58 protein-coding genes (1 of these 58 only partly in view) are annotated in these 54,432 nt (G+C 68.0%); 24 read left to right on the top strand and 34 right to left on the bottom strand.

Annotation, left to right across the window (positions count from 1 at the left end):
* Positions 1 to 381: the start of an Mrp/NBP35 family ATP-binding protein gene (locus Q5H91_RS13790; RefSeq protein WP_305174009.1), read on the bottom strand. Its footprint begins 555 nt before the window's first position; the window shows 381 of its 936 coding nt (coding positions 1–381); the start codon lies at positions 379 to 381; its stop codon lies beyond the left edge, outside the window.
* Between the two features lie 71 nt (positions 382 to 452).
* Between Q5H91_RS13790 and hflK the strand changes: the two genes are divergently transcribed.
* The 5 genes from hflK to Q5H91_RS13765 all read left to right on the top strand — a co-directional run bounded on the left by hflK (position 453) and on the right by Q5H91_RS13765 (position 7,116).
* Positions 453 to 1,583: a protease modulator HflK gene (hflK, locus tag Q5H91_RS13785; RefSeq protein ID WP_305174008.1), complete on the top strand. Its 1,131-nt coding sequence runs from the start codon at positions 453 to 455 to the stop codon at positions 1,581 to 1,583.
* On the top strand, positions 1,580 to 2,446 hold the full coding sequence (gene hflC / locus Q5H91_RS13780; RefSeq protein WP_305174007.1) for a protease modulator HflC: 867 nt from the start codon (positions 1,580 to 1,582) through the stop codon (positions 2,444 to 2,446). Before hflK ends, hflC begins: the two co-directional genes overlap by 4 nt.
* Before the next feature lie 97 nt (positions 2,447 to 2,543).
* Entirely contained in the window at positions 2,544 to 4,079 is a 1,536-nt protein-coding gene (locus tag Q5H91_RS13775; RefSeq protein WP_305174006.1) for a Do family serine endopeptidase, read from the top strand.
* Between the two features lie 88 nt (positions 4,080 to 4,167).
* Complete coding sequence (locus Q5H91_RS13770; RefSeq protein ID WP_305174005.1) at positions 4,168 to 5,805, top strand: helicase HerA-like domain-containing protein; 1,638 nt, start codon at positions 4,168 to 4,170, stop codon at positions 5,803 to 5,805.
* Between the two features lie 75 nt (positions 5,806 to 5,880).
* A complete protein-coding gene (locus Q5H91_RS13765; RefSeq protein ID WP_305174003.1) occupies positions 5,881 to 7,116 on the top strand; it encodes a M20 metallopeptidase family protein in 1,236 nt (411 codons plus the stop codon).
* Positions 7,117 to 7,164: 48 nt separating this feature from the next.
* On the opposite strand, the gene Q5H91_RS13760 is transcribed toward Q5H91_RS13765, so the two are convergent.
* Complete coding sequence (locus tag Q5H91_RS13760) at positions 7,165 to 8,133, bottom strand: isopenicillin N synthase family dioxygenase (RefSeq protein WP_305174002.1); 969 nt, start codon at positions 8,131 to 8,133, stop codon at positions 7,165 to 7,167.
* 95 nt (positions 8,134 to 8,228) lie between these two features.
* Here Q5H91_RS13760 and Q5H91_RS13755 point away from each other — a divergent pair, with 95 nt between their 5' ends.
* The 5 genes from Q5H91_RS13755 (at position 8,229) to Q5H91_RS13735 (ending at position 12,089) form a co-directional block, all read left to right on the top strand.
* Positions 8,229 to 9,458, top strand: a complete 1,230-nt coding sequence (locus Q5H91_RS13755; protein ID WP_305174001.1) for a multidrug effflux MFS transporter — start codon at positions 8,229 to 8,231, stop codon at positions 9,456 to 9,458.
* 227 nt (positions 9,459 to 9,685) lie between these two features.
* A complete protein-coding gene (locus Q5H91_RS13750) occupies positions 9,686 to 10,027 on the top strand; it encodes a DNA primase (protein ID WP_305174000.1) in 342 nt (113 codons plus the stop codon).
* Positions 10,024 to 10,773, top strand: coding sequence for an MliC family protein (locus Q5H91_RS13745; protein ID WP_305173999.1), 750 nt, complete (start codon positions 10,024 to 10,026; stop codon positions 10,771 to 10,773). Before Q5H91_RS13750 ends, Q5H91_RS13745 begins: the two co-directional genes overlap by 4 nt.
* Before the next feature lie 216 nt (positions 10,774 to 10,989).
* Complete coding sequence (locus tag Q5H91_RS13740) at positions 10,990 to 11,625, top strand: opacity protein (RefSeq protein WP_305173998.1); 636 nt, start codon at positions 10,990 to 10,992, stop codon at positions 11,623 to 11,625.
* A 125-nt stretch (positions 11,626 to 11,750) separates the two neighbouring features.
* Positions 11,751 to 12,089, top strand: coding sequence for an HNH endonuclease family protein (locus tag Q5H91_RS13735; protein ID WP_305173997.1), 339 nt, complete (start codon positions 11,751 to 11,753; stop codon positions 12,087 to 12,089).
* Between the two features lie 18 nt (positions 12,090 to 12,107).
* Here the strand turns inward: Q5H91_RS13735 and Q5H91_RS13730 are convergent, their stop codons facing one another.
* The 4 genes from Q5H91_RS13730 to Q5H91_RS13715 are packed head-to-tail and all read right to left on the bottom strand — an operon-like array spanning position 12,108 to position 15,535.
* A complete protein-coding gene (locus tag Q5H91_RS13730) occupies positions 12,108 to 13,142 on the bottom strand; it encodes a hypothetical protein (protein ID WP_305173996.1) in 1,035 nt (344 codons plus the stop codon).
* Entirely contained in the window at positions 13,139 to 14,203 is a 1,065-nt protein-coding gene (locus tag Q5H91_RS13725; RefSeq protein ID WP_305173995.1) for a ribonucleotide-diphosphate reductase subunit beta, read from the bottom strand. Before Q5H91_RS13725 ends, Q5H91_RS13730 begins: the two co-directional genes overlap by 4 nt.
* 22 nt (positions 14,204 to 14,225) lie before the next feature.
* Positions 14,226 to 15,329 carry an acyltransferase family protein gene (locus Q5H91_RS13720; RefSeq protein WP_305173994.1) on the bottom strand — a complete coding sequence of 368 codons (1,104 nt, stop codon included), beginning with the start codon at positions 15,327 to 15,329 and terminating at the stop codon, positions 14,226 to 14,228.
* Positions 15,330 to 15,331: 2 nt separating this feature from the next.
* Complete coding sequence (locus Q5H91_RS13715) at positions 15,332 to 15,535, bottom strand: hypothetical protein (RefSeq protein WP_305173993.1); 204 nt, start codon at positions 15,533 to 15,535, stop codon at positions 15,332 to 15,334.
* 53 nt (positions 15,536 to 15,588) lie between these two features.
* Between Q5H91_RS13715 and Q5H91_RS13710 the strand changes: the two genes are divergently transcribed.
* Positions 15,589 to 15,840: a DUF2171 domain-containing protein gene (locus Q5H91_RS13710; protein ID WP_305173992.1), complete on the top strand. Its 252-nt coding sequence runs from the start codon at positions 15,589 to 15,591 to the stop codon at positions 15,838 to 15,840.
* Between the two features lie 308 nt (positions 15,841 to 16,148).
* On the opposite strand, the gene Q5H91_RS13705 is transcribed toward Q5H91_RS13710, so the two are convergent.
* Both Q5H91_RS13705 and Q5H91_RS13700 read right to left on the bottom strand, forming a co-directional pair.
* On the bottom strand, positions 16,149 to 18,050 hold the full coding sequence (locus tag Q5H91_RS13705) for a ribonucleoside-diphosphate reductase subunit alpha (protein ID WP_370655268.1): 1,902 nt from the start codon (positions 18,048 to 18,050) through the stop codon (positions 16,149 to 16,151).
* Between the two features lie 376 nt (positions 18,051 to 18,426).
* Positions 18,427 to 21,045 (bottom strand): EAL domain-containing protein, encoded by a 2,619-nt coding sequence (locus Q5H91_RS13700; protein ID WP_305173990.1) that lies wholly within the window; start codon positions 21,043 to 21,045, stop codon positions 18,427 to 18,429.
* A 142-nt stretch (positions 21,046 to 21,187) separates the two neighbouring features.
* Between Q5H91_RS13700 and Q5H91_RS13695 the strand changes: the two genes are divergently transcribed.
* Positions 21,188 to 22,708: a fumarate hydratase gene (locus tag Q5H91_RS13695; protein WP_305173989.1), complete on the top strand. Its 1,521-nt coding sequence runs from the start codon at positions 21,188 to 21,190 to the stop codon at positions 22,706 to 22,708.
* 66 nt (positions 22,709 to 22,774) lie between these two features.
* Here the strand turns inward: Q5H91_RS13695 and Q5H91_RS13690 are convergent, their stop codons facing one another.
* Together Q5H91_RS13690 and Q5H91_RS13685 are read right to left on the bottom strand one after the other, a co-directional pair.
* Complete coding sequence (locus Q5H91_RS13690) at positions 22,775 to 23,986, bottom strand: ABC transporter permease (protein ID WP_305173988.1); 1,212 nt, start codon at positions 23,984 to 23,986, stop codon at positions 22,775 to 22,777.
* 427 nt (positions 23,987 to 24,413) lie between these two features.
* Complete coding sequence (locus Q5H91_RS13685; protein ID WP_305173987.1) at positions 24,414 to 24,971, bottom strand: hypothetical protein; 558 nt, start codon at positions 24,969 to 24,971, stop codon at positions 24,414 to 24,416.
* A 100-nt stretch (positions 24,972 to 25,071) separates the two neighbouring features.
* Here Q5H91_RS13685 and Q5H91_RS13680 point away from each other — a divergent pair, with 100 nt between their 5' ends.
* Both Q5H91_RS13680 and Q5H91_RS13675 read left to right on the top strand, forming a co-directional pair.
* On the top strand, positions 25,072 to 25,443 hold the full coding sequence (locus Q5H91_RS13680) for a PRC-barrel domain-containing protein (RefSeq protein WP_305173986.1): 372 nt from the start codon (positions 25,072 to 25,074) through the stop codon (positions 25,441 to 25,443).
* Between the two features lie 21 nt (positions 25,444 to 25,464).
* Positions 25,465 to 25,914: a DUF3597 domain-containing protein gene (locus Q5H91_RS13675; RefSeq protein WP_305173985.1), complete on the top strand. Its 450-nt coding sequence runs from the start codon at positions 25,465 to 25,467 to the stop codon at positions 25,912 to 25,914.
* 24 nt (positions 25,915 to 25,938) lie between these two features.
* Here the strand turns inward: Q5H91_RS13675 and Q5H91_RS13670 are convergent, their stop codons facing one another.
* Both Q5H91_RS13670 and uvrB read right to left on the bottom strand, forming a co-directional pair.
* Positions 25,939 to 26,238: a hypothetical protein gene (locus tag Q5H91_RS13670; protein WP_305173984.1), complete on the bottom strand. Its 300-nt coding sequence runs from the start codon at positions 26,236 to 26,238 to the stop codon at positions 25,939 to 25,941.
* A gap of 77 nt (positions 26,239 to 26,315) precedes the next feature.
* Positions 26,316 to 28,514: an excinuclease ABC subunit UvrB gene (uvrB, locus tag Q5H91_RS13665; RefSeq protein ID WP_305173983.1), complete on the bottom strand. Its 2,199-nt coding sequence runs from the start codon at positions 28,512 to 28,514 to the stop codon at positions 26,316 to 26,318.
* Between the two features lie 136 nt (positions 28,515 to 28,650).
* Here uvrB and Q5H91_RS13660 point away from each other — a divergent pair, with 136 nt between their 5' ends.
* Entirely contained in the window at positions 28,651 to 29,469 is an 819-nt protein-coding gene (locus Q5H91_RS13660; protein ID WP_305173982.1) for a ferredoxin--NADP reductase, read from the top strand.
* 56 nt (positions 29,470 to 29,525) lie between these two features.
* Positions 29,526 to 29,915, top strand: coding sequence for a VOC family protein (locus Q5H91_RS13655; protein ID WP_370655267.1), 390 nt, complete (start codon positions 29,526 to 29,528; stop codon positions 29,913 to 29,915).
* 7 nt (positions 29,916 to 29,922) lie between these two features.
* On the opposite strand, the gene Q5H91_RS13650 is transcribed toward Q5H91_RS13655, so the two are convergent.
* From Q5H91_RS13650 to trmB, 4 genes are read right to left on the bottom strand one after another with little or no spacing between them, the layout of a single operon-like run.
* The gene (locus tag Q5H91_RS13650) at positions 29,923 to 31,173 is read right to left on the bottom strand and encodes an MBL fold metallo-hydrolase (protein WP_305174092.1); all 1,251 of its coding nucleotides are present in this window, start codon (positions 31,171 to 31,173) and stop codon (positions 29,923 to 29,925) included.
* A 47-nt stretch (positions 31,174 to 31,220) separates the two neighbouring features.
* Positions 31,221 to 31,628 carry a DUF4345 domain-containing protein gene (locus tag Q5H91_RS13645; protein WP_305173981.1) on the bottom strand — a complete coding sequence of 136 codons (408 nt, stop codon included), beginning with the start codon at positions 31,626 to 31,628 and terminating at the stop codon, positions 31,221 to 31,223.
* Positions 31,625 to 32,077: a DUF2721 domain-containing protein gene (locus Q5H91_RS13640; RefSeq protein ID WP_305173980.1), complete on the bottom strand. Its 453-nt coding sequence runs from the start codon at positions 32,075 to 32,077 to the stop codon at positions 31,625 to 31,627. The genes Q5H91_RS13645 and Q5H91_RS13640 overlap by 4 nt, the downstream gene beginning before the upstream one ends.
* Before the next feature lie 10 nt (positions 32,078 to 32,087).
* Positions 32,088 to 32,768 (bottom strand): tRNA (guanosine(46)-N7)-methyltransferase TrmB, encoded by a 681-nt coding sequence (trmB, locus tag Q5H91_RS13635; protein ID WP_305173979.1) that lies wholly within the window; start codon positions 32,766 to 32,768, stop codon positions 32,088 to 32,090.
* 61 nt (positions 32,769 to 32,829) lie between these two features.
* Between trmB and Q5H91_RS13630 the strand changes: the two genes are divergently transcribed.
* Together Q5H91_RS13630 and Q5H91_RS13625 are read left to right on the top strand one after the other, a co-directional pair.
* Complete coding sequence (locus Q5H91_RS13630; protein ID WP_305174091.1) at positions 32,830 to 33,645, top strand: formate/nitrite transporter family protein; 816 nt, start codon at positions 32,830 to 32,832, stop codon at positions 33,643 to 33,645.
* Complete coding sequence (locus Q5H91_RS13625) at positions 33,638 to 34,240, top strand: phosphatase PAP2 family protein (RefSeq protein WP_305173978.1); 603 nt, start codon at positions 33,638 to 33,640, stop codon at positions 34,238 to 34,240. Before Q5H91_RS13630 ends, Q5H91_RS13625 begins: the two co-directional genes overlap by 8 nt.
* On the opposite strand, the gene Q5H91_RS13620 is transcribed toward Q5H91_RS13625, so the two are convergent.
* Positions 34,221 to 35,276, bottom strand: a complete 1,056-nt coding sequence (locus Q5H91_RS13620) for a hypothetical protein (RefSeq protein WP_305173977.1) — start codon at positions 35,274 to 35,276, stop codon at positions 34,221 to 34,223. The two genes, Q5H91_RS13625 and Q5H91_RS13620, sit on opposite strands and share 20 nt — an antisense overlap.
* Before the next feature lie 80 nt (positions 35,277 to 35,356).
* Complete coding sequence (locus tag Q5H91_RS13615; protein WP_305174090.1) at positions 35,357 to 35,701, bottom strand: DUF6481 family protein; 345 nt, start codon at positions 35,699 to 35,701, stop codon at positions 35,357 to 35,359.
* Between the two features lie 163 nt (positions 35,702 to 35,864).
* Here Q5H91_RS13615 and Q5H91_RS13610 point away from each other — a divergent pair, with 163 nt between their 5' ends.
* The gene (locus Q5H91_RS13610) at positions 35,865 to 36,536 is read left to right on the top strand and encodes a spermidine synthase (protein WP_305173976.1); all 672 of its coding nucleotides are present in this window, start codon (positions 35,865 to 35,867) and stop codon (positions 36,534 to 36,536) included.
* 40 nt (positions 36,537 to 36,576) lie between these two features.
* Here Q5H91_RS13610 and metK read toward each other — a convergent pair whose 3' ends face one another.
* Entirely contained in the window at positions 36,577 to 37,794 is a 1,218-nt protein-coding gene (gene metK, locus Q5H91_RS13605; RefSeq protein ID WP_305173975.1) for a methionine adenosyltransferase, read from the bottom strand.
* A gap of 41 nt (positions 37,795 to 37,835) precedes the next feature.
* Complete coding sequence (lnt, locus tag Q5H91_RS13600; RefSeq protein ID WP_305173974.1) at positions 37,836 to 39,371, bottom strand: apolipoprotein N-acyltransferase; 1,536 nt, start codon at positions 39,369 to 39,371, stop codon at positions 37,836 to 37,838.
* Between the two features lie 74 nt (positions 39,372 to 39,445).
* Here lnt and Q5H91_RS13595 point away from each other — a divergent pair, with 74 nt between their 5' ends.
* The 3 genes from Q5H91_RS13595 to Q5H91_RS13585 all read left to right on the top strand — a co-directional run bounded on the left by Q5H91_RS13595 (position 39,446) and on the right by Q5H91_RS13585 (position 40,825).
* Positions 39,446 to 39,868, top strand: a complete 423-nt coding sequence (locus tag Q5H91_RS13595) for a VOC family protein (RefSeq protein ID WP_305173973.1) — start codon at positions 39,446 to 39,448, stop codon at positions 39,866 to 39,868.
* 6 nt (positions 39,869 to 39,874) lie between these two features.
* Positions 39,875 to 40,177: a polyhydroxyalkanoic acid system family protein gene (locus tag Q5H91_RS13590; RefSeq protein ID WP_305173972.1), complete on the top strand. Its 303-nt coding sequence runs from the start codon at positions 39,875 to 39,877 to the stop codon at positions 40,175 to 40,177.
* Between the two features lie 267 nt (positions 40,178 to 40,444).
* On the top strand, positions 40,445 to 40,825 hold the full coding sequence (locus Q5H91_RS13585) for a hypothetical protein (protein ID WP_305173970.1): 381 nt from the start codon (positions 40,445 to 40,447) through the stop codon (positions 40,823 to 40,825).
* A gap of 364 nt (positions 40,826 to 41,189) precedes the next feature.
* Here the strand turns inward: Q5H91_RS13585 and Q5H91_RS13580 are convergent, their stop codons facing one another.
* The 8 genes from Q5H91_RS13580 to miaB form a co-directional block, all read right to left on the bottom strand.
* Positions 41,190 to 42,515 carry a PQQ-dependent sugar dehydrogenase gene (locus Q5H91_RS13580; protein WP_305173969.1) on the bottom strand — a complete coding sequence of 442 codons (1,326 nt, stop codon included), beginning with the start codon at positions 42,513 to 42,515 and terminating at the stop codon, positions 41,190 to 41,192.
* 255 nt (positions 42,516 to 42,770) lie between these two features.
* The gene (katG, locus tag Q5H91_RS13575) at positions 42,771 to 44,987 is read right to left on the bottom strand and encodes a catalase/peroxidase HPI (protein WP_305173968.1); all 2,217 of its coding nucleotides are present in this window, start codon (positions 44,985 to 44,987) and stop codon (positions 42,771 to 42,773) included.
* Positions 44,988 to 45,125: 138 nt separating this feature from the next.
* Complete coding sequence (locus tag Q5H91_RS13570; protein ID WP_305173967.1) at positions 45,126 to 46,022, bottom strand: hemolysin family protein; 897 nt, start codon at positions 46,020 to 46,022, stop codon at positions 45,126 to 45,128.
* A gap of 1 nt (position 46,023) precedes the next feature.
* Entirely contained in the window at positions 46,024 to 46,533 is a 510-nt protein-coding gene (ybeY, locus tag Q5H91_RS13565) for an rRNA maturation RNase YbeY (RefSeq protein ID WP_305173966.1), read from the bottom strand.
* Positions 46,530 to 46,925, bottom strand: a complete 396-nt coding sequence (locus tag Q5H91_RS13560; RefSeq protein WP_305174089.1) for a type II toxin-antitoxin system VapC family toxin — start codon at positions 46,923 to 46,925, stop codon at positions 46,530 to 46,532. The genes ybeY and Q5H91_RS13560 overlap by 4 nt, the downstream gene beginning before the upstream one ends.
* Positions 46,926 to 46,930: 5 nt before the next feature.
* The gene (locus Q5H91_RS13555) at positions 46,931 to 47,182 is read right to left on the bottom strand and encodes a type II toxin-antitoxin system VapB family antitoxin (RefSeq protein ID WP_305173965.1); all 252 of its coding nucleotides are present in this window, start codon (positions 47,180 to 47,182) and stop codon (positions 46,931 to 46,933) included.
* Between the two features lie 37 nt (positions 47,183 to 47,219).
* The gene (locus tag Q5H91_RS13550; RefSeq protein ID WP_305173964.1) at positions 47,220 to 48,215 is read right to left on the bottom strand and encodes a PhoH family protein; all 996 of its coding nucleotides are present in this window, start codon (positions 48,213 to 48,215) and stop codon (positions 47,220 to 47,222) included.
* Between the two features lie 67 nt (positions 48,216 to 48,282).
* Positions 48,283 to 49,590 carry a tRNA (N6-isopentenyl adenosine(37)-C2)-methylthiotransferase MiaB gene (gene miaB, locus Q5H91_RS13545; protein WP_305173963.1) on the bottom strand — a complete coding sequence of 436 codons (1,308 nt, stop codon included), beginning with the start codon at positions 49,588 to 49,590 and terminating at the stop codon, positions 48,283 to 48,285.
* A gap of 81 nt (positions 49,591 to 49,671) precedes the next feature.
* On the opposite strand from miaB, the gene Q5H91_RS13540 reads away from it, so the two are divergent.
* The gene (locus Q5H91_RS13540; RefSeq protein WP_305173962.1) at positions 49,672 to 50,463 is read left to right on the top strand and encodes a MipA/OmpV family protein; all 792 of its coding nucleotides are present in this window, start codon (positions 49,672 to 49,674) and stop codon (positions 50,461 to 50,463) included.
* Here the strand turns inward: Q5H91_RS13540 and Q5H91_RS13535 are convergent.
* The 6 genes from Q5H91_RS13535 to Q5H91_RS13510 form a co-directional block, all read right to left on the bottom strand.
* Positions 50,448 to 51,161 (bottom strand): lysophospholipid acyltransferase family protein, encoded by a 714-nt coding sequence (locus tag Q5H91_RS13535; protein ID WP_305174088.1) that lies wholly within the window; start codon positions 51,159 to 51,161, stop codon positions 50,448 to 50,450. The two genes, Q5H91_RS13540 and Q5H91_RS13535, sit on opposite strands and share 16 nt — an antisense overlap.
* 28 nt (positions 51,162 to 51,189) lie before the next feature.
* Positions 51,190 to 51,612, bottom strand: coding sequence for a Fur family transcriptional regulator (locus Q5H91_RS13530; RefSeq protein ID WP_305173961.1), 423 nt, complete (start codon positions 51,610 to 51,612; stop codon positions 51,190 to 51,192).
* 148 nt (positions 51,613 to 51,760) lie between these two features.
* Positions 51,761 to 52,228 (bottom strand): GNAT family N-acetyltransferase, encoded by a 468-nt coding sequence (locus tag Q5H91_RS13525; protein WP_305173960.1) that lies wholly within the window; start codon positions 52,226 to 52,228, stop codon positions 51,761 to 51,763.
* The gene (tsaB, locus tag Q5H91_RS13520) at positions 52,225 to 52,848 is read right to left on the bottom strand and encodes a tRNA (adenosine(37)-N6)-threonylcarbamoyltransferase complex dimerization subunit type 1 TsaB (RefSeq protein ID WP_305173959.1); all 624 of its coding nucleotides are present in this window, start codon (positions 52,846 to 52,848) and stop codon (positions 52,225 to 52,227) included. The genes Q5H91_RS13525 and tsaB overlap by 4 nt, the downstream gene beginning before the upstream one ends.
* 16 nt (positions 52,849 to 52,864) lie before the next feature.
* Positions 52,865 to 53,470: a malonic semialdehyde reductase gene (locus Q5H91_RS13515; protein ID WP_305173958.1), complete on the bottom strand. Its 606-nt coding sequence runs from the start codon at positions 53,468 to 53,470 to the stop codon at positions 52,865 to 52,867.
* The gene (locus tag Q5H91_RS13510; RefSeq protein ID WP_305173957.1) at positions 53,470 to 54,045 is read right to left on the bottom strand and encodes a NifU family protein; all 576 of its coding nucleotides are present in this window, start codon (positions 54,043 to 54,045) and stop codon (positions 53,470 to 53,472) included. Before Q5H91_RS13510 ends, Q5H91_RS13515 begins: the two co-directional genes overlap by 1 nt.
* A 147-nt stretch (positions 54,046 to 54,192) precedes the next feature.
* On the opposite strand from Q5H91_RS13510, the gene Q5H91_RS13505 reads away from it, so the two are divergent.
* Positions 54,193 to 54,432, top strand: a 240-nt coding sequence (locus Q5H91_RS13505; protein ID WP_305173956.1) for a hypothetical protein, incomplete at its 3' end; no start/stop codon positions are given.

Below are 54,432 nucleotides of genomic sequence, written 5' to 3'. Positions count from 1 at the left end.
CTTCTCCAGCGCCTCGGGCCGGGTGCCCTCGACGCCGAGCAGGCGCGGCTGCGAGGGGCCATAGATGTCGGCGTCGACCAGCCCGACGCGCCGGCCAGCGCGGGCGAGGGCGATCGCCAGGTTGGCGGCGAGCGTCGACTTGCCGACCCCGCCCTTGCCGCTGGCGACCGCGATCAGCGCGCGGGCCTGACGCTCGGCCGTGACGATGACGCGGGCGCCCGGCGCGGCGGCGCGGACCGCCTGTTCCATCGCGTCGCGCGCGCCGGGGGCCAGCCCGGTCGCGTCGAGCACGATGCCGACCCGCTCGCCATCGGCACGCACGGTCGCGCGGTCGCCCGCGATGGCGGCGACGGCCGCGGCAAGTGTTCCATTCAAGGCCATGCCGGCGCAGATAGGGCCGCGGTCGGTGCTTGCCACTGTTTTTCGTCGGCGCGCCTTCCTATAGAGGGGGCATGACCATCCTGCCGCGCTGGGGGAAGCGCCCGATTATCCTCGCCGCCGACAATTCCGACGGAGCCGGGCCGAAGGGCCCATGGGGCGGCGGAGGGAGCGGCGACGGCGAAGGCCCACGCAACCCCTGGTCGCTGCCGCCCGCCGGCCGGCGCGGCGCGAGCAAGCCCACCGCACTCGACGAGTTCCTGAAGAAGGCGCGCGGCAGCGGTGGCGGCAATGGCGGGGGCGGCGGCTTTCCGGGCCTGCCCACGGGCGCCAATCCGCGGGTGCTGTGGGCGATCGGCACGGCGCTGCTGGTCGGCGCGTGGCTGGTCCTGACCTCGTTCCATCAGATCGGGCCGCAGCAGCGCGGCATCGTCACCTATTTCGGGCGCTATGCGGGCACGCTGCTGCCCGGCATCCAGCTGACCCCGCCGGCACCGATCGCGCGCGTCCAGACGGTCGACGTGCAGCGGTTCCGGACCGAGAATTTCCCCCGCGGCGAGGGCGTCAACCTGACGCTGACCGGCGACCAGAACATCGTCGACCTGACCTATTCGGTGCGCTGGAACATCCAGAACCCGCGCGACTATGTCTTCCAGCTCGCCCAGCCCGAGGAGACGGTGCGTGCCGCCGCCGAGAGCGCGATGCGTGCGGTGATCGCGACCACCACGCTCGACCAGGCGCTGGGCGCCGGCCGCACCACGATCGAGCAGCGGGTGGCGGAAACGACGCAGAACATCCTGAACAGCTATCGCTCGGGCGTCCGCATCCAGGGCGTATCGATCAACCGCGCCGCCGCGCCGCAGCAGATCGTCGACGATTTCAACAAGGTGACCGCGGCGCAGCAGGAGGCGGTCGGCGCCGTGAACAAGGCACGATCCTACGCGCAGCAGGTCGTTGCCGGCGCGCAGGGCGAGGCGGCGGCGTTCGACCGCGTGTACGAGCAGTACCGCCTGGCGCCCGAAGTGACGCGTCGCCGCATGTATTACGAGACCATGGAGGCCGTGCTGGCCAAGTCCGACAAGACCATCGTCGAGCCGCAGAACGTGGTGCCCTATCTCCCGCTGCCGACCGCGAAGCGGGCGCCGGACCCAGAGGTGAACGCGGCCGCGGCCCAGCCCGCGCAGCAGGCGGGAGGCGGCCAGTGAACCCCGCGCTGCTCCGCAACCCGGTGGCGCTCGGCATCGCCGCGCTGCTGCTCGTGATCCTCGCCGCCGCGACCTTCGCGATCGTGCCCGAGACGCAGCAGGCGGTGGTCTATCGCCTTGCCCAGCCGATCCGCGTCGTGAACCAGTACCAGCCGGACCAGCAACAGGGGCAGAGCGGCGCCGGGCTCATCATGCGGGTGCCGTTCCTCGACCGCATCACCTGGGTCGACAAGCGCGTTCTCGACCTGGACCTGGAGAATACGCAGGTCCTGTCGACCGATCAGCTGCGACTGAACGTCGACGCCTTCGCGCGCTTCCGGGTCATCAACCCGCGGCTGATGCTGGCGACGGCGGGCAGCGAGGAGGGCGTCGCCAACCAGCTGCGCCCGCTGTTCGGGTCGACGCTGCGCAACGAGCTGGGCAAGGTGCCCTTCACCGCGCTGCTCAGTCCGGAGCGGACGCAGGTGATGGACGCGATCCAGACCGGTCTCGACGCGCGCGCGCGCCAGTACGGCGTCGAGATCGTCGACGTCCGCATCAAGGAGGCCGAGCTGCCCGAGGGTACGCCGCTCGACAGCGCTTTGCGCCGGATGCAGACCGCGCGCCAGCAGGAGGCGATCACCATCACCGCCGAGGGCCAGCGCCAGGCGCGGATCGTCCAGGCCGATGCCGATGCCGCGGCCTCGCGCATCTATGCGCAGAGTTTCGGCAAGGACGCCGAGTTCTACGACTTCTACCGCGCGATGCAGTCGTATCGGCGGACGTTCGGCGCGGACGGCAGCGGCGAGGGGCGCGGTGCGACGTCTATCATCTTGTCGCCGAACAATTCGTATCTACGTGAGTTCGAGGGGCGGGCACGCTGAAACTCGGTGTTGCCCGCCGTTCATATTCAACCATCGTTCAGCCGATTTCGGCGATGAACCGCCGGGTTCGAACGACGAACGAGAGGAATTGATACACGTGCGCTACGCCTACGCTATCACTGGTGCGCTTCTGCTTGGCGGGGCGACCGCGACGCTCGCGCTGCAGCCCACGTCCGCGCAGACCGCGCAGAACGAGCCGGGGACGATCCAGGCCGCTGCCCCGCGCCCGGGTGCGCCGATGAGCTTCGCCGACATGGTCGCCAAGCTGCAGCCGGCCGTCGTCAACATTTCGACCAAGCAGAGCATCCAGGCGCCGCGCCAGCAGGCGAACCCCTTTGCCGGCACGCCGTTCGAGAACTTCTTCGGCCAGATGCCGGGGCAGGGCGGCGGCCAGCCGCAGCGCCGCGAGGGTCAGTCGCTGGGCTCGGGCTTCATCATCTCGGCCGACGGCTATGTGGTGACCAACAACCATGTCGTCGCCCCGGCGCAGGGTGCGACGGTGGAGTCGATCACCGTCACGCTGCCCGACCGCAAGGAATATACCGCACGCCTGATCGGCCGTGACGAGGCGTCGGACCTCGCGCTGCTGAAGATCGACGCGAAGGACCTGCCTTACGTCAAGTTCGGCGACTCGGCCCGCGCCCGTGCCGGCGACTGGGTGGTGGCGATCGGCAACCCGTTCGGGCTGGGCGGCACGGTGACCGCCGGTATCGTCTCGGCGGTGCACCGCGTCACCGGCCAGGGCGGCGCCTATGACCGGTTCATCCAGACCGACGCCTCGATCAACCAGGGCAATTCCGGCGGCCCGATGTTCAACCTGAACGGCGACGTGATCGGCATCAACAGCCAGATCTTCTCGCAGTCGGGCGGCAATATCGGCATCGGCTTCGCCATCCCCGCCGAAGAGGCCAAGCCGATCATCGCCAAGCTGATGAGCGGCCAGAAGATCCAGCGCGGCTATCTGGGCGTGACGCTGGGCGGACCGGTCGACGACGATGCCGCCGCGGCGCTCGGCATCCCCAAGAACCAGGGCGAGCTGATCGCCGGCGTGACGCCGGACGGCCCGGCCGGCAAGGGCGGCCTGCGTCCCGGCGACGTCGTGACCAGGGTCAACGGCAAGCCGGTGACGCCCGACAACACGCTGTCCTACCTGGTCGCCAATGTGCAGCCGGGCGAGACCGCGAAGCTCGACGTGCTGCGCAATGGTCGTGCCCAGTCGCTGAACGTCACCGTCGCGGCTCGCCCCACCGACCAGCAGCTCGCGGCGCTGACCGGACAGGGAGACAATTTCGGTGACGACAGCTCCGACGACACGCCCGGCGCCGCGGTGCCGGCGGCCAGCCCGCTCGGCCTGACCGTCCAGCCGCTGACCCCGCAGATCGCGCGACAGGTCGGTGTCGACTCGACGGTACAGGGTGTTGTCGTCGCGCAGGTCGATCCGGCGAGCGATGCCGGCAGCAAGCTGCGCCGCGGCGACGTCGTGTCGGCGATCAACGGCACGCCGGTGCGGACCGCTGCAGAGGTCGCCTCGATCGTCCAGGCCGCCAAGGCCGCGGGACGTCCGCAGGTGCTGATGCTGGTGCAGCGCGGCCGGGGCAACCCGACCTTCGTGCCGGTGCGCGTGAAGAGCTGACCGGTCGTTGAGGTGACCGAAAAGGGGCATCGCTTCATCCGAAGCGGTGCCCCTTTTCTTTTGGCAGGCGACGCCTAAAACCCGGCGGATGACCGACGCTATCTTCATCGGGCTCGGCGGCGGCAAGCCGCAGGCGATCGAGCTCCGCCGCGCCAACCGTCACGGGCTGATCGCGGGGGCGACCGGCACCGGCAAGACGGTGACGTTGCAGGGGATCGTCGAGGGCTTCTCGGCGGCAGGCGTGCCCAGCTTCGTGTCCGACGTGAAGGGCGACCTGTCGGGGCTCGCCATGGCGGGGTCGCCGATGGGCAAGATGCACGCGACCTTCGCGGCCCGCGCGGCAGAGGTGGGCGAAACCGACTGGGCATATCGCGATAATCCGGTGCAGTTCTGGGACCTGTTCGGCGAGCAGGGGCATCCGGTGCGCGCCACGGTCAGCGAGATGGGGCCGCTGCTCCTCGCCCGACTTATGGCGCTGAACGAGGTGCAGGAGGGGGTGCTGACCATCGCCTTCCACCTCGCCGACAAGGAGGGGCTGCTGCTCCTCGACCTGGACGACCTCCAGGCGCTGCTCGCTCACTGCGCGGAGCGGGCGGACGAGCTGACCACGACATACGGCAACGTCTCGAAACAGTCGGTCGGCGCGATCCAGCGTTCGCTGCTCCAGCTGCGCAGTCAGGGCGGCGAGCATTTCTTCGGCGAGCCGGCGCTGGAACTGGCCGACATGATCCGCACCGACGATAGCGGGCGCGGCATCGTCAACGTCCTGGCCGCCGACAAGCTGATGGCCAGCCCCAAGCTCTACGCCACCTTCCTGCTGTGGCTGCTGAGCGAGCTGTTCGAGCAGCTGCCCGAGGTCGGCGACCCCGACAAGCCGGTCATGGCCTTCTTCTTCGACGAGGCGCACCTGCTGTTCAGCGAGGCGCCCGACGCGCTGCTGGAGAAGATCGAGCAGGTCGTGCGGCTGATCCGGTCGAAGGGGGTGGGCGTCTATTTCATCACCCAGAACCCGCTCGACATTCCCGACAAGGTGGCGGGGCAGCTCGGCAACCGGGTGCAGCACGCGCTGCGCGCCTTCACCCCGCGCGACCAGGCGGCGGTGCGCGCGGCGGCGGAGACGTTCCGCGCCAATCCGGGCGTCGATGTCGCGACCGCCATCACCGAGCTGAAGGTCGGCGAGGCGCTGGTCTCGTTGCTCCAGCCCGACGGTGCGCCGTCGCCGGTCGAGCGGACGCTCATCAAGCCGCCGCAGAGCCGCGTCGGTCCGGTGACGCCCGAGGAGCGCAGGACGCTGATCCAGACCGACGCGGTCGGCGACAAGTACGACACCGCGGTCGATCGCGAGTCGGCCGAGGAGATCCTGGCCGCCAAGACGCAGGAGGCCGCCGCCGCTGCGGCCGCCGCCCGGGCGAGCGACGATGCCGAAAAGGCCGCCGCCTTGAAGGCGAAGGACGATGCCCGCGCGGCGAAGGAGGCCGCGCGCGCCCAGGCCGCGCAGGCTAAAGTCGACGCACAGGCACAGCGTGCCGCCGAGCGCGAGCAGGCCAACTCGCCGTGGAGCAAGGCGATGACCTCCGCCACCCGCGCCGCCAGTTCCTCGATCGGCCGACAGGTCGCCAACGAGATCGGCAAGCAGGTGTTCGGCGCCGGCTCGCGGCGCTCGTCCTCGGGTGGCGGGCTGGTCGGCACGGTGCTGCGCAGCGTGCTCGGCAACCTGATGCGATAGGACGCGGCTCGACATCCCGGCGCGGGAGGCGCACATCGCGTCCGAAGGCCCAAGTGGGTGTAAAGGAGCGAAAACATGTCCCTCGATCTCGGCACGCCCGACTGGTCCGGCAGTGACTGGTCCGATGCGGTGGGCAGCGTGCTCGACGACACGGTCGCACTCCGCCGGGCGATCCATGCCGAGCCGGAGATCGGGCTTCACTGTCCGATGACCACCGCCAAGATCAAGGCGGCGCTCGCCGGCCTGCCGCTGGAGTTCCGCGAGGGGCCGTCGACGACCGGGCTGATCGCCATCCTGCGCGGGCAATCGGGCGACAATGGCCGCACGGTGCTGCTGCGTGGCGACATGGACGCGCTGCCGATGCAGGAGGAGACCGGGCTGCCCTTCGCCAGCACGATCGCCGGGCGCATGCATGCCTGCGGCCACGACTCGCACACCGCGATGCTGGTCGGTGCGGCCAAGGCGCTGTGCGCGCGGGCGGAGACGTTGCCGGGCACCGTCGTCTTCATGTTCCAGCCGGGCGAGGAGGGATATCACGGCGCCCGCTTCATGCTGGATGACGGGCTGCTCGCCGATCCGGCGCCCGATGTTGCCTTTGCGCTCCACATCTCCCCCAACATGCCATCAGGCGTAGTAGTAACCCGCCCCGGCCCACTACTCGCGTCGGCGGAGACGATCCACGCGCGCATCCATGGTCGCGGCGGCCATGCGGCGATGCCGCACGAGAATATCGATCCGACCCCGATCGCCTGCGAGATCGTGCTGGCGCTGCAGAGCTTCATCGCGCGGCGTATCCCGGTGCAGGATCCGGCGGTGCTGTCGGTCACCTCTCTCCATGCCGGCGGGACGGCGCACAACATCATCCCCGACACCGCCGAACTGCTCGGCACGCTGCGCACCCTGTCGGAGGAGACGCGGACGGCGATGCACGGCGCGTTCAAGCGGATCGTCGAGCATGTCGCGGCGGCGCACGGGGCGACCGGGGAGGCTTGGATTGATGTCGGTTATCCGGTCACGATGAACGATCCGCGCGCCGCCGCGATGTTCCGCCGCACCGCCATCGACCTTGGCGGCGAGGGCGCGTACCAGATGATGAAGGCGCCGATGATGGGGGGCGAGGACTTCGCCTATGTCCTGCGCGAGATCCCCGGCGCGATGGCCTTCATCGGCGCGGCGCCCGCCGGCAGCGACCCGGCGAGCAACCCGCCGCTCCATAATACCCGCATGACCATCGACGAGAGCGTGATGGCCAAGGGGATCGCGCTCCACTGCGCGATGGCGACCGGGTTCCTGGAGCGCGGGTTCGACTGAACGCGCCGTACCCGCACCCCAGCCTGGCCTGGGGTGCGGGGGTGGAACCTACTTCTTCACCAGCCCGATCTCGACCAGCCGCTCGTGCAAATAGTCATGCGCGGTGATCGGGGTCGGATAGCGGTTGGCGTTCTCCGCGGTGACCGTCTGCGGCAGCGTCTCGATCAGGAAATCGGGCGCGGGGTGGAGGAAGAAGGGCATCGAGTAGCGCGAGTGACCGCGCCGCTCGGGCGGCGGGTTGACGACGCGGTGGGTGGTCGACGGCAGGACGTGGTTGGTCAGCCGCTGGAGCATGTCGCCGACGTTCACGACCATCGCGCCCTCGGGCGGCTTGATCGCCAGCCAGCGGCCACTGGCCCGGTCGAGCAGCTCCAGCCCCGCCTCTTCGGCGCCGAGGAGCAGGGTGATGAGGTTGATGTCCTCGTGCGCGCCGGCCCGCACGCCTTCCGCGTCGGCGGGAATGGGCGGATAGTGGAGCAGGCGCAGCACGCTGTTGCCGTCGCGGACCGCCGGGTCGAACCAGTGGGACGCCAGCCCCAGATAGCGCGCGATCGCCGACAGCAGCCGGTCACCGGCCCGATCGAAGGCGGCGAACAGCTCGACGAAGGTGTCGCGGAACCCCTCCGGCCGGGTCGGCCAGACATTGGGCGACATCTGTTCGGCGAAGCGGTGCCCCTGCGGCAGTTCGCGGCCGACGTGCCAGAACTCCTTCAGGTCGACCGCGGAGGCGCCCTTGGCGATCTCGGTTTTGAACGGAGTGTAGCCGCGTGCGCCGCCGCCACCGGGGACGTGATAGCCGCGCTTCTCCTCCTCGGGCAGCGCGAACAGCGCCTGCGTCTCGGCCCAGGCGCGGTCGATCAGCGGCTGCGGCACGCCATGGTCGGCAACGATCGCGAAACCGAAGCGCTGGAAGGACTGGCCGAACGCGGCGGCGAACCCTTCCGGATCGTTGTCCTGCTGCGCCAGGCTCAGCGTCGGTACGTCTGCGGTGTCGGGGGTCTGGGGGGTAGCGAGCATCACCGTCTATCCTGTTGAATACGTCGTCATACCGCCTGCGCCGGAGCGATGATAGGGTGACGGCGGGACGCGCGCGCGGGTAAGGGCGGCGCATCATGACAGACGCGGACCACCCGACGCCGGACCTGCCCGGCGCACCGATCGGCTTCGTCGAGTTCGTGTGCCTGGTCGCGGCGCTCATGGCGCTGGGGGCACTGGGCACCGACGCGATGCTGCCGGCGCTGCCCGCGATCGGCGAGGCGCTGGGCGTCGCGGACGAGAACCGGCGGCAGTTCGTCGTCTCCGCCTTCCTGGGCGGGTTCGGCATCGCGCACCTGATCCACGGGCCGCTGGTCGACCGGTTCGGACGGCGGCGAGTGCTGTTATGGGCAATCGGCGCCTATGTCGTGGCGAGCGTGCTGGCGGCGGTGTCGGCCAGCTTCACCCTGCTGCTGGCCGCGCGCGTCGCCGGCGGCGCGACGGTGGCGGCGACGCGGATCGCGACGGTGGCACTGGTGCGCGACTGCTACCACGGCCGGGCCATGGCGCGGGTGATGTCGATCGCGTTCATGGTGTTCATGGTCGTGCCGATCCTGGCGCCCAGCGTCGGGCAGCTGGTGCTGGTGTTCGGCGACTGGCGGACGATCTTCTGGGTGATCGCGGGTACCGCCGCGGCGCTGCTCGCCTGGATCGCGGTGCGCCTGCCCGAGACGCTGCGGCCGGAGGCGGTGCTGCCGATCGCGCCGGCGCGGATCGTCGCGGGCTGGCGCATCGCACTGACCGACCGGCTGTCGCTGGGCTACACGCTGGCGTCGACGATGCTGATGGGCGGGCTGTACGGGTATCTGAACTCGATCCAGCAGATCATGTTCGACATCTTCCAGCGGCCGCACCTGCTGGCCGCGGTGTTCGCCGGTACGGCGGCGACGATGGCGGCGGCGAACCTGCTCAATGCGCGAATCGTCATGCGGCTGGGGACGCGACGGATCGCGCACAGCGCGGTCGTCGGCATGATCGCGGTCGCCGGGCTGCACCTGACACTGGCGGCGAGCGGGCGCGACGGGCTGGTCGTCTTCGCGGTGTTGCAGGCGCTGACCATGGCATGTTTCGGCCTGGCGACCTCCAACTTCTCGGCCATGGCGATGGAGAATATGGGCGCGATCGCCGGCACCGCCTCCAGCGTGCAGGGGTTCCTGAGCATCACCGCCGGCGTTGCGATCGGGGCGGTGATCGGGTTGGCATTCGACGGGACGACGATGCCGATGGTCGGCGGCTTCCTGGTGGTCGGCATCCTGTCGCTGGGTGCGGTCGCCCTGACCGAGCGAGGGCGGCTGTTCGGCCGCTGAGAGTCCGTTTGAAAACTCGCGTAAAGAGCGAGTTTGGAGGCTGCGCCGGCCCGCTCCCCCCAACCCGCCCCCCATCGAGGATACGGTGTGGGAGGCAAGGTGGGGGAGCGGGCCGACGCCGCAAAATGAGCCTTCAGCGCATTTTCAACCAGGCGCTAAGCCGCGAGGCGGCGGAACCCGAGCGCCCCGCCTGCCGTTCGCGCCCTGACAATAGAGGAGTGCGCGCGATGGGTGGTCATCAGGTGCCGGGCATGGGTTCGGGCGACGACGGATATGACGAGGAAGGCTATGACGAAAGCCAGCGCGCCGAGATACTCGAGGCGACGCGCAACGGCCCCAGCGACGGGCTGGTCCTGACCGATCTCGACCCCGATCTGGGCGACGACGACGCGGAGGACGAGGCGATCGACGACCTCGACATGGACAGCGAGGAGGTCGGCGAGACCGACGCCAGCGTCACCATGGACGAAGACGACATGGACGAGGACGACGTCCAGGACGATTTCGACGCTGGCGAGGTGGACGAGGACGAACTCGACGATCCCGACGACGTCGCCCTCCGGCCGTGAGGGCGGCCGCGGCGCTGGGGCTGGGCCTGCTGGCCGGCTGTTCCCAGCCCGCGGCGCTCGATCGCAACGCCGCCGCGCCGTCTGCCATGCCGACCGGGACGTCGTCGGCGCGAACACCTGCCAAGCCGCTCGATCCGACCTCGCCCGCAGCGGCCGGGCTGGTGGCGCGCCGGTTCCTGACCAGCGCGGTGGCGGGCGACAAGGCCGCGGCGCTGCGCGAGTGGCGCGGCGATCCGGCAAGCGAGCAGGCCGCGCTTTCCGCCATCACAACCTATGGCGCGGCACCGGTCCGGGTCGGGCGACCGGGCGACGAGGATGCGGGGATGGGACAGCGCTATGTCACCGTGCCGTTCCGCATCGGCGACACCGCCGGCACGCTGGTGATCCACCGCGTGGCCGAGGGGGTCGAGTCCGACGATCCCCATGCGCACCAGTGGCGGGTGCGCTCGATCGACCTGCCGCCATCGGCGGCAGCCGGAATGGCGCGGGTGGTCGCGGCAGGGCAGGTGCCGGCCGAGACATCTGCGACCTATCAGTGCGACGGCGGAGCCGTGCTGACGGTCCGCTTCGACAACCGCGCCGACACTGCGACGCTCGCCATGAAGGGGCAGTCGGTGACACTGGCCGGACAGCGCGCCGCGTCCGGCATCTGGTACGCAGGCGCGGGCTATGACCTGCGCGGCAAAGGTCGGAACGCGCGCCTGGCGGCGCCCAATGGTTTGGCCAAGGATTGTGTCGCCCGTTGAAATCGTTGCACCGCAGCGCCGTCTTTGTGCCCGAATCTTGCCTGCATTCATTCAGCAAAACGACAGAAACCGTGGCGTTCCGGCCACAGGATGAAGTTTGTGATGGTTAAACGCTGCTGCGGTGCAACCATCGCGACGCTGGCGACTTCTGCGTGGCCTGGATCGGGCGGCTCGCCGTCACAATCCGACCGTTGAAGCAGATCAAGGTAACATCCTATGCGTAAGATCCTCCTCGCCGCCGCAGCCCTGACCACCGTCGCCGTCGCAGCGCCGGCCATGGCGCAGGACAGCTATCCGGCCGACACCGCCGCCACGACGGACGCTCCCGCCACGACCACGACCGGCGCCCCCGACGGCACCGGCGCGTTCGGGTTCGAGCCCTACGTCGCCGTGATGGGCGGCTGGGAAGGGTTCGACCGCAACCCCGGCCACGGCATCCCCTCCACCCCGATCGGCGGCAGCAAGCTGCAGGGCGGCACCGTGACCGGCATCGTCGGCGCGAACGTTCCGCTCGGCCCGGTGTTCGTCGGCGCCGAGGGTGAAGTGACCAAGGGCGTCGACGGCGCGATCGACTGGGGCTACGGCGCCGCCGGCCGCTTCGGCTTCCGCGCCGGCGAGAGCGGCCTGTTCTACGGCAAGGTCGGCTATCGCTGGGTCAATTTCGACCGCTATGGCCCGAACAGCCCGGACTTCCACGCCGTCACTTACGGCGTCGGTGCAGAGGTCGGTCCGAAGGACATCGGCCTGGGCGGCCTGACCGGCAACTCGGGCGTGCGCCTGCGCTTCGAGGTGTCGACCTTCGGCGACGCGAAGAGCTTCCGTCCGCAGGCCGGCCTGGTTGCGCACTTCTAAGCTGCGCCTAACCTGACGACCGGATGGGGCGGGGTGGCCGATGGGCCGCCCCGCCCTTTTCCTTGTGTATCACACTGATGGCGAAAGGGCTTTCGTGGCTCGTCCGCCTACCCATATCGGCCTGGATGACGGGTCGGGTGAAGCGCAAGGCGGGACTGGCAGCGGCGGCCGCGCGGGCCGAGGCTGCCGCCGCGCCGCCGCAGGTATGCGCCCTGTGCGAGCGGCCGCTAGGCCGGCGGGTCGAGTGGCACCATCTGGTGCCCAAGAGCGAGGGCGGTCGCGTTACCGCACCGGTACACCCGATCTGCCACCGCACGATCCACGCGACCCTGCCCAATGCCGAGCTGGCGCGGATCTATGCGGAGGTCGAGGTGCTGCGCGCACACCCGGCGATCGCGCGGTTCCTGCGCTGGGTGGCGGACAAGCCGGCGGACTTTTCGGTGCCGGTGCGGCGGGGGCGGTGAGTGGTAGAAAAGCTGGCCTTATAGCTTTACAAAGCTTGGCTTCGGACTGATGATCTTGGGAGCAAGTTGCTTTATGTGCAACCAGTCTGGAGCGTTTACGCCAACGAGGCGGTTGTCTATGCCAATCAAATCCTGCTGTGCTGCTGCGTCCAACGCGTTCTCTATTTCAAGAACCTTCGCTCCCTCAAATTTCATCATTTGGTCTAGCAGTCTTTGAGCTTTTGCGCTTGGTTTAATCCAATATGGAGGAGGGTTTTGCTTACCTATAGCAACCATTGCTCTCATAACGGCATGGTAAGCGTCATTAAACATTCCCATGAAGCCATTTGGATCAGAAAGGCTTGCGATCCACAGTCCAGTCTTTGAGTCATACTGAATGCCGGCGCGATTCCCAACGTGGGTTGACTCAGGTACAATGCCGATGCGCAGTCCTCTACCGCCTTCGAGATGAGAAAAGTTGCTCTTGATAGTCGCAGCTAAGTTCCGACTATCCGATACGGTGCTTAGAAATACGTCGGTCTTCCAGATTTGTCGGATACGTTCGGGCAGTATCGGTTCGGCAGCTTTACCCTGCGCAGCTGTTGGGATGTGGCGGGCAAACTGAAATGGCCTTCCACTTCCTTGCGCAAGTAAAAATGCCTGATCTCCGCCCGCCTCATCTACCATAGCTTCAAGAAAACCGAGATATTTTGCTCTCTCTTGACCAAACATAAGAGAAGTAGGTGCTTCATCTCGCATAGTTGGTGCTGCGCGCTTCATAGCTCGATGCACCAACTCTGTTACAGTTGGTTCGCCTCCTACCAGAGCCTCATGTACAGCCCATTCAAAACCATCGCCACGCATGCCTTTGTCTAAGTCAACGCGCGCGATTTTTGCAAGCTGTCGAAGATTTACATCGGATAATGGTGTATTTAAATCGGTTAAATCCTCAGCGGATAGCGAGTCAATTAACGCTCTAAGTACAGAGCGGGCAACTGCATATAGGGCTCGCCCGTAGTCATCTATTGGAGCTTTTTGTTCAATAAATGTGACTATAGGGCGTAACTTGCTCATTCCGCCGCCACCCCAGCCCGTGAGAACATGTCCGCCATGCCGCCCGTGATCCCCAGATCCTCGTTCGCCGGCTTCGTCACCTTCGCCTTCTGGCGCTTGTCGAACGAGTCCCAGACGTCGTTCCACTGGCCCTTCGTCGCGGCCTTCGAATATTCGGTGGCGCGGGTCTCGAAGAAGTTGGCGTGCTCGACGCCGTTCAGCATCGGGGCGAGCCAGGGCAGGGGATGCTCGTCGATCATGTAGATCGGCTTCAGGCCCAGCTGGCCCATCCGCCAGTCGGCGATGAAGCGGATATACTTCTTGATCTCCTTGGCGGTCATGCCGTTCACCGGCCCCATCTCGAAGGCGAGGTCGATGAAATTGTCCTCCAGCCGGATCGTCGTCTGGCAGACATCGGCGATGTCGTCCTTCACCGCCTTGGTCAGGCACTGGCGCTCCTGGCAGAAGGTGTGGAACATCTTGATGATGCCCTCGCAGTGCAGGGACTCGTCGCGGATCGACCAGGTGACGATCTGGCCCATGCCCTTCATCTTGTTGAAGCGCGGGAAGTTCATCAGCATCGCGAAGCTGGCGAACAGCTGCACGCCCTCGGTGAAGCCGCCGAACATGGCGAGCGTGCGGGCGATGTCCTCGTCGCTGTCGACGCCGAAGTTCTGCATGTAATCATGCTTCTCCTTCATCTCGGCATATTCGAGGAAGGCGCCATACTCGCTCTCGGGCATGCCGATCGTGTCGAGCAGGTGGCTGTAGGCGGCGATGTGGACCGTCTCCATGTTGCTGAAGGCGGTCAGCATCATCTTGATCTCGGTCGGCTTGAACACGCGGCCGTATTTCTCGTGGTAGCAGTCCTGCACCTCGACATCGGCCTGGGTGAAGAAGCGGAAGATTTGGGTGAGCAGGTTGCGCTCGTGATCGGTCAGCTTCTGCGCCCAGTCGCGGCAATCTTCGCCCAGCGGCACCTCTTCGGGGAGCCAGTGGAGCTGCTGCTGACGCTTCCAGAACTCGAACGCCCAAGGGTATTCGAACGGCTTGTACTGCTTGGACGCTTGGAGGAGAGACATGGGATTACTCCGGTGAACTGCTTCAATAGCCGAGGAAATGAAGGATGGTGCCGCCGGCCAGTCCGATGGCGACCAGCAGGTAGGCGAGGATGGTGCAGGCTCGCCCGCGCGCTGGCGTGTACCAGCTGTTGCGATGGAGCATGACGTTGCGGTCGATCAGCCACCACAGGACAATCGCGACGGCGACGCTACCGGTATAGGTCATCAGCAAGCTGCCAAGCCGAGGTACGATCAGATAGCGCTTCAGCACCGCGTTAACGGCAAATCCCCCAACCCACTGGTGTAAGTAGAGCGGATAGGAAATGCCGCCAAAGAAGATGCTTACTCGATTGCGTCGACCCGGTGTCGTCAATGTAAGTACGGCCGCTATGGAAAACAGGGCGCGGAACGGCTGCACGTTCCACTGCCACGAGCAGGCCATGAACAGCAAGGCCGCCAGTGCCGAGATCCACCGTGCTCGCGCGCTCCCGATCAGGGCGCCACCGCGGTTCAGCACCGCCGCCGCCACGCCGAACGCGATCGGTGTGAACATCGATTGCATGATCGTCAGGACCAGCGCCACGGCGATCCAGGCGCCGATCGATTTACCCCATCGCGTGAAGATCATCAGAAGCGGGGCGGCGAGGTAGAATTGTTCCTCGACCGAGATGCTCCAGAAATGATTTCCGGTGCCCTGCAGAGGCATTTCCTGCAGAGCGCGGGGGAAGACTGTGAAGGTGTAGTGCGTGAACGTGACGTCGTAGAACAGGTATTTGAACCAATTGCCGTCGATGCCCCGCGCAACTGCGGCCACCCCGTACAACAGGAGGATGGCGGTGAAATACGGTGCCCAAATCCGCGTCGACCGATTGAAGAAGAAGCGTGGCAGGTCCGAACGGTCGCTCTTGAGCAGGATGCCGCCGATCAGCCAGCCGCTGAGGGCGAGGAATACGGACACCGCCAGGCCCGCATCGAGCGGGTGAGGCATCCACACACCCGAATGATCCAGCAGGACGATTGAGGCCAAGACATAGCGCAGCCAGTCGAGCAGCGGATATGCGTCGAGCTTGGCCGCCTCCGGATTACCGGTCGCCTTGTCGCTGCCAAGATAAGTCGCGACATCCCGATTGGTCAGAGTGCCAGTCATTCCTACTCCGTTAGGCTCCACTGCCACATCGCGGTCGCCGACATCGCCAGCACGATCGCGGCGGAGGCGGCCATGATGCCGACCATGCGATAGGCATAGACCTGACGCTCGGTAACGCGCGGGCTGCGCAGGCGAAGGAGCATCAGCAGCCCCGCCACGCCGAGCACCGCGGCGACCAGATACATGATGGCGACGCCATATGTCATGCGACCAACTCCTGTCCCGTGCGTTCGGTGGCCGGACTTACAGGAGAATGACGATGGTCGACGCCACCCAGATCAAGGAACATGCCGAAGTCATCGGCGCGGACGGCGTGCATGTCGGCACCGTCGACCATGTCGACGGCGACCGCATCAAGCTGACCAAGACCGACTCGCCCTCGACCGAGGACGGGCAGGGGCAGAAGCACCATTACCTGCCGCTCGGCCTGGTCGCCGAGGTCGAGGGTGACACGGTGCGGCTGTCCGCGACCGGGCAGAACGCGGTGGACCTGTTCGAAGAGGCGGAGTGAGGTGTAGGCGCGCCCGGATCGCGCAAGCGATCCGGGATGTGCCACGGTTTCCAAAGGGGCGGTGCCGGTCATGCGGTGCCGCCCCTTTCTTTTCAGCTTTCCTCTCACCCTTCGACGTCCGCAGCACTCGCTCCCTTTTCCGCAGGGAGCGACCGGGAGCCGTACAGGCTGCGAAGATGTTGGGATGATCGCTTCGTTCATCGTCGTCGCCCGTTTCCGCCACGCCGTCAGACGGGATGGCTGCGCCACCCCGCTACCCGCCGTGGCAAGTCTTCGGATCGCTCAGGCGATCCGAAGCCGCCCGCGCCTCACTGACACGCCAGGCACTCGTCGTAATCCGTGCTTTCCAGCTCGTATTTCGGCTTTTCCAACGTGTTGTCGTTCTCGACCCCGCCGGCGAAGCCGGCGCGCTGCACCGACTTGGAGCGGAGATAATAGAGCGACTTGATGCCCAGTTCCCACGCGCGGAAGTGGAGCATCAGCAGGTCCCACTTCTCGACGTCGGCCGGGATGAACAGGTTCAGCGACTGCGCCTGGTCGATATAGGGCGTGCGGTCGCCGGCCAGTTCCAGCAGCCAGCGCTGGTCGATCTCGAAGCTGGTCTTGTAGCAGTCCTTCTCGTCCTGGCTGAGGAAGTCGAGATGCTGGACCGAGCCGCCCTGTTCCAGGATCGAGTTCCACACCGCGTCGCTGTTCTTGGACTTCTCGATCAGGATCTTTTCCAGATACGGGTTCTTGACCGAGAAGCTGCCCGACAGCGTCTTGTGGGTATAGATATTGGCCGGGATCGGCTCGATACAGGCGCTGGTGCCGCCGCAGATGATGCTGATCGACGCAGTCGGCGCGATCGCCATCTTGCAGCTGAACCGCTCCATCACGCCGACGTCGGCGGCGTCGGGGCAGGGGCCGCGCTCGACCGCCAGCTGCATCGACGCTTCGTTCACCTGCGCGTTGATGTGCTTGAAGATGCGCAGGTTCCACGACTTGGCCATCGCCCCCTCGAACGGCAGGCCGCGCGCCTGGAGGAAGGAGTGGAAGCCCATGACGCCCAGGCCCACCGACCGCTCGCGCCCCGCCGAATAGGCGGCGCGCTCCATGCCGGGTTCGTGCCGGTCGATATAGTCCTGCAGGACATTGTCGAGGAAGCGCATCACGTCCTCGATGAACTGCCTGTCGTCCTTCCACTGGTCCCACGTCTCGAGGTTGAGCGAGGACAGGCAGCAGACCGCGGTGCGATCATTGCCCAGATGATCGCGGCCGGTCGGCAGCGTGATCTCCGAACACAGGTTCGAGGTCGATACCTTCAGCCCCAGATCGCGATGATGCTTGGGCATGGTCGAGTTCACATGATCGGCGAAGACGATGTACGGCTCGCCGGTCGCCAGCCGGGTCTCGACCAGCTTCTGGAACAGTGCGCGCGCATCGACCTTGCCGCGCTCAGACTGGTCCTTGGGGCTGCGCAGGATCCACTCCTGCCCGTCGCGCACCGCTTCCATGAACGCGTCGGGGATGAGGACGCCGTGGTGCAGGTTCAGCGCTTTGCGGTTGAAGTCGCCCGAGGGTTTGCGGATCTCGAGGAACTCTTCGATCTCCGGGTGCGAGATGTCGAGATAGCAGGCGGCCGAGCCGCGACGCAGCGACCCCTGGCTGATCGCCAGCGTCAGCGAGTCCATCACGCGCACGAAGGGGATGATGCCGCTGGTCTTGCCGTTCAGGCCCACCGGCTCGCCGATGCCGCGGACATTGCCCCAATAGGTACCGATGCCGCCGCCGCGCGACGCCAGCCAGACATTCTCGTTCCAGGTGTCGACGATGCCGTTCAGGCTGTCGGGCACCGAATTGAGGTAGCAGCTGATCGGCAGGCCGCGCCCGGTGCCGCCGTTCGACAGCACCGGCGTCGCCGGCATGAACCACAGCCGGCTGATATAGTCGTAGATGCGCTGCGCATGCGCGGCATCGTCGGCATAGGCCGATGCGACGCGGACGAACAGGTCCTGATAGCTTTCGCCCGGCAGCAGGTAGCGGTCGTTCAGCGTTTCCTTGCCGAAATCGGTGAGGAGCGCGTCGCGCGAGTGATCCACGTCTAGCGCATAGGGCTGCGGCGCGACCGACTTGCTGTCGAGCGCGGCGGGCTTTGTGGCCGGGCTTCCGGTCGTCTCGGGGGCGGTTTCGATCGTCTCGGTCGTCATGCCATCGTTCCTGAAATCCATCGCCGAAAGGCTCCTGCCGTTCCCAGTTCGTTCGAATCGGGCTCCCGGTCGGTTTAGCACGCAACAGGCTGCGCGTGCAGAACAAACGGAGGCCATCGGTGATGCGTCGCAACACGCATGCACCGGCGACTTGTCAACGAACACACTATCTATTGGGTTCGTTGCCGACCCCTGACCCTACTGATTGTGCAATCGGCCGGATGGGGCAAGTGCCTATTTGCAGCGGCAGCGATGATCGCCGTCCGACACGGGGCAGCGAAGCGGCGCGACGCACGCTTCGCCGCCGCTTCTGCGGATCGCAAGAGAACGTAGAAGGAACGCGAAATAAAAAGCCGGCGGATGGATGCCCGCCGTGCCGCTCGGCCGGCTGCGCCGCTTACCCGGCGCGGCGGTTCGTCCGGACGCCGGACGACGCGGCGACGGTGGCGACGTCGATCGCTTCGGCGAAGTGAAGACCGGCGCGGCCGCCCTGGGCCCAGCGGACCTGGGCGGCAATCATGCGGTCCTCGACCAGCTCGATCAGCAGGTCCAGCCCGACCGATCGCGCGTCCAGCTTCGTCCCGTCAATCATCGCTCCGGTCGCGGAGATGTCGCGGATGCGGACATCGCCTTCGCGGCCGCGGGCGACGATCCGGGCCGAGCGGAGCATGCGGGTGCGCGGCGCGCGGCTGACCTTGAAACCGATCGGCCGGGCGTGAAGCTCGCCCCCATCGAGCCGGCCGGCGATATGCTCGGCACGGGTGGGGCGGCCATAGACATAGCCCTGGATGTGGCTGCACCCCAGTTCGCGGACCAGGTCGATCTCGTCCTGCACCTCGACGCCTTCGGCGGTGGTTTCCATCCCCAGCGTCTCGGCGAGGGTGACGATTGCCTTGATGATCGCGGCGTTGCGGTTGCCGGGCTGGGCGATGCCGCGGACGAAGGACTGGTCGATCTTGATCTTGTCGAACGGTGCCGAGCGCAGATAGCCAAGCGAGGAATAGCCGGTGCCGAAATCGTCGAGCGCCAGCCGCACGCCCAGCCCCTTCAGTGCGCGGAACATCTGGTCGGTGGCGGTGCTGTCGTTCAGGAAGACGCCTTCGGTGATCTCCAGCTCCAGCCGGTCGGGTGCGAGCCCGGCATGGGCGAGTGCGCTGGCGACGATGCCGGGCAGCTGCGGATTGGCGAACTGCACCGGCGAGACGTTGACCGCGACGCGGACGGAGCCGGGCCAGCGCGCGGCCTCCTCGCAGGCGGTACGCAGGACCCACTCGCCCAGCGCCTCGATCAGTCCGCACTCCTCGGCGACCGGCACGAAATCGGCCGGGGATACCAGGCCGCGGACCGGGTGTTCCCAGCGCACCAGCGCCTCGTAGCCGACGATGCGCGCGTCGGCGGTGCCGACCACCGGCTGATAGCAGAGGTGGAAATCGCCGGCACCCAGCGCGGTGCGCAGGTCGTCTTCCAGCTGCTGGCGGTGCTTGGCGCCGGCCAGCATTTCCTCGGCATAGAATCGGTGGACGCCGCGGCCGTCGCCCTTGGCGGCATAGAGGGCGAGGTCGGCGTTGCGGATCAGCGTCTCGGCATCCTCGCCGTGCTGGGGCGCGATGGCGATGCCGATCGAGCAGCCGATGCTGACCTGGGTACCGGTGATGAGATAGGGCTGGGACAGCGCGTCGATCAGCGCGCGGGCGAGCGTTGCCAGCCCCTCGCGCCCGTCGGTGCCGGGCAGCAGCACCTGGAACTCGTCGCCGCCCAGCCGCCCGACCAGCCCCGCCTCGCCGACCACGCGCTGGAGGCGCTGGGCGACCATCTTCAGCAGCGCGTCGCCGGCCTGGTGGCCCAGCGTGTCGTTGACCGCCTTGAACCGGTCGAGGTCCATCAGGAACAGGCTGGCCGGGCGATGCTGGCCGGCGGCCTGCGCCAGGGTCTTGTCGAGCGAGAGCCGCATCCGCTGGCGGTTGGCGAGCCCGGTGAGCCCGTCGAACAGGGCGAGGCGGGTGATCTCCGCCTCGGACTTGCGCTTCTCGGTCAGGTCGGCGCCCGAGCCGATAAAGCCTTGGAATCGGCCGAGGCTGTCGACGACCGGCCGGCCCGAGATGGACCACCAGCGCGCGCCCTCCCGATCGGCGGCGGCGCAGACCGAATAGTCGGAGAAGGAGGTGCGTGACGACAGGTGGAAGGCGAGCGTGCGCTCCGTTCCCGGCGCAGCGGAGTCCATGCGGAAGATATCGGTCAGCAGCCGGCCGATCGGGGTGGCGTCGGCGGCGGCGATCTCGTCGGCGACCTTTGCGGACAGATAGATGACGCGGCCGTGGCGGTCCGCCTCCCAGAACCAGCCGGTGCCCTGCCCCTCGAACTCTGCCATCATCTTGACGGCGTGGCGGCCCTCGTCGGCGCGCTCGGCCAGGGCCAGGCTGGCGGCGCGGTCGAGATGCGCGAGCCGGAGCGTGGCGAGGCCGAGCGCGCCGAGCAAGACCGTCGCCTCCAGGATCACCAGGGGCGCGCTGACCAGCACCGCCATCGCCGCGACCAGCCCGACGCCGAAGCTGAGGATCGCTGCACGGACCGAATGGACCGCCAGCCCCGACAGGCCGGTCGCACCGGCGAGCATCACCGTGGCGCCCAGCTGGATGCCGTTCGGCGGCGCGTCGGCGGTGCTCCAGATCAGCGGCAGCAGCGCCGCAGCCGTCGCCGCGGAGGCGATCGCCAGCAGCTGCGCGCGGCGATGCGGCGGCCAGCCGAACAGCGGCGCGCGTACCAGCAGCATCGTCGCGATCGAGGCGATCGCCAGCAGCCCGCCCAGCCAGATCGTCAGCGCCGCGCCGCGCGTGGCGATCGCGGCGGCGATCACCGCCACCAGCTGCACGCCGGCGGCCATCGGCCAGGCGGCGGCGACCTGCGCGAGGTGGTCGAGCGACTGGCCCGTGGCGTCCTGGCGATCCTCGGTAATACCCAGCAGCATCGCCAGGGTGGGACGATCTTGCTCGACGGAGGTGCGGGTGCGTAGGTACATGGTGCGGAGGCTTAGCGGGCGGTGATTTACGATCGCGCCAGCGAGTCTGGTGAATGTCGCGTTAGGGTCCGTTTCGGATTGATCCAGGCGAGCGTCGCACGGGCGTTGCGTTAAGATTGGGGCTGGCGCAAAGCGTCCCGCCATGACCACGATCATCCGCGACACCGACCTGATCGAGAGCGTCGCCGACGCGCTCCAGTTCATCAGCTACTATCACCCGATGGATTATATCCGCGCACTCGGCGAAGCGTACGAGGCCGAGCAGAGTCCGGCGGCCAAGGACGCGATCGCGCAGATCCTGACCAACAGCCGGATGTGCGCCGAGGGGCACCGGCCGATCTGCCAGGATACCGGCATCGTCACCGTCTTCGTCAAATGGGGGCAGGATTGTCGCCTGTCGGGCGACCGCTCGCTGCAGGAGGTCGTCGACGAGGGGGTGCGCCGCGCCTATCTGCACCCCGAGAACAAGCTGCGCGCCTCGATCCTGGCCGACCCGGCCTTCACCCGCCGCAACACCCGCGACAACACGCCCTCTGTCCTGCACGTCGAGATGGTGCCCGGTGCGAAGGTCACGGTCGACGTCGCGGCCAAGGGCGGCGGGTCGGAGAACAAGTCCAAGTTCAAGATGATGAACCCGTCGGACTCGATCGTCGACTGGGTGTTGGAGACGGTGCCGCAGATGGGCGCCGGCTGGTGCCCGCCCGGCATGCTGGGCATCGGCATCGGGGGCACCGCGGAGAAGGCGATGCTGCTCGCCAAGGAATCGCTGATGGGCGCGATCGACATGGGGCAGCTGAAGGCGCGCGGGCCCCGGACCGACGTCGAGGCGCTGCGCATCGAGCTGTTCGACAAGGTCAATGCGCTGGGCATCGGTGCGCAGGGGCTGGGCGGCCTGTCGACCATCCTCGACGTCAAGATCCTCGACTGGCCGACGCATGCCGCGTCGAAGCCGGTGGCGATGATCCCGAACTGCGCCGCGACCCGCCACGCGCATTTCACCCTCGACGGCTCGGGACCGGTCTATCTGGAAGCGCCCAAGCTGGCCGAGTGGCCGCAGGTCGACTGGAAGCCCGACGTGGCGGCCAAGCGCGTCGACCTCGACACGCTGACGCCGGAAGTGGTGCAGAGCTGGAAGCATGGCGACCGGCTGCTGCTGAACGGCAAGATGCTGACCGGGCGCGACGCCGCGCACAAGCGGATCGCCGACATGCTGGCGAAGGGCGAGGAGCTGCCGGTCAGCTTCCGCGGTCGGGTGATCTACTATGTCGGCCCGGTCGATCCGGTGGGCGAGGAGGTGGTCGGCCCGGCCGGTCCCACCACCGCGACGCGGATGGACAAGTTCACCCGGATGATGCTCGATCAGGGGCTGCTGGCAATGGTCGGCAAGGCCGAGCGCGGGCCGGCGGCGACCGACGCGATTCGCGAGGCCAGGAGCGCCTACCTGATGGCAGTCGGTGGCGCCGCCTATCTGGTCGCGCGTGCGATCAAGGGATCGAAGGTCGTCGGCTTCGAGGATCTGGGCATGGAGGCGATCTACGAGTTCGAGGTCGCCGATTTCCCGGTGACGGTCGCCGTTGATGCCGAGGGGCAGAACGTCCACACGCTCGCCCCGCTGGTCTGGCGGGAGAAGATCGCGAGAGAGGGGCTGCTCCAGCCGGCGTGATCGCCGTCTCTTGAGCTGCGCAGGCGGGTACCGAACCGGTCGCGTCGTGCGTATGTTTTCCCGTGTTCAGCCGTAGCGGAGCAGCGCGGCCGGATCGATCCGCGCGGCGCTGCGGGCGGGCAGTAGCGCCGCAAGTAGCGCGCCTGCCGTCACGGCGACGAGGATGGTTGCGATCGCGCCCGGCGAGATGGTCAGCGGCAGGTCGAGAAAGGCGTCATATTCCGGTGATCCGGCCAGCCACGGCCGCAGTGCTGCGGTGAGCGGGTCCTTTGCCGCTTTCAGTCCCAGGCCGATGATTAGCCCTGCGATCTCGCCGACTATGCCGATCGTGGCGCCGACCGCGACAAAGATGCGGGCCACCGAGCCGGCGGTCGCGCCCATGGTGCGGATGATGGCGATCTCGCGCGCCTTGAAGCGTACCAGCATTCCCAGCGACGACAGGATGTTGGCCAGCGCGATCATCGTGACCACGGAAATGATCGCGGTCATGGCCATCCGCTCCTGCGCAAGCGCGCCGACGAGGGCGGCGTTCAACTCCCGCCAGTCGCGGACCCGGATGCCTTGGCCGAGTTCCGCGCGCAGCCGGACGGCAAGCGGCACCGCCGCCTGCTCGTCATGGGCGGTGACGTCGATCCGCGAGGCGACGTCGCCTCGGGAGAAAAGGCGCTGGACGTCGGCCATCGGCAGGATGACCCGCTTGTCGTCCAGATCGGAATTGTCGGTGCGATAAATGCCGGCGATCGTCAGCGCGCTGTTCTGTACCTGCAACGTGCCTTCGGCATCGACCGAGGCCGAGGTGACCGTCAGCGGTTCGCCGGCGACGACGCCGAGCCGCTCGGCCAAGCCGATGCCGATCGCTACGTTGCCGCGCGCCGTGGGCAAATGGCCGGCGAGTAGCGTGCCCCGCTGTGCGAAGGCGGGGAGGCGCGCGATGTCGGCGGAGCGGAGGCCGTGCAGCATCGCCGGTTGCACCCGCCCGGCGACGGTGACCAGTCCGGCCTGCGCCAGCACCGGCGTGGCGCGGACGACCCCCGGCGTGGCCGCGATGCGGCGGGTAAGGTCGCGCCAGTCGGGCAAATCGTGACCGACCCGGGTCACCGCCAGATGGCCGTCGACCGAGCCGATCTGGCCAGCGAGCCGCGCTTCTGCGCCGTTCATGAAGCTGACCACCAAAATCAGTGCCGCGACACCGATCGTAACCCCGGCACACCCGATGGCGGCTACCAGCAGCATCAGCCGCCCGCCTGGCCCCGGCAACAGATACCGACGCGCGAGCATGCGTTCATGCGCCGTCAGCACCGAAGCATTCTCCCCCGATTGCAGCCAGATCGCCCGGCCCGGAAATGAGAAGAGGTTGCCGGGCGTCTCCCGACGACCCGACAACCCCTAAACATGGTCAGCGGCCGGAGAGCTCCAGCCCGGGAGACCATGAGGCCTCTTCGATCCCGGCCACGTCGTTGATTGGGGGAGGATACCCCCCGACGCCGCCGATCCGGATCTTAGAAGCCGATCCCCCGAACGAACTGAACCGACCCCACTGCTGAACCATGAGACATCGGATCACCTCCTTTCGCTTGTTGATAGCCAAGATGCCGCCGTGACCGGCGACATCTGCAATGTGTGCGATCGGGACGGTGCTTACAAGGCTTGTATTGCATGCGATTTCGGACGAGCATCACCGCCCCTCGACCGACCGCATCGTCCGTCAGCGGCAATCCTCGATCACCCGGCCGACCTCTGCCCAGGCAGGCAATACCAGCGGCGGGCGGCTTGCCTGTTCCAGCACGAAGGTGCCGCGGCTGAACGCCATCGCGTCGAGCAGCCGGTCGTCGGCGGGCAGCGTCGCGTCCAGCATGACGAGCGGCGCGGCGTCGGCCGGCGCGCGGGCCTGGACCGGCAGCGCGCGGACGGTGCTGGTCGTGCGGATGGTGAGCGCGGTCGCGACCGCCGGCGAGGGGCGGGTCAGGACGATACGCCGTGCGGCCCGGTCGCACGAGAGGGTCGCGAGCGGCTGGCCGTCGGCCCCGGCATAGCGGGCGATCCCGCCGCCGGGCAGCGGAGTGTAGCGCCAGTCGCCCGGCGTCCGCGGCCAGTCGCGCCAGTCCGCCGCCAGCGGCGCGGGCGGGGGCAGCGCGACCGCGGTCGAGCTCGGCGCGGGAGTGGGCACCGGGGGCGGCGTGACCTGGGGGACGCAGCCGGCCAGGATCAGCGCCAGGGCGGCGATCGTCGGGCGGGTGGCGGGGCGGGGCGGGAGGGCGGACATGGTGCTCGCTTAGGGTGTCGGGCCACCCGCCTCAACCCGCCAGCGCGATGGAACCGGCGGGCTGCATCGCCGGTTCGACGGACAGCAACGGGAGCAACGAATGTCCACCGATCAAGCGCCGACCCAGATCCTTGCCCAGTCCAACGTCGCCCATACCGTAAAGGTCGAGAGCCGCGACGGCGACATCGTCGGGTCGGTCTATTCCTTCATGGTGCACAAGCGGTCGGGCCGGGTGACGCACGCGGTACTGTCGCTGGGCGGGTTCCTGGGCATGGGCAAGAGCTTCTATCCCGTGCCCTTCTCGCTGTTGCAGTTCGATCCGGTGCGCGACCTGTATGTCATCACGGTCGATCGCCGCCTGCTGGAAGGCGGGCCGAGCTGGTCGAACAACGCGCCGGTCTTCGATCAGGCCTATGCCGACCGGGTGGCGAGCTACTACGGCGCCGCGGGCGAGGATCTGACGGCGGGCTGACCGCGATTTCTGGAGAGAGACATGAGCATCTTCGGCAAGATCAAATCCGCCATCTTCGGCGAGAACGGTCCGCTAGGCGGCCAGTTCGGCGGCGGTGCCAAGCCTGCACCCGCGTCTCCACCGCCGGCGGCCCATCCGCCGACCACCGCCAATGAAACGCCAGCCCCGCCCGCGCCGCCGCCCGCCGCCTCCGTGCCTGCTGCGGCTCAACCGGTAGACGTCGAGCAGGTGTTGACCGACATCGCCCAGCGCAAGGGCAACCCCGACCTGAACTGGCGCACCTCGATCGTCGATCTGATGAAGCTGCTCGACCTCGACTCCTCGCTCGACAACCGCAAGGAATTGGCGACCGAACTCGGCTATTCGGGTGCCAAGGACGGATCGGCCGAGATGAACATCTGGCTCCACAAGGCCGTGATGCGCGAGCTGGAGAAGAATGGCGGCACGGTGCCGGCGGGGTTGAAGGATTGACGCCGCGCCCTCGCCGCCCGGCCATTATCGGCGGCGGGCGGCGAGGGCCAGCGTCAGCAGCAGCGCGACGGCCAGCGCGATGACGGCCGCGAACCACCCGACGATGACCGCGAAGCTCGCTCCTCCGCCCGGATCGAGCCGCGTGTCGCAATAGACGACATAAACCCAGCCCACCGCCAGAATCGCCGCCGTGACGGACCAGACCGAAGTGCGGCGTGAGGGTGCCAGACTGGCAACGATCAGGGGCAGCGCGATCGGCCCGGCGATGAAGGCCAGTTGCATCGGCAGCGTGGCGGCATTCCTGTAATATCCACACGCGATCATGATCGCGGCCGTCGAGACGGCCGCCGCGGCCAGACTCGTTCCTACGGCCGCCGCGCGCGATCCGAGTAGGTTCGGCATCACCGCCCGCCGCGTCGACCGCCCATTCGCATCTTGCTCTCCTTGCCGTAGCGGGTCTTGCGCGTGCCCGGCTTGCCCTCGTTCGAGCGGCCCATGATCGGCGCCTTGTGCTGCTCGACCGGCAGGCCGAGTTCCTCGTTTTCCAGCTGACGGATCTCGTCGCGCAGTCGGCCGGCCTCCTCGAATTCCAGGTCGGCGGCGGCCTTGCGCATCTTCTTCTCGAGATCCTCGATATAGGCGCGCAGGTTGTGGCCGACCATGTGCGGGCGCTGGTCGTCGATCTCGACCGTCACCTGATCCTTCGACGCGACGTGCGCGATGATGTCGCCGATGTTGCGGCGGATCGTGGTCGGGGTGATGCCGTGCTCGGTATTGTACGCCTCCTGCTTCTCGCGGCGGCGCGCCGTCTCGTTCATCGCCCGCTCCATCGAGCCGGTGATGCGGTCGGCGTAGAGGATGACACGCCCGTCGACGTTGCGCGCGGCGCGGCCGATCGTCTGGATCAGCGAGGTTTCGGAGCGGAGAAAGCCTTCCTTGTCCGCGTCGAGGATCGCGACCAGCCCGCACTCGGGAATGTCGAGCCCCTCGCGCAGCAGGTTGATGCCGATCAGCACGTCGTAGACGCCCAGCCGCAGGTCGCGGATCAGCTCGATACGCTCCAGCGTCTCGACGTCGGAATGCATGTAGCGGACCTTGATCCCCGCCTCGTGCATATATTCGGTCAGATCCTCCGCCATCCGCTTGGTCAGCGTGGTGACGAGGGTGCGATAGCCCGCCTCGGTCGTCTTGCGGCACTCGACGATCAGGTCCTGCACCTGCTCCTCGACCGGCTTGATCTCGACCGGCGGGTCGATCAGGCCGGTGGGGCGGATCACCTGCTCGGCGAAGACGCCGCCGGTCTGCTCCATCTCCCACCCGCCCGGCGTCGCCGAGACGCAGACGGTCTGCGGGCGCATCGCATCCCACTCGTTGAAGCGCAGCGGCCGGTTGTCGATCGCGGACGGCAGGCGAAAGCCATATTCGGCCAGCGTGATCTTGCGGCGGTGATCGCCGCGCGACATGCCGTTGATCTGGCCGATCGTCTGGTGGCTCTCGTCGACGAAGAGCAGCGCGTTCTCTGGCAGGTACTCGAACAGGGTGGGCGGCGGCTCGCCGGGCAGGCGACCGGTCAGGAAGCGGCTGTAATTCTCGATGCCGTTGCAGCTGCCGGTGGCGTGGATCATCTCCAGGTCGAAATTGGTGCGCTGTTCCAGCCGCTGATGCTCGATCAGCTTGCCCTCCGCCTCCAGCTCCTTCAGCCGCTCGGTCAGTTCGTGGCGGATCGCCTCGGTCGCCTGCTTCATCGTCGGACCCGGCGTGACATAGTGCGAGTTGGCATAGACGCGGACGCTGTTCAGGCTGGCGACCTTGCTGCCGGTCAGCGGATCGAATTCGACGATATCCTCGATCTCGTCGCCGAAGAACGAGATACGCCAGGCCGAATCCTCGTAGTGCGAGGGGAAGAGTTCGAGATTGTCGCCGCGCACGCGAAAATTGCCGCGGACGAAGGCGGCGTCGTTGCGCTTGTATTGCAGCGCGACCAGCTTGCGCACGATCTCGCGCTGGTCGACGGTCTGGCCCTTCTTCAGGTCGAAGATCATCGCCGAATAGGTCTCGACCGAGCCGATGCCATAGAGGCACGATACCGAAGCGACGATGATGACGTCGTCGCGCTCCAGGAGCGACCGGGTGGCGGAGTGGCGCATCCGGTCGATCGCCTCGTTGATCGAGGATTCCTTCTCGATGTACGTGTCCGACCGGGGCACATACGCCTCTGGCTGGTAATAGTCGTAATAGCTGACGAAATACTCGACCGCGTTGTTGGGGAAGAACGACTTGAACTCGCCGTACAGCTGCGCGGCCAGGATCTTGTTGGGGGCGAGGATCAGGGCGGGCCGCTGCATCTCCTCGATCACCCGGGCCATGGTGAAGGTCTTGCCCGAGCCGGTGACGCCGAGCAGCACCTGATCCTTCTCGCCGGCCTTCGCCGTGGCGACCAGTTCCGCGATCGCGGTCGGCTGATCGCCCGAAGCGGTATATTCGCTGACCAGCTCGAACCGCTTGCCGCCCTCGACCTTGGGCGGGCGGGCCGGGCGATGGGGGACGAAGGACTCGCCGGTTTCCGGCTCGGCGAGGTTGGTGCGGATCTGGATGGCCATGGGCGCGAATATGGGGAACGGGGGCGGAACAGGCAACGTGCGGCCACCTGCCTTATCGCCCCCAAGCAGACCTATGGTTGACCCCCCGTCACCCGGAACTTACTGCGCGCCATTCGCAAGAAAGCTGTCGGAACCCATGACTGTCACGACCGAAACCCGCGCGCCCGCGCTGCTGCCCGATAATCCGGCCTTCCTGACCGCCAAGGTGCTGTGGGTGCGGCACTGGAACGAGCATCTGTTCTCGTTCGCCATCGAGCGGCCGGCGAGCTTCCGCTTCCGCTCGGGCGAGTTCGTGATGATCGGGCTGGCGGGCGAGAAGAAGCCGCTGGTCCGCGCCTATTCGATCGCGTCGCCCCACTACGCGGAGGAGCTGGAATTCCTGTCGATCAAGGTACAGGACGGCCCGCTGACCAGCCGGTTGCAGCTGATCCAGCCGGGCGACGACATCTATCTGGGCAAGAAGCCGACCGGCACGCTGGTGCTCGACGCGCTGCTCGGCGGCAAGCGGCTGTTCATGCTGTCGACCGGCACCGGCCTGGCGCCGTTCCTGTCGCTGATGCGCGATCCGGACGTCTATAGCGCGTATGACGATGTGATCGTGGTGCACAGCGTGCGACGGGTCAGCGACCTCGCCTATCACGACGAGATGGACGGCCGGCTGGCCGAGGACCCGCTGGTCGCGGATGAGGCGGGCGCGCAGTTCCACTATGTCCCGACCGTGACGCGCGAGCCGTTCCGCAACACGGCGCGGATCGGCGCGCTGATCGACGACGGTACGTTGTTCAGCGGGCTGACCGGCACGGCTGCGCTCGATCCGGAGACCGACCGGGTGATGCTGTGCGGCTCGACCGAGATGATCCGCGACTTCGCGCAGCTGCTGGAGGCGAAAGGGTTCGTCGAAGGATCGAACGCCAATCCTGGCACCTTCGTGATCGAGCGCGCCTTCGTCGGCTGATCGTCGTTCCTTCTCGTGCGCACCGGTGTAGGATGCGGGGACACGAGAGGGAGCGGATGATGATCGGTTACGTGACGGTGGGGACCAACGACCATGCACGGGCGCTGGCGTTCTACGACGCGCTGATTGGCGAGATCGGCGGGCGGCGCCTGTCGACCCTGCCGGGCGAGCGCGGCTTCACCCTGTACGGTACCGGCTTCGACGCGCCGATGCTGGCGGTCACCCGGCCGTATGACGGCGGGACGGCCGATACCGGCAATGGCGGGATGGTCGCGCTGGTGCTGGAGAGCCGCGACCGGGTCGACGCGGTCCATGCGCGCGCACTGGCACTGGGTGCGAGCGATGAAGGTGCGCCGGGGCTGCGCGCGCCGGAGTCGATGGGTTTCTACGGTGCCTATGTCCGCGATCCGGACGGCAACAAGCTCTGCTTCTACAAGATCGGCTGACCGCGTCTTACTGCCAGGCGCGTGTGGCGGGGGTGTCGATGCAGCGGGTCAGCGCCCCCGCATCGGCCGGCACCGGCCGGGCATTCCCCGCAATCGGCGCTATGTCGACCGGACGGCCGATCGCAACCGGGGCGAAGCGGCTGGTCAAGCCGGAGCAAGCCATCGCCGCACGCAGCAGCCGGGCGGGGGCGCGATACCCCTCATAGGACAGGCGGAACGTGCCCCAGTGGATCGGGATCGCCGTCGCCGCGCCCAGGCCGGCAAAGACCTGTACTGCCTGTGCCGGACCGATATGGCTGCCGCTCGCCATCTGGCCCGCGGCGAAGCGGAACGCGCCGATCGGGATCAGCGCCAGCCGGATCGGCCCCAGCGCGGCCGCCTCGGCCGCCCAGCGGCCATCGCCCAGTCCGGTGTCGCCGGCAAAGAACAGGTTGCCGCCGGGCAGCGTCACGACGAAGCTGCTCCACAGCGCGCGGTTGCGGTCGGCGAACCAGCGGCTGCCCCAATGGTGGTTGCGGGTGACGTGGACGCGGACCGGGCGGCTCCAGAACCGGTCGCGGGCGACGCGCGGGCGACCCATCACGGTCACCGCATGGTGCCAATCGGCCGCCTGTGCGGGGATGCCGGCATCGCGCAGGATCGCGTCGTTGCCCAGGCTGGTGACGATCAGCGGCCGGTCGCGCGCCCAGATCCGCTTCAGTGTCGGAAGGTCGAGATGGTCGTAGTGATTGTGGCTGATGAGGATCAGGTCGATCCGCGGCAGGTCGTCCATCGCGATGCCGGGTGCCGCGACCCGGCGCGGACCGAAGCCGAACGGTCCGGTATGCTCGCTCCATACAGGATCGGTCAGGATGTTGAGGTCGGGCGTCTGCACCAGCACGCTGGCATGGCCGATCCAGGTCGCGCGCATCGGCGTCGCCGCCGCCTCGTCCGGGGTCGCGGGCGCGCTGACGATCGGCACCGGCAGGCGCTGCATCAGCTCGGCGGGGGGGGCGGGGTGTACCGGCACGGTGTCGGGCCAGGCCGGGCGTCCGTCGTCGCCGAGCAGGTAGCGCCAGAAGAAGCCGGCGCGGCTGCCGCCGGTCGGCGGCGCGGCGGTGTCGGCATCGCCGTCCGGATTGGCGAAGCGCTGGCTGTCGAAATGGTCGGTCACGGGTCCGCGATAGTAGCGGCGGTCAAGGAAGCGCGGAACGATCGTGACCGCCAGACAGGCCACCACGACCAGCCAGAGCAGGATTTTGCCGAGCAAGGTTGCGATGGCGGCCACGTCGGCTCCCGAAAGGGCAGGGAGTGCGATAACGCAGGTTAGTGTGGGTAGTTCATTCCCGCCGCTGCCCGCTCGACCCGCCACTGCCACAGCATCAGCAGCGGTACGACGATCGTTTCCATACCCAGCCCCAGCACATGCCCGGTCGAGGGGGCACCGACCGCCAGCAGCGACACGCCCCGCGCCAGCCCGCCGACCACGATCAGCGCGCCGAGCAGGCGGAACCGCGCGCCTTGCCGCTCGATGCCAGGAATGCAGGACAGGAAGCCGAGGCCGGTGGCGAAGAAGATGCCCGATATGTAGCGGAAGTGGCTGTCGAGATCGCGTGGCACCTCCGCCAGATGACCGAAGGCGGCCGGTCCTCTTACGATCCCCGCGCCGCCTGCCAGCAGCGGCAGCAGACAGGCGATGGCGACCACCAGCTGCAATGCGCGCTGCTCGATCACTTCAGCAAATCCTCGCGGACATGGATCGAGAGGAGCGACACCCGCACCTCGATCATGAACCCGACCAGCGAGGCGATCAGCAGCAGCATCGCCAGGATGAACGCGACCGCGACGGCGCTGGCGAAGTGCAGCTTGGCCAGGGTCGCGACGAACAGGCTGGCGACGACGATGGCGGTCATCACCGCGCTCGACACCGCCAGGAACAGTGCCGCGTTGATGATCGAGATGCGGCGGTCCAGCCGGCGCAGTTCCCAGATGTAGCGCGTCAGTTCCGCCCCGGTCGCACCCGAATGCAGCTCCTCCAGCGCGCGCACCCGGTCGACGACGCGGCTCAGCCGGCCGGCGAGGACGTTCAGCAGCTGGCCGATCGCGGTCAGCATGAAGATCGGCGTCAGCGACAGGGTGATCGTCTGCGCAACGGTGGCAATGCCAGGGATCAGCGGGATCATCGCGCCGGTATTAACGCCGACAATAGCGGAAATACCAGACCTCGTGGCCCTGTCGGCGCGCCTTTCGCTCGTAGCGGGTCTCCGGCCAGTCGTCGGGGCGGGTCAGGAAGTCGTGCGCCGAGGTCGCCAGCCAGTCGAAATCGCTGCGCTGGTTCATCACCATCATCGACCAGCGGCAATAGGTCGGGTCGTCGGTGCCCAGCCGGAACTCCGCGCCCGGCATCAGCTTGGCGGCGATCAGGTCGAGCGGGCCGTGATTGACCATGCGCCGCTTCGCATGACGCGCCTTGGGCCAGGGATCGGGGTGGAGCAGATAGACGCGCGACAGGCTGGCATCGGGCAGTCGCTCGATCACCTCCAGCGCGTCGCCCATGTGCAGGCGGACGTTGGTCAGCCCGCCCTCGCGGATATGGCCGAGCGCGCCGACAACGCCGTTCAGGAACGGCTCGCAACCGATGAAGCCGGTATCGGGATGCGCCGCGGCCTGCCCCGCCAGATGCTCGCCCGCGCCGAAGCCGATCTCGACGTGCAGCGGCCGGTCGTCGCCGAACAGCGTCGCGGCATCGAGCGGACCGTGGCCAGGCACCGACACGGCGGGCAACATTTCCTCGACCAGCGCGGCCTGGCCGGCGCGCAGCTTGTGCCCCTGGCTGCGGCCGTAGAGGCGGCGGATCGTCATGGGATCGTTCATCGCGTCGCCTCTAGCCGTGGTGCCGGCCGGAGCAAAGCGCCGTGCCGGCCGTTGGGCGGCGATGGCCGATGCTGAGGACGAGGATGTCGACGACCTGAAGGCGGCGGACGCGCGCGAACTGCACCGCACGGTGCGCGAGGAGGGGGAGGAGGAGCTGAACCGCCCCGCCGCCGCGCTCTTCTGGTCGGGACTGGCGGCAGGGTTGGCGATCAACACCTCGCTGATCGCGGAGGCGGCGCTGCACCGCGACCTGCCCGATACCCAGTGGCGGGACCTGGTGGTCGCGCTGGGCTATCCGATCGGGTTCGTGATGGTCATTCTGGGACGGATGCAGCTGTTCACCGAGAGCACGATAACTGCGATGCTGCCGCTGGCGACCCGGCCGTCACGCTGGGCACTGGGTCGCACGCTGAGGCTGTGGGGCATCGTGCTGGGCGCGAATCTGGCCGGTACCGCCATCGCGGCGGCGCTGATCGATGCCGGCCTGCTGGGTGACCCCGAATTGCGCCGGGCGGCACTGGAAGTTTCCGGTCGGATCCTCGAACTGGGGCCGTGGGGCACGTTCCTGAACGCGATCCCTGCCGGGTTCCTGATCGCGGTGATCGCCTGGTCGCTGCCCAACGCGCGCGAACAGGCGTTCCTGGTCATCGTCGCGATCACCTATGTCGTCGCCATTGCGGGATTCAGCCACTCGGTCGTCGGGTCGGACGAGGCGTTCCTGCTGCTGTTCGACGGGCAGGTCGGGGTGATGCAGGCGCTGTTCGCACTGATCGCACCGGCAGTATTGGGCAATCTGGTCGGCGGCGCGGGGCTGTTCGCGGTGCTGGCGCACGCGCAGGTCCGCAGCGATGTGCAGGACGGTGGCGACAATGGGTAAGGCGAAGGTGTTGGTCCGGCGCGCCGCCGAGCAAGACAGGCAAGCGACTCATCGCGCCGCCCGCCGCCGCGATGGCGCACTCGTCCGCCTGTCGGGCAAGGCGAGCGAGGTGGCCGACCAGCCGCCGCTGATCGCCCTGTCCACCGCGACGATCCTGATGGGCGCGGTGCTGCGCCGCCCGGCGGTCGCCCGCGCCGGCGTGCGGATGCTCGCCAGCCACCTGATCGCGACCGCCGCCAAGACGGTATTGAAGACCAGCATCGACCGCACCCGCCCGGCCCGTGCGCTGCGCGAGGGACACCGGGTCGGCAAGGGCACGGGCGGGGACGACCCGTCGCTGAACTCCTTCCCCTCCGGCCACACGGCCGGGGCGGTCGCGGTGGCGCAGGCGGTGGCGACGGAGGACCCGCTCGCCGGCCTGCCGCTCCAGGCCGCGGCGGTGGCCATCGCCGCACTCCAGCCGAGCCGTGGCAAACATTACCTCAGCGACGTGATCGCGGGTGCTGCGATCGGCTGGGCCGCCGAACGCCTCGCCCGCCCGCTGGTGCGGACGGGCGAGACATGGTTGCGGCGGTTCATTTCCGCGGAAGGGTGAACTCGACTCGGCCCGGGCGGGTCTGACGGCTGCCGATCGGCTTGCCGTGCTCGATCATCGTCATGACCTGCGCCGGCCTGGGCAGGGCAGAGAAGGTGCCGAAGGTCAGGATGGTGCCGTCGACATCGTCGAGCGTGACCAGCATCTGCCCCGCCTTGCCGGCATCGATCTGCCCGGACAGGCTGAGCGACACGTCGACGACCCGACCGGCATCGCCGAGCGCCATACGATAGCCGGTGCCTTCGCCATGATAGATGCCGTAGCGAATCGTGCTCGACGGGTCGCGGCACAGCGGCGTGGCCGCCGGGACCGGTGCCGGCTGGGACGCCTGTTTCGCTTGCTCGGACGCGGCGGCGATGCCCATCAGCGAGCCGAGCAACGCGTCGCCCATGTCGGCCTTCACCGGCTTGGCGTGACCGAAGGCGAGCGGGGTCGCGCAGTCCGCCACTGGCGTCGAGGCAGGCTGCGGCGGGACCGGCTTGGCCGGCCGGCCAATGGCGGCGACCACCCGGTCCATCGCCGTGTCGAGCATCGCGGGATCCAGCGTCTTGGCACTCAGCCGGATCGCCAGCAGCCACCCGTCCAGCGGGATCATCGCCACCGACGTGGCACGATATGCGCCGCCGCCAGTGCGATAGGTCTGGCGCAGCCCCGATGCCGCGCCACCGAACGGCGGCACGAAAGCCACCGGCGCTGGCGTGGTCGGCGTCGCACCGGCGAATAGGTCACGCTGGCGGATCGCGACGTCGGAACGATCCAGCCAGATCGCGGCGTTGGGCAGGGCGGAGCGGAAGATGAAGACGGTGCCGAGCAGCGTGTGATCGTCGCTCTCGTACCCGATCGTGACGTCGGCCTCAGTATCGGTGGTGTCGGTCAGCTTCAGCCGCGCCATCGTCTCCAGTCGCGGCGGCAGCGTCACGCCGGTTTCGGCATGACGCCAGCGGGCGGTGGCCGGCACGTCCAGCGTGCGCTGCGCGGCGGCGGGCGCGATCACCAGCGCCGCTACCGTTATCGCAATCAGGGCCGCACCCCGCATCGTCATCCTCCCCCACGCTTCGCCCGTCAGTCTATGGCGAGCGGCGCGTTTGTCGATGGGGGAGGGCGGCTCCTTTCCGGTCAGCCCCGCTGACGCGCCTTGCGGGCGGCGTAGCGGGCGTCGCGGGCCGCCTTCATCTCTGCCTCGGTCGGCATGACGGGAGCATATTTCTTGGCGGCGGCGGCAGCCTCTTCGGCGGCCTGGAGGGCGCGGGCCTTCTTCTCGGCGGCGGCCTGCTCGCGGGCCTCGCGCTTCTCGATGCTCGCCTGGATCTTGGCGGCTTCCTTCGCTTCGGCCGCGGCGCGGCGGGCGGCGACGACCGCTTCGTCGACGGGCGGCTTGGCGCGCAGTTTTTCCAGCGCAGCCTGCTTGGCCTTGGCGGAAAGCGCGGCGCGCTCCTGAAAACTCTGTTCCTTGAACGACATGTGTGTCGGAGATTCCTGTTCGTTATCGGTGGGCGGCGGCCGGGTTCGGCACGCGACGCGGCACCCATTAGAGCAAAACGCGCGATTCGACAAAATCGCCGCACGCCAATCGCGTGCCATGGCGATACAGCGACCCCCGGATAGCAGCGGAACGAGGCACAGGATGGTACCCAGAGAGCTGATCGGCACCGCACAGGTGCCGGGTGGCGAGCCGCTGCGGCTGTTCCGGCGCGGCGGCGATTTCATGATCGTGCTCGACCGCAACGAGCTGATGAACAGCCGAATGAGCGGGTCGGAGGAGGCGCTGGCGACGATGAGCTGCGCCCGGCTGAAAGCACGCAAGGCGCCGCACCTGCTGGTCGGCGGTTACGGCATGGGCTTCACGTTGCGTGCGGCGCTGAAGGTGCTGGCAGCGGATGCGCGGGTGACGGTGGCGGAGCTGGTGCCCGAGATCATCGCCTGGGCGCGTGGGCCGATGGCGGAGCTGACCGCGGGCTGCCTCGACGATCTCCGCGTGGATATGGTCGAGCGCGACGTCGCCGAGGTGATCGCTGCCGGGCGGGGGCAGTATGACGCGATCCTGCTCGACGTCGATAACGGCCCGGACGGGCTGGTGCGGGCAGCGAACGACCGCCTCTATTCGGCGCGCGGGCTGGCCCATGCGCGGGACGCGCTGGCGCCCGGCGGGGTGCTGGCGGTGTGGTCGGCGGCACCCGATGCCGCATTCGGCCGGCGGCTGGCACAGGCGGGCTTCGCGGTCGACGAGGTGACGGTGCGGGCGCGGAGCAACGGCAAGGGCGCGCTCCACACGATCTGGTTCGCGGTGGAGCGCTGATGCGTCACCCCGGCACCAGGCCGGGGTGACGATGGAGGGATCAGGCCACAGCCGCCTTCAGCTGATCGACCAGGTCCGTCTTCTCCCAGGTGAACAGATCACCCTCCGGCTCGCGGCCGAAATGGCCGTAAGCCGCCGACTTTACATAGATCGGGGCGTTCAGCTTCAGGTGCTGGCGAATGCCCTTCGGCGTCAGGCGGACCAGCTGGGGCAGGACCTGCTCCAGCTTCGCCTCGTCGACCGTGCCGGTGCCGTGGGTATCGACATAGACCGACAGCGGCTCGGCGATGCCGATCGCGTAGGACAGCTGGATCGTGCAGCGCTTGGCGAGGCCCGCCGCGACGACGTTCTTGGCGAGGTAACGCGCGACATAGGCGGCCGAGCGGTCGACCTTGGTCGGGTCCTTGCCGCTGAACGCACCGCCGCCGTGCGGCGCGGCGCCGCCATAGGTGTCGACGATGATCTTGCGGCCGGTCAGCCCGGCGTCGCCGTCGGGGCCGCCGATCTCGAACGCGCCGGTCGGATTGATATAGAGCTTGGTCTCTTCGGTGACGAAGCCTTCGGGCAGCACGGCCTTCAGCACGCCGGTGACGTAATCCTTCAGCACGTCGTACTTGGCGGCATCGGCATTCTCGCCCTGCAGGCAATAGCCGGCCTTATGCTGGGTCGACACGACCAGCGCGGTCGCGCGGACGGGCACGCCGTTCTCGTACTGGAGCGTCACCTGGCTCTTGGCGTCGGGCTCGAGGAACGGCGCCTTGCCCGAGTGGCGGTCTGCGGCCATCGTCTCGAGGATCTTGTGGCTGTAATACAGGGTCGCGGGCATCAGCCCCGGCGTCTCGTCGGTCGCATAGCCGAACATGATGCCCTGGTCGCCGGCACCCTCGTCCTTGTTCGAGCCCTCGTCGACGCCCATCGCGATTTCCGCCGACTGGCCGTGGAGGTTGTTCTCGAAGGTGAAGGTTTCCCAGTGGAAGCCCGACTGCTCGTAGCCGATGCGCTTCACGGTCGCGCGGACCGCCGCCTCGATCTCGGCTAGCGCGCCCTCGGCCCACTGACCGTTCTCGTACACGCCCTTGCAGCGGATCTCGCCGGCCAGCACGACCAGGTTGGTGGTGGTCAGCGTCTCGCAGGCGATGCGCGCCTCGGCGTCCTTGGACAGGAACAGGTCGACGATCGTGTCGCTGATCTGGTCGGCGACCTTGTCGGGGTGCCCCTCTGAAACCGACTCGGACGTGAAGATGTACGAAGAGCGCATCGCAGCCTCATAAAGATATAAAGATAGCTTTATATGGAGCCCTAGCGGGCACGTCGCCTGATGGCAATCGCGAGTGCGAACAGCAGCGCGGCAACGATCGCGGCCGCGGCGTTGCCGGTCCGCGCGAACAGGGTGGGTGGCAGGGCGGGCGGCATCGGCAACTCGATCGCGCCGGCGGTCTCGTGCGGGACGGTGGCGAGCAGCGTGCCGTCGGCGGCGATGATCGCGGAGATGCCGGTGGGGGTGGAGCGGACGACGGGCAGCCCCTCCTCGATCGCGCGCAGCCGCGCCTGCGCCAGGAACTGCGGCGACCCCCATTTGCCGAACCACGCGTCGTTCGACGGGTTCAGGATGATGCGCGGGCGGCGCGCCTCGTCGACCACTTCCCCCGAGAAGATGATCTCGTAGCAGACCTGCAGGCCGACCGGGCCGAAGCCGGGCCAGTCGATCGCGCGGGGTCCGGGGCCGGGGCTGAAGTCCATGTCGCCGGGCACCAGCCGGGCAAGGCCCAGCGGCCTCAGCAGCCACGGCATCGGCAGATACTCGCCATAGGGTACCAAGTGCGCCTTGTCGTAGGTGCCGCGGATCTGCGCGTCCGGGCCGATCGCCAGCACCGAATTGGCCGCGCTGGCAATGTCGTTGTCGGCGTCGAAGCCGAGCCGCGGCGCGTTGGTCAGCAGCAGGTCGCGCGGGCCGAGCACGTCGGCGATCCGCGACCGCAGCCAGAACGGGCGGCGGTCGGCATAGATGTAATCGGGATAGCCGCTCTCCAAGAAGTCGACGATCAATCCCTCCGGCCAGACGATCAGCCGGGGCACCGGGCCGGGCCGACCCGACAGGCGGATCAGCGCCTGGAGCGAGCGCTCGCCAGCGCCGGTGCGCGCCTCGTTACCGATATTGGGCTGGACGACACGAACGCGCGGCGCGTCCGGCGCGGCGGCGGGGGCGTGGGTCCACAGCGCCGACAGGGCGGCGAGCGCGGTCACCGGCAGCACGATCGCGGGCAGCGTCCAGCGCCGTTTCGCCAGCATCAGCAGCGATCCGGCGACGACGATCGTCAGCCCCGACAGCGCATAGGTACCGACAAGGGTCGACACCCGTGCCACCCCGATCGCCGGCAGCCACAGCACGCCCAATGGGTCCCAGGCATAGCCGGTGAACAGCACGGCGCGCAGATACTCGGTTGCGATCCACGCCGCCGCGAAGACCAGCACATAGGCCGTGTCCGGGGCCGCATCCGCCGCCCGCCCGCGAAAGCGCCACGCGATCCCCGCCGCCGCCATCGGATAGACCGCCAGATAGAGCGCCAGCGCCACGGCGGCGAAATAGCCGAGCACTGGCGGCATCTTGTCCTGGAAATCGAACGCGTGCTGGAACCAGTTGTTGTTGATCGTGAAGTGGCCCAGCCCGAACAGCCAGCCCCGCCACAGCGCCGCGCGCAACGTCGACGCGGCATGGACCAGCGCCAGCCACGCCGCCAGACAGGCGAGCGCGACCGGCCACAGGTCGAGCGGCGCGAACCCGCACGCAGCGACCGCGCCGAGGATCAGCGAGAGGAGGGCGGGATGGCGTGTCACGGGCGTTCCTATGGGTGGCGGGCGGCGGCTTCGCAATCCTTCCCGGTGCCGCGGCGATCGTGTAGCAGGGGGATATGACGCTTCGGCCCTTTCACCTCGCCTTTCCGGTCCACGACCTTGCCGCCGCGCGCGCCTTCTATGGCGGGGTGCTGGGCTGTGCGGAGGGGCGGTCGAGCGACCAGTGGATCGACTTCGACCTGGGCGGGCACCAGATCGTCGCGCACCTCGATCCCGCCGCGAAGCCGGTGGCGGTGGCGAACGCGGTCGACGGCCACCATGTGCCGGTGCCGCATTTCGGCGTCGTCCTGACCATGGCGGACTGGCAGGCACTGGCCGAGCGCGTCGGCGCCGCCGGCATCCGCTTCGGCATCGAGCCGCATGTCCGCTTCAAGGGGCAGGCCGGCGAGCAGGCCACGATGTTCTTCTACGACCCCAGCGGCAACGCGCTGGAGTTCAAGGCGTTCGCCGACGACGCCGCCCTGTTCGCAAAGGATTGAACCATCATGGGCCAGCCCATCTCGCTCGACATTCCCCATTCGCTCGGCAAGGCCGGCGTCCGCCAGCGCCTGGACGGCGGCATCAGCCGCATCGGCGAGAAGATTCCGGGCGGCGGCACCGTCCAGCACCGCTGGGAGGGCGACACGATGCACTTCATCGTCAGCGCCATGGGCCAGCAGATCGCCTCCACCGCGACGGTGTTCGAGGACAAGGTGCATGCGGTGGTCGACCTGCCGGCGTTCCTGGGTCTGTTCGCCGGGCAGGTAAAGGCGGTGATCGAGCGCGAGGCGCCGAAGCTGCTGAAGTGAGGGTGCGTCGTTCCATCTACCCAACGGATCAGTCCCGCATTCACGGTGAGCAAGCGTAGATGGCACACGCCTGCGTCATTCCCGCGAAGGCGGGAATCCAGAGACGCGAACTTTACCCCTCTTGCTTCGACCTGCGTGTCTGGATTCCCGCCTGCGCGGGAATGACGAGGATTGGTGGGGAGCAGATAGGCCGTGTTTGGTATTCACCAACCTATAGCCACTGTAGGATGCACGAATTTATAAACGGTTTGCCTACATCAACGGCCAATGAGAGAGTTCCTGCTCGCGATCTGGTTCACATGGCAGGCCGTAACATCTTCATTTTTCCCGGATCCCGCTTTGAAGGTCAACGAAGCTCGACAATGGCTTAACGAGCGCCTGCGTGTCGGCGATCGGCTTGATCGTCAGCTGCTTCGGGATATGGAGGCCGCTGGTTTCAAGACGGGCCGCACATCGTCGGAAATGAAGCGGGATATCCTTCGCGCCAGACCTTGGCGCGACTTGCCGTTGGTCCATGTGTATTCGTGCGAGAAAACGATATCGGCTCGGCCAGCGGTGACCATAACGGATGTTCGCGCCCTGATCGCTCTCGACGCGCGCAACACGATCATCCACCGTGACATCATAGTTCTGCGGACATCACTTTAAGACAAAGTCACGCCGTAAAAGACTGACAAAGGCAAAATCGGTGTTGCCGACCGATGGTTGAACGTCCGCTGATAGCGATAGTGGACTTCCCCGGTTCTGGTGGTTTGCAGTCACGGTTGGGCAGCAGGCAGATCGACCTTCACCGCATGCGTCTGGATCGGCGTCATCAGGAATACGACGGCGCTTAGCAGGCCTGCAATCCCCCAGCCGTACCTACCCGCACGAAGGTCAAGCACAGCCTTGGCTATGCAGTAAGTGGCGGCAGCTACAGCTGCGAAGTTCCACAAGAAAAAAGCCCACATAGAGAAAGGCTACTCCGGTCGTTTCGGCTTATGCAATGTCCGCAACTAACGATGATCCCTGCCTAATTGCCCACACTCACCCGCCACACCTTGTTCCCCACGTCGTCCGCCACCAGCAGCGCGCCGGTCTTGTCGCCGATCACCCCGACCGGGCGGCCCATCGCCTTGCCGTCGGTGTCGAGGAAGCCGGTCAGTACGTCGACCGGCTTGACCGCCTTCTCCGGGTAGCCGTTGCCGGCGAAGGGGACGTAGACGACCTTGTAGCCGGATACCGGCTTGCGGTTCCACGAGCCGTGTTCGCCGACGAACGCGCCGCTCGCCCAGCGGTCGCCCAGCTTCACGTCGCCTGCAAAGGTCAGGCCGAGCGCTGCGACGTGCGGGCCCAGCGCATAGTCGGGGCGCTTGGAATATTCCTGGAGCGCAGGGTTGCGCGGCTCGACGCGGTCGTCGCGGTAGCCGCCCCAGTAATACCAGGGCCAGCCGAAATGGTCGCCGAACTCGACCTGGGTCAGATAGTCGGGCGCCAGGTCGGAGCCGAGCATGTCGCGCTCGTTGACGACGGTCCACAGATTGCCGGTGACCGGGTTCAGCGCCATGCCGACCGGGTTGCGCAGCCCGGCGGCGAAGATCCGCCAGCCGCCATCGGGCGTCACCTGCAGGATGTTGGCGCGGTATTTCTCGGCGGCCATGCCGTTCTCGGCGATGTTGCTCGACGAGCCGACGCTGACGAACAGCGACTTGCCGTCGCGCGCGGCGATGACGTTGCGCGCCCAATGGTTGCCGGCGGGGTTCAGCTTGACCAGCGTCTCGGGCTTCGCATCGATGCGGGTCTGGCCGTCGCGGTACGGGACGCGGACCAGCGCGTCGGTGTTGGCGATGTAGAGTTGCCCGTCCATCAGCGCCATGCCGAAGGGCGAGTTGAGCCCGGTCATGAACACGCTGCGCTGCTCGGCCACGCCGTCGCCGTTCGCGTCACGGAGCAGGGTGATGCGGTTGGCGGAGGGGATGCCGGCGCCCGCCTTGCCCATCAGCAGGTTCATCACCCAACCTTGGATGCCACCGCCCTCGCGCGGAGGACTGTTGGTCTCGGCGACCAGCACGTCGCCATTGGGCAGGCGATAGAGCCAGCGGGGATGGTCCAGCCCCTCGGCAAAGGCGGCGACCTTCAGCCCGGCGGCGGCGACCGGGGTCTTGCCCGCCGGCCAGCCGATCGCGTCGGCGACCTTGATGGTGGGAAAGGTCTGCGTGCGCGGCGCCGTGATGTCGGGCCGGGTGCCGGCGACCGCCTCGACCGGCAGCTTCGCCGTATCGGGCCAGGCCAGCCACAGAACGAACACGCCGACGATGACGGCGAGCAGGAGGAGGACGCGCAGTGCGATCTTGAGCATGGCGGCACGGTAGGCGGGGTCACGCGGCCGGGCAAGATAAAGGCCGCCGGCATCGCTGCCGACGGCCTCCAGGCTCCCAGGGAGGGACTCTGAACGAACCCGCTGTCACGAGCGACCGGATTCGACGTCACGGTATGGAACGGCGACCGCTGAAATCCGCGACCGTTCCGAGGTCGGCGTCACTCTTTCCCGTTTTTCGAACGATCGGCAAGAGTCCGTCCGACGTTTGTCGCATCGGTTGGTCGCATCGCCGCGTCAGCCGTGCAGGTCGTAGCGGTCGGCGTTCATCACCTTGACCCACGCCTTGGCGAAATCGCGGACGAACACCGCGCCGGCATCGTCACAGGCATAGACCTCCGACAGGGCGCGCAGCTGCGAGTTGGAGCCGAACACCAGGTCGGTGCGCGACGCCGTCCAGCGATGCGCGTGCGTCTCGCGATCGGTGCCGACGAACTCCTGGTCGCTCTCGTCGCTGACCTGCTTCCATGCCGTACCCATGTCGAGCAGGTTGACGAAGAAGTCGTTGGTCAGCTGGCCCGGGCGATCGGTGAAGACGCCGTGCTGCTTCGCCTTGGCATGGTTGGCGCCCAGCACGCGCAGGCCACCGACCAGCACCGTCATCTCCGGCGCGCTAAGGCCGAGCAACTGGGCGCGATCGACCATCAGCTCCTCGGTCGGCACGTTGAACTGGACTTGGAGATAGTTGCGGAACGCATCGGCGCGCGGCTCCAGCACGTCGAAGCCCTCGGCATCGGTCTGCTCGGCCGATGCATCGGTGCGGCCGGGGGTGAAGGGCACCTCGATCGCATGACCCGCCGCCTTCGCCGCCGCCTCGACGCCGACCGAGCCGCCGAGCACGATCAGGTCGGCGATCGACACCTTCTTCGCGCCCTTTCCGTCGAAGTCGGCCTTGATGCCCTCATAGACTGCCAGCACGCGGGCGAGTTGCTCGGGCTGATTGACCTCCCAATCCTTTTGCGGGGCGAGACGGATGCGCGCGCCGTTGGCGCCGCCGCGATGGTCCGATCCGCGCCAGGTCGAGGCAGAGGCCCAGGCGGTGGTCACCAAATCCTCGATCGACAGATCCGAACCGGCGATCGCCGCCTTCAGGTCGGCGATGTCGGCCGCTTCCACCTGCGGATAGTCGGCCTTGGGGATCGGATCCTGCCAGATCAGATCCTCCTGCGGCACCTCCGGCCCGAGCAGGCGGATCTTTGGGCCCATGTCGCGGTGGGTCAGCTTGAACCAGGCACGCGCCCACGTGTCGGCGAAATAGGCCGGGTCGGCGCGGAACTTCTGGCAGATCGCGTTATAGGCAGGGTCGACCTTCAGCGCCATGTCGGCGGTGGTCATCATCGTCGGCACGCGCTTGCCCGCGGTGTGCGCGGCGGGTGCCAGCGTCTCGTCGGGGTTGCCGACCGGCTGCCACTGGTGCGCGCCCGCCGGGCTCTTCACCAGCTCATACTCATGGTCGAAGAGCATGTCGAAATAGCTCATGTCCCAGGTCGTCGGCGTCGGGGTCCACGCGCCTTCGATGCCGCTGGTGATGGTGTGGTCGCCCATGCCCGTCTCGTGGGTCGAGGCCCAGCCCAGGCCCTGCGACGCGATGTCGGCGCCCTCCGGCTCCTTGCCGACCAGCTTGGGATCGCCGGCGCCATGTGCCTTGCCGAAGGTGTGGCCGCCGGCGGTGAGCGCCACCGTCTCCTCGTCGTTCATGCCCATCCGCGCGAAGGTCTCCTTCATGTCGCGCGCCGAGCCCTGCGGATGCGGGCAGCCGCCCGGCCCTTCCGGGTTCACGTAGATCAGGCCGTGCTGGATCGCGGCCAGCGGGCTTTCCAGCGCCAGGCCAGCCTCTTCATCGATCCGCGTCTGGCCGAGCCACTCTTCCTCGGTGCCCCAGTACACGTCCTTCTCGGGCTCGAACACGTCCGCCCGGCCGCCGCCGAAGCCGAAGGTCGGGCCGCCCATCGACTCGATCGCGACATTGCCGGTCAGGATGAACAGGTCGGCCCAGCTGAGCGCGCGGCCGTATTTCTGCTTGATCGGCCAGAGCAGGCGGCGCGCCTTGTCGAGATTGCCGTTGTCGGGCCAGCTGTTGAGCGGGGCGAAGCGCTGCTGCCCGGCCGACGAGCCGCCGCGCCCGTCACCGGTGCGATAGGTGCCGGCCGAGTGCCAGGCCATGCGGATGAAGAAGGGGCCATAATGCCCGTAATCGGCCGGCCACCACGGCTTGCTGTCGGTCATCAGCGCGGTCAGGTCCGCCTTCACCGCCGCCAGGTCGAGCTTCAGGAACTCCGCCGCATAATCGAAGTCGTCGCCCATCGGATTGCCGCTGACGCCCTTCTGGTGAAGGATGTCGATCGACAGCGATTCCGGCCACCAGTCCTTGGCGGTGCGGCCGAGCAGGGTGCGCAGGGCGGCGGGCTGCTTGCCCGGATCGTTGATCGGGCTGCCCTGGGTGATGGCGTCCATCTTTTACTCTCCTCGGTTCGATGCGCGGAATGCCGGCAGCGGCAACGCACCGCGTCACCGCCTTGTTGCCCCATGGCTATCGCAGCGCGCCTGATCGGAGAAGCGCGAAATCGTCGGCGGAGTGATCGGCTCAGTCGATCACTCGTCATCCGTGGACGGTACTGGCGGGTGGAGGCGCAGGCGGTTGACGCGGCGCTCGTCGGCATCGGTCACCTCCAGCTTCCAGCCCGAGGGATGGTCGACGCACTCGCCCGGCGCGGGAACGCGGCCGGCGAGTACCGCGGTCAATCCGCCGAGCGTGTCGACGTCGTGATCGGCGGCGTCGAGCCGCGCGTCGACGACCTCGCCGACATCCTCCAGCGGCACGCGCGCGTCCGCGTCCCAGCCGCCGCCGTCGAGCGGGATCAGCAGCGCGGTCGGCGCCTCGTCATGCTCGTCCTCGATATCGCCGGTGATCTCCTCGATCAGGTCCTCGATCGTCACCAACCCCTCGGTGCCCGAATATTCGTCGAGCACCACCGCCAGGTGCACCCGCTTCGACCGCATATCGGCGAGCAGGTCGAGCGCGCCGCGCGACATGGGGACATAGAGCGGCTCGCGGATCAGCCCCGCGATGGAGTCGGGATGTGCAGCGCCGGTCGCCAGGATCGAGAAGACGTCCTTGATATGGACCATGCCGATGATCGTATCGAGCTTCTCGCGATAGACCGGCAGGCGGCTGTGCCCCGCTTCCGCAAAGATCTGGACGAGATGGTCGAAGCTGGTCCGCTCCTCGACCGCGATGATGTCGGCCCGCGGCACGCCGACATCGCCCGCGTCGCGCTCGCCGAAATGCAGCAGGTTGCGGACCATCTGTCGTTCCAGCGGCGACAGGTCGCCCTTGGCATCGGGCGCGGGATCGTCTTCGTGCCGGTCGATCGCCTCTTCCAGCTGGTCGCGCAGGGATTCCTCGGCCGGCCCGAAGATCATCGTCTTCAGGCTGCGCCAGATGCTGTCGCCGTCGCCGCCGACGGCGCTACTTCGGTCTTCCGCCAATTCAGTCCTCGCGTATCAGATAGGGGTCGGCAATGCCGAGTTGGCCGAGCGCCTGCCGCTCGATCTCCTCCATCGCCTCCGCCTCGTCGTCGTCCAGATGGTCATAGCCTAGCAGGTGGAGCGTGCCGTGCACCAGTAGATGCGTGGCGTGCGCCTCCACGGCGATGCCACGCTCCGCCGCCTCGGCGACGCAGACGCCGTGCGCCAGCACGATGTCGCCGAGCAGCAGTTCGCCATCGTCGGAATTCTGGCTGACCGTGTCGATCAGGTCGGGCTGGACCATCGGAAAGGAGAGGACGTTGGTCGCCTTGTCCTTGCCGCGATACTGATGGTTGAGGGTGCGGACCTCTTCGTCCGAGGTCAGCCGCACGCTGATCTCGACGCTCGCTGACGTGTTCAGGAGCGGGCCGTGCGGGGTCAGCCCGATCGCGGCCCGGGCGGCACGCTCGGCCAGCGCCTCCCATGCGCCCTCGGGCCAGGGGGCTTCGCGGGAGAGTTCGATCTGGATCATCGGCCAAGGTCCGTGTGCAGGAAGTCGTCGCCCTTATAAAGCAGACGCGCGTGATTGGTTCGCGCACAGGCATAGGCGAAGCAATCGCCCATGTTGAGGCCGGCTTTGTGGCCGGTGCCCTTGCCGTAAAGCGCGTGGGCGCGGATCGCCTCATCGGCGACGGTCAGGTCGATCGGCTCGACACCGATGCCGAGCGTTACCAGAAAACGCTCGACCTCGCGCCGCCCGAGGTCGAGCGGCACCTGCTTGATCCGCGCCACGGCGAGCGTCGTTTCCCAGAGTGCGACAGGACTGGTGATGCGGGGCGTGAAGTCCTGCAATCGCTCGGTCAGGTCATCCGCATCCTTTTCACCCACCACGATCGAGGTCAGTGCCGACGCATCGACGAACATGGCGCTCACTGGTCGTAGAGATCGTCGAAGAACGCCTTGTCGGCGATGCCGCTGTTTTCCCGGGGCAGGGTAGAGGTGCGACGCAGCTCGCGCGCGGCCTCGACCAGGGAGGGCCGATGACGATCCCGCGCCAGTTCATTGGCCAGCGCCAGCTTCACCGCGGCCGCCTTGGTCAGGCCGCGTTTCTCCGCCAGTTCCTGCGCCATCGCGAACGCTTCGTGATCCTTGACGTACAGCGCGCCCATCACCGGCTCCATCGAATATCCTTCAGGCTAGGAGAGGATATTCGCCGCGTCAACCAGCCCCCTCATACGCCTCGACGATGCGCCCGACAATCGGATGGCGCACCACGTCGGCGGCGGTGAAGCGGCTCATGCTGATGCCCTCGACCCCTTCCAGTCGCCTGACCGCGTCGGCGAGCCCCGACGCGGCGACGCCGCCGGGCAGGTCGACCTGATTGGGATCGCCGCACACCACCATGCGGCTGTTCTGGCCGAAGCGGGTCAGGAACATCTTCATCTGCGCCGGCGTCGTGTTCTGCGCCTCGTCGAGGATGACAAAGGCGTCCGCCAGCGTGCGGCCGCGCATGAAGGCAATCGGTGCGATCTCGATCTCGCCGCTGGCGATCCGCCGTTCCACCTGCTCGGCGGGCAGGCAGTCGTAGAGCGCGTCGTAGAGCGGGCGGAGATAGGGATCGACCTTCTCCTTCATGTCCCCGGGCAGGAAGCCGAGCTTCTCGCCCGCCTCGACCGCCGGGCGCGACAGGATCAGCCGCTGGACGCTGCCGGTGATGAGCTGCGCCACCGCCTGGGCGACTGCGATATAGGTCTTGCCGGTACCCGCCGGCCCCAGCGCGAAGATCATGTCGTGCGACACCAATTCGCGCATATAGTGCGCCTGGGCGGGCGTGCGCGGCACGATCGTCTTCTTGCGGGTGCGGATCATGATGCCCGGCCCCTGGCCGCGCTCGGCCGAGACGATGCCGTCGAGCGTCGGCTCGGATGCCATCGCGATCGAGGCGTCGACCAGCCCGGTATCGACCTGCTCGCCGCGCTGGATGCGGTGGTACAGGTCGTGCAGCACGTCGCGCGCCAGCGCCACCTGCTCGGCCGTGCCCTCCAGCCCGACCTTGTTGCCGCGCGCGGTGATGTAGACGCCCAGCCGGTTTTCCAGCGCCACCAGGTTCTGGTCATATTGGCCGAACAGCTGCGCCAGCGCCTGCGGTCGGTCGAACAGCACCTCGACCCGGGATCGTTCACCCGCCCGGGCGGGGAGTGGCTTACGGCTCATGCGGTCCTTTCGCGTCCACGATTCGTCCAGCGAATGTGGGGTGCGCGCGGGCGAAAGGGAAGCGCGATCAGGCGGCTTGGGACACGCGGGCGACGCCGGTCAGCGAAACGGGCCCGGCGGCGGTCAGTTCGACCTCTACCAGGTCGCCGATCGCATGAGGGCCGATGACATGGACCGACTGGAGCCAGGGCGACTTGCCGAGCATCTGGCCGGGCAGCTTGCCCGGCCGCTCGACCAGAATCGTGCAGGTCCGCCCGACGCTCGCGCGGTTGAACGCCTGCTGGTCGCGGCCGAGCGCGGCCTGGAGCCGCTGGAGCCGCTCGTCCATGATCGCCGCGGGCACCTCGTCCGCCATCGTCGCGGCGGGGGTGCCGGGGCGGGGGCTGTACTTGAAGCTGAACGCCTGGGCATAGCCGACCGCGTCGACCAGGCTGAGCGTGTCGGCGAAGTCCCGCTCGCTCTCGCCGGGGAAGCCGACGATGAAGTCGCCCGACAGGGCGATGTCGGGCCGGACCGCGCGGACGCGGTCGAGCAGGCGGAGATAATCGTCGCGGCCGTGGCTGCGGTTCATCGCCTTCAAAATGCCGGTCGAGCCCGACTGCACCGGCAGGTGCAGATAGGGCATCAGGCTTTCGACATCGCCGTGCGCGTCGATCAGCCCCTGCGTCATGTCGTTGGGATGGCTGGTGGTGTAGCGGATGCGGGCAAGGCCGGGGATGCGATCGATCGCGCGGATCAGGTCGTGCAGCCCGCGTGCGTCGTCGCTCCACGCGTTGACGTTCTGGCCGAGCAGCGTGATCTCGCGTGCGCCGGCATCGACCAGCGCCCGCGCCTCGTCGACGATCGCATCGAAGGGCCGGCTGATCTCGGCGCCCCGGGTATAGGGCACGACGCAGTAGGTGCAGAACTTGTCGCACCCCTCCTGCACGGTCAGGAACGCGGATGGGCCGACCCGGCGCCGCGCGGGCAGGTGCCCGAACTTCGAGGCGAGCGGCATATCGGTGTCGAGCGCCGGCGCCCCCGCCGCGGCCTTCGCCACCAGTTCGGGCAGGTTGTGATAGGCCTGCGGGCCGACCACAACGTCGACCTTGGCGCGGGCGACGATCTCTTCCCCTTCCGCCTGCGCGACGCAGCCGGCGACCGCGATCATCGGCGACCGCCCGCCCTTGCGGAGCCGGCCGATGTCCGAATAGACCTTGTCGGTGGCCTTCTCGCGGATGTGGCAGGTGTTGAGGACAACCAGATCGGCCTCACCCGCATCCGTCGTGGCGGTCAGTCCCTGCGCGGTCATCAGTTCGGCCATGCGCTCGCCGTCATAGACGTTCATCTGGCAGCCGAACGACTTGACGTGAAAGGTCTTGGGGGCGGGCTTCATCCGCGCGCCTTACCGCAGCCGGCCGTCTGCCGCCAGTCCGCGGGCTCTGGCGGCGTTGCGCCTTTGGTGTATCGTGCGGGAATGACTCGTCTTATTCGCGGCGCCTGCGCCCCGCTGATCCTCGCCCTGACGGCGACCCCGGCCCTGGCGCAGCAGGACGACGATGCGCCCAAGCTGCCGCACCGGACGCGGGTGATGCTGGGGCCGCAGATCGCGCCGCGCTATCCGGGCGCCGACAGCAGCAGCGTGTTCCCGATCATCAACGTCGATCGCATCCGCGGCGATGCGCCCTTCACCTTCGAGGCACCGGACGAGAGCGGCGGCTTCTCGATCCTGCGTCGCAACGGCTTCACCCTCGGCCCGGCCTACACGCTGCAGGGCAGCCGGCGGCGGCGCGACACCGACGGGGCGCTGCCGCGGGTGGGCTTCACGGTCGAATTGGGCGCGGCGGTCGGGTATATGGTCAGCCCGAACCTGCGCGTGCGCGCCGAGGCCCGCCAGGGTATCGGCGGGCACAAGGGGCTGATCGGGGTGGTGAGCGCCGACTATATCGCGCGCGACGCCGATCGCTGGCTCTTCTCGGTCGGGCCGCGCCTGACCCTGTCCAACGCGAAGTACAACCGTGCCTATTACGGGGTCGCGCCGAGCGATGCAGCGGCGGCGGGCATTCCCGCCTATGATCCCCGGGGCGGCGCGCAGGCGATCGGCGGCGCGGCCAGCGTGCTGCGCCAGCTCGGCGGACGCTGGGGGGTGTACGGCTTCGCCAAATACGATCGGCTGATCGACGATTCCGGCCGCTCGCCGGTGGTGCGCGACTATGGCTCGCGCAACCAGATCTCGGGCGGCGTCGCGCTGACCTATACGTTCGGCTGAACGACCAGCGCCTCGATCCGACGCCGCGCCTCGGCGGCGATGACCTTGCGATCGCCAGCGGGGTGGAAGGGTTCGGCGAAGCGGAGGGTCGCCACGAAGCTGCCGCGCCGCCGCAGGACGCGGCGGGCATGGTCGATGCCGCGCTCGGCCCCCACCCAGGCGAGTTCGCCCGTCGCCGCGCCGTAATCGATCCGCACCGGCTGGACCTGCAATCCCGGCACCGGCGGGTCGAGCGCGGCGAGCAGCGCGGGCTTGAACGGGAGCAGTCGGGCGCCATCGCCGGTCGTCCCCTCCGGAAAGATCGCCACCGGGCGCGGGCCGAGCGCTGCGCGCACTGCCGCCACCTGATCCCCGACGCCCATGCGGTTGCCGCGCGCGACGAAGATCGTCGCGTTCAGCGAGGCGAGCCAGCCGACCAGCGGCGCCCGGCGCAGATCGTCGGTCGCGACGAAGGTCGCGCCGGTGCTGCCGGCCAAGAGCAGGATGTCCATCCAGCTGAGATGGTTGGCGAGGATCACCGTGTCGCGGGTCAGCGGCGTGCCGACCACCCGCGCCCGTGCGCCCATGATCCGCGCCGAAGCAGCGAGGAACCGGCGCGGCCAGGGAGAGGGCAGGCGGAACAGCCGCCACAGGCCATGCAGCGGCAGCAGCGCGAGGAGCAGCGTCGCCAGCAGCGATAGGCGGGCGGCCAGCCGCATCACCGGAGCGGGACCGCGCGCGCGACCGTCAGTTCTTGCGGTCGAGGCTGACGCCGTAGAGTTCCATCCGGTGGTCGACCAAGCGGAAGCCCAGACGCTCGGCGATCGCCTTTTGCAGCTGCTCCAGCTCCGGGTCGACGAATTCGAGCACGCGGCCCGTCTCGACGTCGATCAGATGGTCGTGATGCGCCTCGGGCGAGGGTTCGTAGCGCGCGCGGCCGTCACCGAAATCGTGGCGGTCGAGGATGCCCGCCTCCTCGAACAGGCGGACGGTGCGATAGACGGTGGCGATCGAGATGCCCTTGTCGATGGCGGAGGCGCGTTCATACACCTTCTCGACGTCGGGATGATCCTCCGCCTCGGACAGGACGCGCGCGATCACGCGGCGCTGCTCGGTGATGCGCAGCCCCTTTTGATTGCACAATGCTTCCAGATCGATCTTGCGCGCCATGGGCCGTCCCCTTCTCGTCCGCCCCATGTAGGCGCGATCGCTTGTTGCGAAAAGGGATACCGACTCGCAATAAGCGTTTTGGCGGATCCGCATTGTCATGACGGGACATCATAGTCGTCCGTCAGCGTCGGCGACGAAGCGGAAGGCGCTACAGCGCCCGCGAATAGGTGTGGGCGTCGTACTGCTTGCCGTCGCGCCCGCGATAATAGCCGCGGCGCTCGCCGACCTTTTCGAAACCGGCGCCTTCGTACAGCTGCGCAGCCGGATTGCCCCCGCGCACCTCGAGATGCAGCTTGGCCGCGCCGACGTCGCGGCAGTCGGCGATGACCGAGCGGAGCAGCGCGCCGCCGACGCCGCGGCGGCGATGCTCCGGCGCGACGGCGAGCAGCAGCAGCTCCGCCTCGTCCATGATCGTGCGGGTCAGCGCGAAGCCGGCGGGATCGTCGGCGTCATAGGCGAGGAGCAGTTGCACGCCCGGCATGGCGAGCACGCCCAGGCACTGGCTGCGCGTCCACGCCTCGCCATATCGCGCGTCGAACGCGGCGGCCATCAGTGCATCGACGACCGCGACGTTGCGCGCGTCGCCGGGGCGCAGCATCAGGCTGCGCGTGCTCATGCCCGCGCCGCCTTCGCCGCCGGCAGCTTTGCGTCGGGTGCGCGGCCGTAGAGCGGGCGGGGGTCGAGATCGATGAGGGCAGGGGGCAACAGGGCGATGTCGCGCGCGTCGGGCAGTGCGTCCTCGCCCGGCGGCAGCAGCCCGGCGAGCCGGTCCGACCCGCTGCCGACCAGCGCCGTCGCACCGATCCGCGCCGCCGCCATCGCCGGCGGCAGCGAGACAGGGTCGCAGAGCGGGGTCAGGGCGGCGTCGAAGATCTGCATGAACAGCTCGCCATGCCCTGCTTCCAGCACCGCCGCAATCGCGTCCCGCGGGGTGCGGGCGAGCGCGGCGGCGGCAACCAGCGCGAGCGACGAGAAGCCGCGGACCGGCACCGCCCAGCCCAGCGCCAGTCCGCGCGCCGCGGCAATGCCGACCCGCACGCCGGTGAAGCTGCCGGGGCCGATATCGACCAGCAGCCGGTCGGCCCGGCCGCCGTTCGGCAGCTCTGCGATCATCGGCACCAGCCGCTCGGCATGGCCACGCCCGACGACCTCGTGGCGCGCCGCGATCACGCGCCCGTCCTCAACCAGCGCGACCGAGCAGGCGGCGGTGGCGGTGTCGATGACCAGCGTGCGCACGGGGCTTCGGTGCCGGTCAGACGATGCGGTTGAACGTCTCGAACGCGGGCCGCGGCGAACGGTCGTGCAGCTTGGCGGTGTCGCCATGGCCGAGCGTGGCGATGAAATTGGTCCGCACCGACGGCTGGTCGGCGAAGAACGCCTTGTCCACCGCGCCCGCGTCGAAGCCCGACATCGGCCCGGTGCCGAACCCCAGCGCGCGCGCCGCGAGAATGAAATAGCCGCCCTGAAGCGACGAGTTGCGAAAGGCGGATGCCTCGCGCAGCTCGCGATTGCCGTCGAACCAGCTCTTGGCATCGGCATGCGGGAAGAGCTGCGGCAAATATTCGTGGAACTCGGTGTCCATGCCGATCACCAAAGAGACGGGCGCGGCGCGGATCTTGTCGGCGTTGCTGTCGCTGGCACAGAGGGCGAGCCGCTCCTTCGCCTCCGGGCTGGTGCACCAGACGAAGCGCGCCGGCAGCTGGTTGGCCGAGGTCGGCCCCATCTTCGTCAGGTCCCAGATCGCGCGCAGGTCCGCCTCCGACACGGGGCGGTCGGTATAGTGGTTGAAGGTCCGCGCCTCCACGAACAGCTGGTCGAGCGCCGCCTGGTCAAGCGGGGTGTCGAATGCCGTAGCCATCAGACGGCCCTCACTTCGGTGACTTCGGGAACATAATAGCGCAGCAGCTGCTCGATGCCGTTCTTCAGCGTCGCGCTGGACGAGGGGCAGCCGGCGCACGCGCCCTGCATCCGCAGGTACACCTTGCCCTTGTCGAAGCCGCGATAGACGATGTCGCCGCCGTCGTTCGCCACCGCGGGCCGCACGCGCGTGTCGATCAGCTCGCGGATCTGGGCGACGATCTCCGCATCGGCAGGATCGTCGGTCGGCACGTCCTCGTCGGCAGGGGGGACCGAGAAGCCGGCGCCGGTCTGGCGGAACAGCGGCATATGGGCGCTGAAATGGTCGAGCAGCACCGACAGCACGTCCGGCTTCAGGTCGCGCCAGTCGCTGCCCGGTCCGGCGGTGACCGAGATGAAGTCGCGGCCGAAGAACACGCCGGTCACGTCGCCCAGCCCGAACAGCGCCTCGGCCAGCGGGCTCGCCTCCGCCTCTTCGGGCGTCGCGAAGTCGCGGGTGCCGGCGTCCATCACGGTGCGGCCCGGCAGGAATTTGAGCGTCGCCGGGTTGGGCGTGGTTTCTGTCTCGATCAGCATGGCCGCCATGTGGAGGATGGGGGGCGGGGGATCAAGGCGCGTGAGGGGAAACGATGCGTCGCGTTTGCGCTCCCGTCCGGCATGACGACGAGCCGGCGGGACCGGGAGAACTGGCGGCCACGCATCCGGCACGCTACATGGCGGCGCATGGCGTCTGTATCGCGCGCGTTTCGCGTTTCCCTGATCCCCCTCCTCCTGCTGTCGACCGCGCCGCTTCACGGCCGGCCGGTCGCACCGCCGCCCAAGGCGAAGGTCGCGCCCGCCAAGCCGGCACCGGCACCGGCACCGGTCGCTCCGGCGCCGGTGCCGCTCGACACCAGCGCCTGGCTGTACAAGGGCAGCGATATCGAGCCCGATGCGGCGTGGAGCTTCGGCACCCTGCCCAAC

It is taken from the genome of Sphingomonas aurea (assembly GCF_030678875.1).
Taxonomy (GTDB): Bacteria; Pseudomonadota; Alphaproteobacteria; order Sphingomonadales; family Sphingomonadaceae; genus Sphingomonas; species Sphingomonas aurea.
The sequence above is the reverse complement of the archived record's forward strand: the minus strand, read 5'-3'. Positions and strand labels throughout refer to the sequence as shown.

Bases quoted from the DNA above. Each gene is read 5' to 3' on its own strand.
- Q5H91_RS13595 (WP_305173973.1), top strand. From the start codon at position 39,446: ATGACGCTTCGGCCCTTTCACCTCGCCTTTCCGGTCCACGACCTTGCC.
- Q5H91_RS13670 (WP_305173984.1), bottom strand. From the start codon at position 26,238: ATGATCGCGTGTGGATATTACAGGAATGCCGCCACGCTGCCGATGCAA.
- Q5H91_RS13730 (WP_305173996.1), bottom strand. From the start codon at position 13,142: ATGAGCAAGTTACGCCCTATAGTCACATTTATTGAACAAAAAGCTCCA.
- trmB (WP_305173979.1), bottom strand. From the start codon at position 32,768: ATGAACGATCCCATGACGATCCGCCGCCTCTACGGCCGCAGCCAGGGG.
- Q5H91_RS13680 (WP_305173986.1), top strand. From the start codon at position 25,072: ATGTCCACCGATCAAGCGCCGACCCAGATCCTTGCCCAGTCCAACGTC.
- Q5H91_RS13755 (WP_305174001.1), top strand. From the start codon at position 8,229: ATGACAGACGCGGACCACCCGACGCCGGACCTGCCCGGCGCACCGATC.
- Q5H91_RS13765 (WP_305174003.1), top strand. From the start codon at position 5,881: ATGTCCCTCGATCTCGGCACGCCCGACTGGTCCGGCAGTGACTGGTCC.
- Q5H91_RS13710 (WP_305173992.1), top strand. From the start codon at position 15,589: ATGGTCGACGCCACCCAGATCAAGGAACATGCCGAAGTCATCGGCGCG.
- Q5H91_RS13550 (WP_305173964.1), bottom strand. From the start codon at position 48,215: ATGAGCCGTAAGCCACTCCCCGCCCGGGCGGGTGAACGATCCCGGGTC.
- Q5H91_RS13750 (WP_305174000.1), top strand. From the start codon at position 9,686: ATGGGTGGTCATCAGGTGCCGGGCATGGGTTCGGGCGACGACGGATAT.
- Q5H91_RS13700 (WP_305173990.1), bottom strand. From the start codon at position 21,045: ATGTACCTACGCACCCGCACCTCCGTCGAGCAAGATCGTCCCACCCTG.
- Q5H91_RS13560 (WP_305174089.1), bottom strand. From the start codon at position 46,925: ATGTTCGTCGATGCGTCGGCACTGACCTCGATCGTGGTGGGTGAAAAG.
- Q5H91_RS13735 (WP_305173997.1), top strand. From the start codon at position 11,751: ATGACGGGTCGGGTGAAGCGCAAGGCGGGACTGGCAGCGGCGGCCGCG.
- Q5H91_RS13690 (WP_305173988.1), bottom strand. From the start codon at position 23,986: ATGCTCGCGCGTCGGTATCTGTTGCCGGGGCCAGGCGGGCGGCTGATG.
- ybeY (WP_305173966.1), bottom strand. From the start codon at position 46,533: ATGATCCAGATCGAACTCTCCCGCGAAGCCCCCTGGCCCGAGGGCGCA.
- Q5H91_RS13685 (WP_305173987.1), bottom strand. From the start codon at position 24,971: ATGTCCGCCCTCCCGCCCCGCCCCGCCACCCGCCCGACGATCGCCGCC.
- Q5H91_RS13770 (WP_305174005.1), top strand. From the start codon at position 4,168: ATGACCGACGCTATCTTCATCGGGCTCGGCGGCGGCAAGCCGCAGGCG.
- hflK (WP_305174008.1), top strand. From the start codon at position 453: ATGACCATCCTGCCGCGCTGGGGGAAGCGCCCGATTATCCTCGCCGCC.
- metK (WP_305173975.1), bottom strand. From the start codon at position 37,794: ATGCGCTCTTCGTACATCTTCACGTCCGAGTCGGTTTCAGAGGGGCAC.
- Q5H91_RS13655 (WP_370655267.1), top strand. From the start codon at position 29,526: ATGATGATCGGTTACGTGACGGTGGGGACCAACGACCATGCACGGGCG.
- uvrB (WP_305173983.1), bottom strand. From the start codon at position 28,514: ATGGCCATCCAGATCCGCACCAACCTCGCCGAGCCGGAAACCGGCGAG.
- miaB (WP_305173963.1), bottom strand. From the start codon at position 49,590: ATGAAGCCCGCCCCCAAGACCTTTCACGTCAAGTCGTTCGGCTGCCAG.
- Q5H91_RS13715 (WP_305173993.1), bottom strand. From the start codon at position 15,535: ATGACATATGGCGTCGCCATCATGTATCTGGTCGCCGCGGTGCTCGGC.
- Q5H91_RS13610 (WP_305173976.1), top strand. From the start codon at position 35,865: ATGGTACCCAGAGAGCTGATCGGCACCGCACAGGTGCCGGGTGGCGAG.
- Q5H91_RS13725 (WP_305173995.1), bottom strand. From the start codon at position 14,203: ATGTCTCTCCTCCAAGCGTCCAAGCAGTACAAGCCGTTCGAATACCCT.
- katG (WP_305173968.1), bottom strand. From the start codon at position 44,987: ATGGACGCCATCACCCAGGGCAGCCCGATCAACGATCCGGGCAAGCAG.
- Q5H91_RS13695 (WP_305173989.1), top strand. From the start codon at position 21,188: ATGACCACGATCATCCGCGACACCGACCTGATCGAGAGCGTCGCCGAC.
- Q5H91_RS13580 (WP_305173969.1), bottom strand. From the start codon at position 42,515: ATGCTCAAGATCGCACTGCGCGTCCTCCTCCTGCTCGCCGTCATCGTC.
- Q5H91_RS13590 (WP_305173972.1), top strand. From the start codon at position 39,875: ATGGGCCAGCCCATCTCGCTCGACATTCCCCATTCGCTCGGCAAGGCC.
- Q5H91_RS13630 (WP_305174091.1), top strand. From the start codon at position 32,830: ATGGCCGATGCTGAGGACGAGGATGTCGACGACCTGAAGGCGGCGGAC.
- Q5H91_RS13585 (WP_305173970.1), top strand. From the start codon at position 40,445: ATGAGAGAGTTCCTGCTCGCGATCTGGTTCACATGGCAGGCCGTAACA.
- Q5H91_RS13620 (WP_305173977.1), bottom strand. From the start codon at position 35,276: ATGCGGGGTGCGGCCCTGATTGCGATAACGGTAGCGGCGCTGGTGATC.
- Q5H91_RS13740 (WP_305173998.1), top strand. From the start codon at position 10,990: ATGCGTAAGATCCTCCTCGCCGCCGCAGCCCTGACCACCGTCGCCGTC.
- Q5H91_RS13720 (WP_305173994.1), bottom strand. From the start codon at position 15,329: ATGACTGGCACTCTGACCAATCGGGATGTCGCGACTTATCTTGGCAGC.
- Q5H91_RS13660 (WP_305173982.1), top strand. From the start codon at position 28,651: ATGACTGTCACGACCGAAACCCGCGCGCCCGCGCTGCTGCCCGATAAT.
- Q5H91_RS13555 (WP_305173965.1), bottom strand. From the start codon at position 47,182: ATGGAGCCGGTGATGGGCGCGCTGTACGTCAAGGATCACGAAGCGTTC.
- Q5H91_RS13675 (WP_305173985.1), top strand. From the start codon at position 25,465: ATGAGCATCTTCGGCAAGATCAAATCCGCCATCTTCGGCGAGAACGGT.
- Q5H91_RS13530 (WP_305173961.1), bottom strand. From the start codon at position 51,612: ATGGCGCGCAAGATCGATCTGGAAGCATTGTGCAATCAAAAGGGGCTG.
- Q5H91_RS13640 (WP_305173980.1), bottom strand. From the start codon at position 32,077: ATGATCCCGCTGATCCCTGGCATTGCCACCGTTGCGCAGACGATCACC.
- Q5H91_RS13515 (WP_305173958.1), bottom strand. From the start codon at position 53,470: ATGGCTACGGCATTCGACACCCCGCTTGACCAGGCGGCGCTCGACCAG.
- Q5H91_RS13525 (WP_305173960.1), bottom strand. From the start codon at position 52,228: ATGAGCACGCGCAGCCTGATGCTGCGCCCCGGCGACGCGCGCAACGTC.
- Q5H91_RS13625 (WP_305173978.1), top strand. From the start codon at position 33,638: ATGGGTAAGGCGAAGGTGTTGGTCCGGCGCGCCGCCGAGCAAGACAGG.
- Q5H91_RS13510 (WP_305173957.1), bottom strand. From the start codon at position 54,045: ATGCTGATCGAGACAGAAACCACGCCCAACCCGGCGACGCTCAAATTC.
- Q5H91_RS13535 (WP_305174088.1), bottom strand. From the start codon at position 51,161: ATGCGGCTGGCCGCCCGCCTATCGCTGCTGGCGACGCTGCTCCTCGCG.
- Q5H91_RS13760 (WP_305174002.1), bottom strand. From the start codon at position 8,133: ATGCTCGCTACCCCCCAGACCCCCGACACCGCAGACGTACCGACGCTG.
- Q5H91_RS13705 (WP_370655268.1), bottom strand. From the start codon at position 18,050: ATGGATTTCAGGAACGATGGCATGACGACCGAGACGATCGAAACCGCC.
- Q5H91_RS13540 (WP_305173962.1), top strand. From the start codon at position 49,672: ATGACTCGTCTTATTCGCGGCGCCTGCGCCCCGCTGATCCTCGCCCTG.
- Q5H91_RS13615 (WP_305174090.1), bottom strand. From the start codon at position 35,701: ATGTCGTTCAAGGAACAGAGTTTTCAGGAGCGCGCCGCGCTTTCCGCC.